Source organism: Microbacterium testaceum (genome assembly GCF_001476285.1).
In the GTDB taxonomy this organism is placed as follows: Bacteria; Actinomycetota; Actinomycetes; order Actinomycetales; family Microbacteriaceae; genus Microbacterium; species Microbacterium testaceum_B.
This window is the reverse complement of the sequence record NZ_LDRU01000039.1, coordinates 1-52,268: the sequence shown is the minus strand read 5'-3', so window position 1 is coordinate 52,268 and position 52,268 is coordinate 1. Positions and strand designations below refer to the sequence as shown.

At 67.9% G+C, this 52,268-nt stretch carries 53 protein-coding genes, 1 tRNA gene and 1 pseudogene; 25 read left to right on the top strand and 30 right to left on the bottom strand.

Features of this window, described 5'->3' with window-relative positions; all coding sequences use genetic code 11:
* Positions 1-458, top strand: a pseudogene (locus NS283_RS08175) (DNA-3-methyladenine glycosylase 2 family protein); the annotation flags it as partial.
* A gap of 102 nt (positions 459-560) precedes the next feature.
* Here NS283_RS08175 and NS283_RS08170 read toward each other — a convergent pair.
* Entirely contained in the window at positions 561-1,394 is an 834-nt protein-coding gene (locus NS283_RS08170; protein WP_058596365.1) for a siderophore-interacting protein, read from the bottom strand.
* A 53-nt stretch (positions 1,395-1,447) separates the two neighbouring features.
* Here NS283_RS08170 and NS283_RS08165 point away from each other — a divergent pair, with 53 nt between their 5' ends.
* Positions 1,448-1,669: a hypothetical protein gene (locus tag NS283_RS08165; RefSeq protein ID WP_058596364.1), complete on the top strand. Its 222-nt coding sequence runs from the start codon at positions 1,448-1,450 to the stop codon at positions 1,667-1,669.
* Between the two features lie 7 nt (positions 1,670-1,676).
* On the opposite strand, the gene NS283_RS08160 is transcribed toward NS283_RS08165, so the two are convergent.
* From NS283_RS08160 to NS283_RS08145, 4 genes are read right to left on the bottom strand one after another with little or no spacing between them, the layout of a single operon-like run.
* Positions 1,677-2,435 (bottom strand): iron ABC transporter ATP-binding protein, encoded by a 759-nt coding sequence (locus NS283_RS08160; RefSeq protein ID WP_058596363.1) that lies wholly within the window; start codon positions 2,433-2,435, stop codon positions 1,677-1,679.
* Positions 2,432-3,442 carry an iron chelate uptake ABC transporter family permease subunit gene (locus tag NS283_RS08155; RefSeq protein WP_058596370.1) on the bottom strand — a complete coding sequence of 337 codons (1,011 nt, stop codon included), beginning with the start codon at positions 3,440-3,442 and terminating at the stop codon, positions 2,432-2,434. The genes NS283_RS08160 and NS283_RS08155 overlap by 4 nt, the downstream gene beginning before the upstream one ends.
* Positions 3,435-4,409, bottom strand: coding sequence for an ABC transporter permease (locus tag NS283_RS08150; protein WP_058596362.1), 975 nt, complete (start codon positions 4,407-4,409; stop codon positions 3,435-3,437). Before NS283_RS08150 ends, NS283_RS08155 begins: the two co-directional genes overlap by 8 nt.
* 40 nt (positions 4,410-4,449) lie before the next feature.
* The gene (locus NS283_RS08145) at positions 4,450-5,415 is read right to left on the bottom strand and encodes a siderophore ABC transporter substrate-binding protein (protein WP_058596361.1); all 966 of its coding nucleotides are present in this window, start codon (positions 5,413-5,415) and stop codon (positions 4,450-4,452) included.
* A gap of 89 nt (positions 5,416-5,504) precedes the next feature.
* On the opposite strand from NS283_RS08145, the gene NS283_RS08140 reads away from it, so the two are divergent.
* Positions 5,505-6,275 (top strand): siderophore-interacting protein, encoded by a 771-nt coding sequence (locus NS283_RS08140; protein WP_058596369.1) that lies wholly within the window; start codon positions 5,505-5,507, stop codon positions 6,273-6,275.
* A 22-nt stretch (positions 6,276-6,297) separates the two neighbouring features.
* Here the strand turns inward: NS283_RS08140 and NS283_RS08135 are convergent, their stop codons facing one another.
* Both NS283_RS08135 and NS283_RS19225 read right to left on the bottom strand, forming a co-directional pair.
* A complete protein-coding gene (locus tag NS283_RS08135; RefSeq protein WP_058596360.1) occupies positions 6,298-8,043 on the bottom strand; it encodes a S16 family serine protease in 1,746 nt (581 codons plus the stop codon).
* Complete coding sequence (locus NS283_RS19225) at positions 8,040-9,008, bottom strand: GNAT family N-acetyltransferase (protein ID WP_153003309.1); 969 nt, start codon at positions 9,006-9,008, stop codon at positions 8,040-8,042. The genes NS283_RS08135 and NS283_RS19225 overlap by 4 nt, the downstream gene beginning before the upstream one ends.
* 98 nt (positions 9,009-9,106) lie before the next feature.
* Between NS283_RS19225 and NS283_RS08125 the strand changes: the two genes are divergently transcribed.
* Positions 9,107-9,397 (top strand): DUF4287 domain-containing protein, encoded by a 291-nt coding sequence (locus NS283_RS08125; protein ID WP_058596359.1) that lies wholly within the window; start codon positions 9,107-9,109, stop codon positions 9,395-9,397.
* 10 nt (positions 9,398-9,407) lie between these two features.
* Here the strand turns inward: NS283_RS08125 and NS283_RS08120 are convergent, their stop codons facing one another.
* The gene (locus tag NS283_RS08120; protein WP_058596358.1) at positions 9,408-10,016 is read right to left on the bottom strand and encodes a MerR family transcriptional regulator; all 609 of its coding nucleotides are present in this window, start codon (positions 10,014-10,016) and stop codon (positions 9,408-9,410) included.
* A gap of 71 nt (positions 10,017-10,087) precedes the next feature.
* On the opposite strand from NS283_RS08120, the gene NS283_RS08115 reads away from it, so the two are divergent.
* Together NS283_RS08115 and NS283_RS08110 are read left to right on the top strand one after the other, a co-directional pair.
* The gene (locus NS283_RS08115) at positions 10,088-10,588 is read left to right on the top strand and encodes a DUF4188 domain-containing protein (RefSeq protein ID WP_058596357.1); all 501 of its coding nucleotides are present in this window, start codon (positions 10,088-10,090) and stop codon (positions 10,586-10,588) included.
* Positions 10,589-10,604: 16 nt separating this feature from the next.
* Complete coding sequence (locus NS283_RS08110) at positions 10,605-11,465, top strand: sulfurtransferase (RefSeq protein WP_058596356.1); 861 nt, start codon at positions 10,605-10,607, stop codon at positions 11,463-11,465.
* A gap of 18 nt (positions 11,466-11,483) precedes the next feature.
* On the opposite strand, the gene NS283_RS08105 is transcribed toward NS283_RS08110, so the two are convergent.
* A complete protein-coding gene (locus NS283_RS08105; protein ID WP_058596355.1) occupies positions 11,484-12,818 on the bottom strand; it encodes a flavin monoamine oxidase family protein in 1,335 nt (444 codons plus the stop codon).
* A 147-nt stretch (positions 12,819-12,965) separates the two neighbouring features.
* The gene (locus tag NS283_RS08100; protein WP_440589441.1) at positions 12,966-14,348 is read right to left on the bottom strand and encodes an amino acid permease; all 1,383 of its coding nucleotides are present in this window, start codon (positions 14,346-14,348) and stop codon (positions 12,966-12,968) included.
* A 224-nt stretch (positions 14,349-14,572) separates the two neighbouring features.
* On the opposite strand from NS283_RS08100, the gene NS283_RS08095 reads away from it, so the two are divergent.
* Positions 14,573-15,370, top strand: coding sequence for an IclR family transcriptional regulator (locus tag NS283_RS08095; protein ID WP_058596353.1), 798 nt, complete (start codon positions 14,573-14,575; stop codon positions 15,368-15,370).
* A 3-nt stretch (positions 15,371-15,373) separates the two neighbouring features.
* On the opposite strand, the gene NS283_RS08090 is transcribed toward NS283_RS08095, so the two are convergent.
* Positions 15,374-16,123: an IclR family transcriptional regulator domain-containing protein gene (locus tag NS283_RS08090; RefSeq protein WP_058596352.1), complete on the bottom strand. Its 750-nt coding sequence runs from the start codon at positions 16,121-16,123 to the stop codon at positions 15,374-15,376.
* Entirely contained in the window at positions 16,123-17,526 is a 1,404-nt protein-coding gene (locus tag NS283_RS08085; RefSeq protein ID WP_241492212.1) for an amino acid permease, read from the bottom strand. Before NS283_RS08085 ends, NS283_RS08090 begins: the two co-directional genes overlap by 1 nt.
* A 356-nt stretch (positions 17,527-17,882) precedes the next feature.
* Here NS283_RS08085 and NS283_RS08080 point away from each other — a divergent pair, with 356 nt between their 5' ends.
* Both NS283_RS08080 and NS283_RS08075 read left to right on the top strand, forming a co-directional pair.
* Positions 17,883-18,938 carry a homoserine dehydrogenase gene (locus tag NS283_RS08080; protein WP_058596351.1) on the top strand — a complete coding sequence of 352 codons (1,056 nt, stop codon included), beginning with the start codon at positions 17,883-17,885 and terminating at the stop codon, positions 18,936-18,938.
* 5 nt (positions 18,939-18,943) lie between these two features.
* Entirely contained in the window at positions 18,944-20,326 is a 1,383-nt protein-coding gene (locus NS283_RS08075) for an aldehyde dehydrogenase family protein (RefSeq protein WP_241492211.1), read from the top strand.
* Positions 20,327-20,400: 74 nt separating this feature from the next.
* Here the strand turns inward: NS283_RS08075 and NS283_RS08070 are convergent, their stop codons facing one another.
* Positions 20,401-20,844, bottom strand: coding sequence for an Lrp/AsnC family transcriptional regulator (locus NS283_RS08070; protein ID WP_058596349.1), 444 nt, complete (start codon positions 20,842-20,844; stop codon positions 20,401-20,403).
* Positions 20,845-20,946: 102 nt separating this feature from the next.
* Between NS283_RS08070 and NS283_RS08065 the strand changes: the two genes are divergently transcribed.
* The gene (locus NS283_RS08065) at positions 20,947-22,161 is read left to right on the top strand and encodes a trans-sulfuration enzyme family protein (RefSeq protein WP_058596348.1); all 1,215 of its coding nucleotides are present in this window, start codon (positions 20,947-20,949) and stop codon (positions 22,159-22,161) included.
* On the opposite strand, the gene NS283_RS08060 is transcribed toward NS283_RS08065, so the two are convergent.
* On the bottom strand, positions 22,152-22,892 hold the full coding sequence (locus NS283_RS08060) for an SDR family oxidoreductase (RefSeq protein ID WP_058596347.1): 741 nt from the start codon (positions 22,890-22,892) through the stop codon (positions 22,152-22,154). The genes NS283_RS08065 and NS283_RS08060 overlap by 10 nt on opposite strands.
* Before the next feature lie 354 nt (positions 22,893-23,246).
* Here NS283_RS08060 and NS283_RS08055 point away from each other — a divergent pair, with 354 nt between their 5' ends.
* Both NS283_RS08055 and NS283_RS08050 read left to right on the top strand, forming a co-directional pair.
* Positions 23,247-23,867, top strand: a complete 621-nt coding sequence (locus NS283_RS08055) for a histidine phosphatase family protein (RefSeq protein WP_058596346.1) — start codon at positions 23,247-23,249, stop codon at positions 23,865-23,867.
* 232 nt (positions 23,868-24,099) lie between these two features.
* On the top strand, positions 24,100-24,531 hold the full coding sequence (locus tag NS283_RS08050) for a MarR family winged helix-turn-helix transcriptional regulator (RefSeq protein ID WP_058596345.1): 432 nt from the start codon (positions 24,100-24,102) through the stop codon (positions 24,529-24,531).
* Positions 24,532-24,588: 57 nt separating this feature from the next.
* Here the strand turns inward: NS283_RS08050 and NS283_RS08045 are convergent, their stop codons facing one another.
* On the bottom strand, positions 24,589-26,085 hold the full coding sequence (locus NS283_RS08045; protein WP_058596344.1) for an L-serine ammonia-lyase, iron-sulfur-dependent, subunit alpha: 1,497 nt from the start codon (positions 26,083-26,085) through the stop codon (positions 24,589-24,591).
* Between the two features lie 150 nt (positions 26,086-26,235).
* Between NS283_RS08045 and NS283_RS08040 the strand changes: the two genes are divergently transcribed.
* From NS283_RS08040 to NS283_RS08030, 3 genes are all read left to right on the top strand, one after another.
* Positions 26,236-26,308, top strand: a tRNA-Arg gene (locus tag NS283_RS08040).
* A 219-nt stretch (positions 26,309-26,527) separates the two neighbouring features.
* Positions 26,528-26,872: an ArsR/SmtB family transcription factor gene (locus tag NS283_RS08035; RefSeq protein ID WP_058596343.1), complete on the top strand. Its 345-nt coding sequence runs from the start codon at positions 26,528-26,530 to the stop codon at positions 26,870-26,872.
* A complete protein-coding gene (locus NS283_RS08030) occupies positions 26,869-27,552 on the top strand; it encodes a cation transporter (RefSeq protein ID WP_058596342.1) in 684 nt (227 codons plus the stop codon). Before NS283_RS08035 ends, NS283_RS08030 begins: the two co-directional genes overlap by 4 nt.
* Positions 27,553-27,627: 75 nt before the next feature.
* Here the strand turns inward: NS283_RS08030 and NS283_RS08025 are convergent, their stop codons facing one another.
* From NS283_RS08025 to NS283_RS08010, 4 genes are read right to left on the bottom strand one after another with little or no spacing between them, the layout of a single operon-like run.
* Positions 27,628-27,912: a Dabb family protein gene (locus NS283_RS08025; RefSeq protein ID WP_058596341.1), complete on the bottom strand. Its 285-nt coding sequence runs from the start codon at positions 27,910-27,912 to the stop codon at positions 27,628-27,630.
* Positions 27,913-28,896 carry a GDP-L-fucose synthase family protein gene (locus NS283_RS08020; protein ID WP_058596340.1) on the bottom strand — a complete coding sequence of 328 codons (984 nt, stop codon included), beginning with the start codon at positions 28,894-28,896 and terminating at the stop codon, positions 27,913-27,915.
* Positions 28,893-29,942: a GDP-mannose 4,6-dehydratase gene (gene gmd / locus NS283_RS08015; RefSeq protein WP_058596339.1), complete on the bottom strand. Its 1,050-nt coding sequence runs from the start codon at positions 29,940-29,942 to the stop codon at positions 28,893-28,895. The genes NS283_RS08020 and gmd overlap by 4 nt, the downstream gene beginning before the upstream one ends.
* A 34-nt stretch (positions 29,943-29,976) precedes the next feature.
* Positions 29,977-31,230, bottom strand: coding sequence for a glycosyltransferase (locus NS283_RS08010; protein ID WP_058596338.1), 1,254 nt, complete (start codon positions 31,228-31,230; stop codon positions 29,977-29,979).
* 55 nt (positions 31,231-31,285) lie between these two features.
* On the opposite strand from NS283_RS08010, the gene NS283_RS08005 reads away from it, so the two are divergent.
* From NS283_RS08005 to NS283_RS07995, 3 genes are read left to right on the top strand one after another with little or no spacing between them, the layout of a single operon-like run.
* Positions 31,286-31,861, top strand: a complete 576-nt coding sequence (locus tag NS283_RS08005) for a hypothetical protein (protein ID WP_058596337.1) — start codon at positions 31,286-31,288, stop codon at positions 31,859-31,861.
* Positions 31,862-31,875: 14 nt separating this feature from the next.
* A complete protein-coding gene (locus tag NS283_RS08000) occupies positions 31,876-32,985 on the top strand; it encodes a glycosyltransferase (RefSeq protein ID WP_193752648.1) in 1,110 nt (369 codons plus the stop codon).
* Complete coding sequence (locus NS283_RS07995; RefSeq protein ID WP_058596335.1) at positions 32,978-34,075, top strand: glycosyltransferase; 1,098 nt, start codon at positions 32,978-32,980, stop codon at positions 34,073-34,075. Before NS283_RS08000 ends, NS283_RS07995 begins: the two co-directional genes overlap by 8 nt.
* Positions 34,076-34,281: 206 nt before the next feature.
* Here the strand turns inward: NS283_RS07995 and NS283_RS18375 are convergent, their stop codons facing one another.
* The 6 genes from NS283_RS18375 to NS283_RS07965 all read right to left on the bottom strand — a co-directional run bounded on the left by NS283_RS18375 (position 34,282) and on the right by NS283_RS07965 (position 41,235).
* Positions 34,282-35,133 carry a glycosyltransferase family 4 protein gene (locus NS283_RS18375; RefSeq protein ID WP_153003307.1) on the bottom strand — a complete coding sequence of 284 codons (852 nt, stop codon included), beginning with the start codon at positions 35,131-35,133 and terminating at the stop codon, positions 34,282-34,284.
* Between the two features lie 448 nt (positions 35,134-35,581).
* Complete coding sequence (locus NS283_RS07985; RefSeq protein WP_193752647.1) at positions 35,582-36,766, bottom strand: O-antigen ligase family protein; 1,185 nt, start codon at positions 36,764-36,766, stop codon at positions 35,582-35,584.
* Between the two features lie 345 nt (positions 36,767-37,111).
* Positions 37,112-38,107 carry a glycosyltransferase family 4 protein gene (locus tag NS283_RS19435; RefSeq protein ID WP_081317318.1) on the bottom strand — a complete coding sequence of 332 codons (996 nt, stop codon included), beginning with the start codon at positions 38,105-38,107 and terminating at the stop codon, positions 37,112-37,114.
* 5 nt (positions 38,108-38,112) lie between these two features.
* Positions 38,113-39,282 carry an oligosaccharide flippase family protein gene (locus NS283_RS07975; RefSeq protein WP_081317317.1) on the bottom strand — a complete coding sequence of 390 codons (1,170 nt, stop codon included), beginning with the start codon at positions 39,280-39,282 and terminating at the stop codon, positions 38,113-38,115.
* Positions 39,283-39,376: 94 nt separating this feature from the next.
* Positions 39,377-40,162: a glycosyltransferase gene (locus NS283_RS18625; protein WP_153003304.1), complete on the bottom strand. Its 786-nt coding sequence runs from the start codon at positions 40,160-40,162 to the stop codon at positions 39,377-39,379.
* A gap of 521 nt (positions 40,163-40,683) precedes the next feature.
* A complete protein-coding gene (locus tag NS283_RS07965; protein WP_241492210.1) occupies positions 40,684-41,235 on the bottom strand; it encodes a CPBP family intramembrane glutamic endopeptidase in 552 nt (183 codons plus the stop codon).
* A gap of 410 nt (positions 41,236-41,645) precedes the next feature.
* Here NS283_RS07965 and NS283_RS07960 point away from each other — a divergent pair, with 410 nt between their 5' ends.
* The 3 genes from NS283_RS07960 to NS283_RS07950 all read left to right on the top strand — a co-directional run bounded on the left by NS283_RS07960 (position 41,646) and on the right by NS283_RS07950 (position 45,910).
* Positions 41,646-43,154: a polysaccharide biosynthesis tyrosine autokinase gene (locus NS283_RS07960; RefSeq protein ID WP_058596366.1), complete on the top strand. Its 1,509-nt coding sequence runs from the start codon at positions 41,646-41,648 to the stop codon at positions 43,152-43,154.
* Positions 43,155-43,353: 199 nt separating this feature from the next.
* Complete coding sequence (locus tag NS283_RS07955) at positions 43,354-45,051, top strand: DUF4012 domain-containing protein (RefSeq protein ID WP_241492209.1); 1,698 nt, start codon at positions 43,354-43,356, stop codon at positions 45,049-45,051.
* Positions 45,052-45,376: 325 nt separating this feature from the next.
* Entirely contained in the window at positions 45,377-45,910 is a 534-nt protein-coding gene (locus NS283_RS07950) for a hypothetical protein (RefSeq protein WP_058596328.1), read from the top strand.
* A gap of 75 nt (positions 45,911-45,985) precedes the next feature.
* Here the strand turns inward: NS283_RS07950 and NS283_RS07945 are convergent, their stop codons facing one another.
* The 4 genes from NS283_RS07945 to NS283_RS07930 are packed head-to-tail and all read right to left on the bottom strand — an operon-like array spanning position 45,986 to position 48,456.
* Positions 45,986-46,738: a hypothetical protein gene (locus NS283_RS07945; RefSeq protein ID WP_058596327.1), complete on the bottom strand. Its 753-nt coding sequence runs from the start codon at positions 46,736-46,738 to the stop codon at positions 45,986-45,988.
* On the bottom strand, positions 46,735-47,316 hold the full coding sequence (locus NS283_RS07940) for an RNA polymerase sigma factor (RefSeq protein WP_058596326.1): 582 nt from the start codon (positions 47,314-47,316) through the stop codon (positions 46,735-46,737). The genes NS283_RS07945 and NS283_RS07940 overlap by 4 nt, the downstream gene beginning before the upstream one ends.
* Before the next feature lie 22 nt (positions 47,317-47,338).
* Entirely contained in the window at positions 47,339-47,974 is a 636-nt protein-coding gene (locus NS283_RS07935) for a hypothetical protein (protein WP_058596325.1), read from the bottom strand.
* A gap of 53 nt (positions 47,975-48,027) precedes the next feature.
* Positions 48,028-48,456 (bottom strand): YdeI/OmpD-associated family protein, encoded by a 429-nt coding sequence (locus NS283_RS07930; protein WP_058596324.1) that lies wholly within the window; start codon positions 48,454-48,456, stop codon positions 48,028-48,030.
* A 274-nt stretch (positions 48,457-48,730) separates the two neighbouring features.
* Between NS283_RS07930 and NS283_RS07925 the strand changes: the two genes are divergently transcribed.
* The 4 genes from NS283_RS07925 to NS283_RS07910 all read left to right on the top strand — a co-directional run bounded on the left by NS283_RS07925 (position 48,731) and on the right by NS283_RS07910 (position 51,391).
* The gene (locus NS283_RS07925; protein ID WP_058596323.1) at positions 48,731-49,138 is read left to right on the top strand and encodes a DUF4383 domain-containing protein; all 408 of its coding nucleotides are present in this window, start codon (positions 48,731-48,733) and stop codon (positions 49,136-49,138) included.
* A 2-nt stretch (positions 49,139-49,140) separates the two neighbouring features.
* Complete coding sequence (locus NS283_RS07920) at positions 49,141-49,671, top strand: hypothetical protein (protein ID WP_058596322.1); 531 nt, start codon at positions 49,141-49,143, stop codon at positions 49,669-49,671.
* A gap of 143 nt (positions 49,672-49,814) precedes the next feature.
* Positions 49,815-50,639, top strand: coding sequence for an oxygenase MpaB family protein (locus NS283_RS07915; RefSeq protein ID WP_440589442.1), 825 nt, complete (start codon positions 49,815-49,817; stop codon positions 50,637-50,639).
* Positions 50,640-50,839: 200 nt separating this feature from the next.
* Entirely contained in the window at positions 50,840-51,391 is a 552-nt protein-coding gene (locus tag NS283_RS07910) for a J-domain-containing protein (protein WP_058596320.1), read from the top strand.
* Positions 51,392-51,533: 142 nt separating this feature from the next.
* Here the strand turns inward: NS283_RS07910 and NS283_RS07905 are convergent.
* Positions 51,534-52,268, bottom strand: a 735-nt coding sequence (locus NS283_RS07905; RefSeq protein ID WP_058596319.1) for an aldolase/citrate lyase family protein, incomplete at its 5' end; no start/stop codon positions are given.

Sequence of the window (52,268 nt, the reverse complement as noted above, 5' to 3'; positions counted from 1 at the left end):
CCCCGCGGCCGCTGTTCGCCCCGCCCGACATCGACGGGTGGCGGCATGTCCCGTCGTGGGCGTGGCATCGCGCAGGACTCGAGCCTCCGCAGTCCCGCACGATCGTCGAGACGGCGCGACGCGGCGAGTCCGTCGTGCGCGCGGCGAGCGCCGCCACCGACGGCGAAGCCCGCGACCGCGTTTTCATCAGCCTGCGCGGGGTCGGGATCTGGACCAGCGCCGAAACCCGCATCCGCGCTTTCGGAGACCCGGATGCCGTGAGCGTGGGCGACTATCACCTCGCGCACCAGGTGGGATACGCCCTCACCGGCCACCGCACCGACGACGACGGCATGCTCGAGCTGCTCGAGCCCTTCGCGGGACACCGCCAGCGCGTGATCCGGCTCATCTACGTCGGCTCGGCGCTCGAACCGCGCCGCGGCCCGCGCCTTCATCCCGAAGACCACCGCGACCGCTGACCACCTCGGCCTCCGCATCGCCGGGAGAAGCGAGCGCGGCGCCCCACCGACATCTGCGGGAGAAGGGTGGGCCGGGCGATGAGAACCGACGACCCGTCGACGTCAGTGACCCCGCGGCGCCCGCCAATACCCGGTGAACGAGATCGCACGCTTGTCGACGCCGACGCGCACCCACTGCCGGCGCATCGCGGCCACGAGCGACTGCTCGCCCGCCACCCACGCGTAGGCGGGCGTCTCCGCGGCCTCCGCGATCGCCGCGTCGCGAACCGACGTCCCGGGCGTCTCGCGCGGGTCGACGCGGACGACCCATCGCACTTCGACACCCGCGGGAGCGACGAGGTCGCGCACGTCCCCCGCATCGGGGACTTCGATCATCGCGGTGCCGGTGGCGTCGGCGGGGAGGGATGCAAGGATTCCGGAGATTGCGGGGAGCGCCGTCTCGTCGCCCACGAGCGCGTAGGGTCCCGTGAGACCGGCGGCCGGGGTGAAGAGAATGCCCTCGTCGAGGATCGCGACCGCGTCACCCGGGCGGCAGGTCTCCGCCCAGGTCGCCGCGGGTCCCGCGGTCCCTTCGTCCGCGGAGCCGTGCAGCACGAAATCGATGTCGAGTTCCGGGCCGTGCTCGCCCGAGGGGCGGAACCCCGCGACGGTGTAATTGCGCAGGACCGGACGCTCGGTCTTGGCGATTGCGAGATATCGGAAGTACGCGAGGGTGTCGAGCCTGTTCGGCAGGCGCGAGAGCGAGCCCTCGGACACGGGGAGGAACAGTCGGAACCACTGGTCCCGTCCCTGCGGCGAGAAGCGCTCGAGGTCGTCACCGACCACCGTCACGCGAGCGAACGAGGGCGAGAGACGTCGCCGCTCCCGCACGCGGAGGGTGAGGAGTTCGCTCTTCTCGGGCTTCTGCCGCGTCTGCGCGGCGTTCGTGCGGGCCATGGTCTTCTTTCGCGTGAGGGTCGGGGGTGTGGGGCTGCCCCTAGGCTGGGCGCATGACGCAGACGGGAACGGGTTGGCCGCGCGGACGCACGTATTGGGTCCTCGGCAGCGTGGTGCTGTTCATCGTCGGCATCCTGTTCGGCCTGGTGTGGCAGAACGTGTGGCTCGGCCTGATCCTGGCCGCCGCCGCGTCGGTGGGATGGCTCATCGCGTACGAGTCGAGCCGCGGGCGCAACGTCGGCGTGAACGACGAGGACAACGGCATCCAGCTGTGACCGCGACTCATCGGTAGTACACCGCCAAGGGGTACGCGCCGTCTCGGCGCACCTCCACGGGGGTGCCGAAGACGTCCTCGAGCGTCGAGGAGGTCATGAGGTCGTCGGGCGTGCCGACGTGCACGACCCTCCCCTCGGACAGCGCGACGATGCGGTCGGCATAGGCCGCCGCGAAGTTGATGTCGTGCACCACGATGACGATCGTCTTGCCGAGCTCGTCGGCAGCCCGCCGGAGCTGGCCCATCATCGCGACGGCGTGCTTCATGTCGAGGTTGTTCAGCGGCTCGTCGAGGAGGATGTAGTCGGTGTCCTGCGCGAGCACCATCGCGACGTAGGCCCGTTGGCGCTGTCCGCCGGAGAGCTGGTCGAGGTACCGACCCGACAGCTCGGTCAGGTCGAGGAAGGCGATGGCCTCGTCGATCCTCGCGTGGTCGTCGGCGGTGAGACGGCCTTGCGAGTGCGGGAAGCGCCCGAAGCCGACGAGTTCGCGAACGGTGAGGCGGGTGACGAAGTGATTCTCCTGGCGGAGGATCGACACGATCTTCGCGAGCGCGCGTCCGGGGGTCGTCGTGACGTCGTGACCCGCGATGGTGACGCGACCGCTCGTCGCCGTCGCCAGGCGCCCCACGATCGTGAGGAGGGTCGACTTGCCCGCACCGTTCGGGCCGACGAGCGCCGTCACCCCTCCGGCCGGGATGTCGAGGGTCACGGGACCGAGCACGGTGAGGTCGCCGTAGGTCATGGTGACATCGGTGAGCGAGATCACAGGCTGCCCTTTCGAAGCAGGTAGACGAGGAAGAACAGGCCGCCGACGAACTCGATGATGATCGAGAGCATCCCGGCGGCGTAGAACACGTGCCGCAGCACGAAGTAGCCACCGAGCAGGGTCGCCATGCCGAGCAGCACGGCGAACGGCAGCACCACGCGGTGCTGCGCCGAGCCCGCGAGCTGGTACGCGAGGGTCGCGACGATGAAGCCGAAGAACGTCATCGGACCCACCATCGTCGTCGACACCGAGATGAGCACGGCCACGAGCACGAGCATCCCGACGACCTCGCGCCGGTAGGTGAGTCCCAGATTGACGGATGCCTCGCGGCCGAGCGCCAGCACGTCGAGGCGGTGTCGCGCGCGCCAGACGAGCACGAGCACCACGGCGACGACGAGGGCGCCCCACGGCAGGTAGTCGGCATCCGAGTTCGACAGGTTGCCGAAGAGGCGGGCCGACAGGATGTCGAAATCACTCGGGGTGAGCAGCCGCTGCATGACCGTCGAGAGCGAGCCGAAGCCGACCCCCAACACCACGCCGACCAGCAGCATGATGTGGAGGTTGCCGCGGCGGCCGGCGAACAGCCAGCCGTAGAGCAACGTGGCGAACCCGACCATGAGCACGCTCTGGACCACGACCTTGAGCAGGCCGTCGGTCGCCGAAAGCGCGGCACTGCCGAAGAAGAACACCAGCGCGGTCTGCATCACGACGTAGAGCGCGTCGAACCCCATGATCGACGGGGTCAGGATGCGGTTCGCCGTGGCCGTGTGGAACAGCACCGTCGCGACCGCCTGGCAACAGGCGACGAGGGCGATGGTCGCGACGCTCACGACGCGCAGGTTGACGGCGAGCCAGAAGGCACGCGAACCGGGCTCGCCCGGCACGTTCCAGGTCAGCACGCCCACGGCCGCGACCACGACGACGAGCGCCAGGATGCCGAAGCGCACGGCGATCCGCGGACGGCCGAGCCGGATCGCCGGGGCGGGGCGGGTCAGCACCTCAGCCACGGGCACGCATCCTCAAGAGCAGGGTGATGAACACCGCGGAGCCGACGACCCCGAGGATCATCGAGACGGGGACCTCGAACGGCATCCGGATCACCCGTCCGACGATGTCGCACACGACGACGATGGCCACGCCGCCGAGGCACACCCAGGGCAGGTTGGCGCGGGCGTTGTCGCCGCGCCACATCGACACGAGGTTCGGCACGACCAGTCCGAGGAACGGCAGGAAGCCGACGACCACGGTCGTGACGCCCGTGGCGACGGCGACGAGACCGGTGCCGATGAGCATCACGCGCGTGTGATCGAGGCCGACGGAGGTCGCGATGTCGCGACCGAGGCCGGCGACCGTGATGCGGTCGGCGTAGAGGAAGACGAGGAAGACCACGATCGCCACGACCCAGAGCACCTCGTACCGCCCGCGGACGATCGAGGTGAAGCTGCCCATGAACCACGTCCCGAGCATCTGGAGGGAGTTCGTCGACACGGCGAGATAGGTCGTGAACGCCGAGACCACCGCACCGAGCATGATCCCGATGAGCGGTACGACGAGAGAGGTTCGCAACGAGATCCGGCGCAGGATGCCGATGAAGATCATGGTCCCGACGAACGCCGCGACGGATGCCACGACCATGCGCACGAGCAGAGGTGCGGCCGGTGCGAGGAGGACCGTGACGAGCAGGCCGAGGGCGGCCCATTCGGAGGTGCCGGTGGTGGACGGCTCGACGAAGCGGTTCTGCGTGAGCAGCTGCATGATCAGGCCCGAGACGGCCATCGCGCAGCCGGCGAGGACGAGCGCGAGCGTACGCGGCACACGCGAGATGAAGAACATCTCCGCGCCGAAGGAGTCGGCCGCCAGGTCGTAGGCCCCGACGAAGAGCGATGCGACAACGAGCGCGGCGACACCCGCGGTGGCCGCGGGCAGCGCGAGGCGCCGGGCGAGCGTTCGAGGGGGGTGAGCGGTGACGATCATGGTGAGGGTGGGGGGCCCGGCATCCGGACCCCCACCGGGATCAGGAGGCGAACGCCTCGGCGGCCGAACGGTAGAGCTTCGTGTACGCCTGGATGCCCTCGTCGAGGTAGAAGCTGCCGTCGAGGTACACGATCTGGTTCTTCTGCACCGCGGGGACGTTCTTCAGCGCCTCGGCGTTCTCGACCAGTTCCTTGGCCGACACGTAGCCGTCCTCGCCGAACATCGCGTCGCGATCGAGCACGAACAGCCACTCCGGGTTCGCCGCGGCGATCGCCTCGACGCTGATGTCGTCGCCGTGCGACGCGTCCTCGGCCGCGCGGTCGAGAGCGGGCGTCAGGCCCAGCGTCGGGAAGAGGTGGCCGACACCGCGGCCCTCTCCGGGAGCGGCGTACGAGATCTTCCCACCGGAGGTGATCAGGCCCATCACCGTCTGCGACGGGTCGTAGGCGGCCTTCGCGTCGGCGATCGCGGCATCCAGGTCGGCGTTCAGCTTCTCGGCCTCGTCGTTCTTGTCGAAGACCTGGCCGAGGATCGCCGTCTGGCGCTTGAGCTCGGACGTGTGCTCCTCACCGTCGCGCGGGCTCGTCTCGATCGTGGCGGGCTGGATCTCTTTCAACTGGTCGTAGATCTCGCGGAAGCGGTATCCGCCGACGATGAGATCGGGGTCGGCGGCGAGGATGTTCTCGATGTTCGGCTCGCGGTGCAGGCCGGCATCGAGCACCTCGTCGCCGCCCGAGAGCGAGGGCCAGAGGTCGTACATGAGGGGCTTGGGGGCAGCGACGAGCTGCACGCCCCACTCGCTGAGCGTCTCGAACGTCGTGTTGTCGAGGGCGACGACCCGCTCCGGGGCCACCGGAACCTCGATCGAGCCGTGGTTGTCTTCGACCGTGACGGTGGTCGCGGCGGCCTGCTCGGCGGGAGCGGCCGCACCCGAGGCGCAGCCGGTGAGGGCCAGAGCCGCCGCGACGGACGCGGCGGCGAGGGGACGGATCAGACGGGTACTCATGCGGGATCTCTCCAGTGCTGTATGTGCGGTGGGGACCGGCCACACTCCGGGGCCGGTCGCGAAGTTAGGTTAGCCTTAGCTTTGTGAAGATGTCGAACCCGGCCCTCGGGGCCCGCCTCGAACCCCGCCGTCACGAGCTGGTCTTCCGCTCGGCGAGGCTCGCCGCCCGAACCTTCCTGACTCCGTCGTACGTCCGGGTGCGGCTCGAGGGGGTCGACCTCCGGGGTTTCGACTCGCCCGGCGCCGACGATCACATCCGCGTGTTCTTCCCCTCAGAGCCAGCGGGCGATGTCCGGTCCGCGCCGAGCCGCGAGTACACCCCGGTGAGCTGGGATGCCGAGAGCGGCTGGCTCGACATCGACGTCGCTCTGCACGGCGACGGGGTCGGCAGTCGCTGGGCCGAGAGGGCTCCCCTCGGCACGCCCGTCGGCGTCGGAGGGCCACGCGGGTCGATGGTGCTCGTCGGACGCCCGGACGCGTGGCTCCTGGCGGGCGACGAGACGGCCGTTCCCGCGATCCGCCGATTCGCCGCGGCGATGGACGACGACGCCGTCGGTCGCATCGCGATCGAGGTTCCGGATGCCGCGCACGACCTCCCCGTCGCCGCTCCGCCGGGCGTGCAGGTGATTCAGGTGCACCGGGGCGACCGACCGGCCAGCGAAGAACTCGCGGACTGGCTCGACGCGCTCGACGTCGAGGAGCAGCCGGAGGGATGCGTCTTCGGGTTCGTCGCCGCGGAGCAGTCGATCGTCCGGGCCGGACGGGCTCTGCTGCTCGATCGGTGGTCGGGCGACCCCGCCGCCACCGTCGTCAAGGGCTACTGGAAGCGCGGAACGGCCGAGTACCACGCGCCGCACTGACGGCGGGGCGGCGGGCGCTGCCTCACTCGCGCTCGACGCCCGCCGCGAACGCGAGTACGCGTGCCCGCAGGAACGGGGTCGCGTAGACCGCCGATGCGCCGGGAGCGGGGGCTGCCGTGGCCGTCGCCGTCGCGTCGCTGAGGGCTCCGCGGACGAGCGACACCTCGGCCCCCGCGTCGGAGAGTGCCTCGACCGCGCGAACCGCGTACTCGTCGCCGACGGCGATGCGCTGCTGGACAGCCGCCGTCGGGTCGACGCCCTCGGGAACGCGCACCGCCTGCTGCGTGGCGAGCGGCGGAACGGTGCGGCTGAAGGCCGTTGCAGCGAGGGCGAGACCGAGCCACGTGTCGCCGTCGGCGATCGACTCGAGATCGTCGCGGGCGGCGTCGAAAGCCGCGAGCCGCACAGCCGGCAGGTCGCCCACACGCACGGGCGCCTCGCCCGCACGCGACTCGTACGCATCGGTGGCCGCGATCGCCGCCCGCCGCAACAGCGAGCCGAGGCCGTCGAGGTCGGCGTCGCGCGAGATCGACCCCGCCCCGGCGCCGAGCGCATCGCGCAAGGCTTCGCTCTCTTGCGCGCGGGCGAGCGCCGAAGCCGCGAGCGCCGCGGCGGTCGGCGCCGCTTCTTCTCCCGCGGCGAGCGCGGTCTCCGCGTAGGCGGCGAGCGCGTAGGCATCGGCGGCGGCTCCGACGACCTCGAGCGAGAGATCGGCGGCGTCGAGCGTTCCGGGAGGATTCTGGGACGCCGCGGCCAGCAGGTCTTCCGCCGCCGCGCGCGTGGCACCGACCGACGCCGCGTCGACCTCCGGTGCCCCGGCGACTGCGGCGACGTCAGCCGCGGCCGCGGCGGCAGCGAATGCTCCGCCGTCGTCGCCGGCATCGCGCAGTGTCCGGGCGCGATCCGCGGCGGCGCGGGAGTGCTCGGCCAGGGACGCGTCGGTCGCCGTCTCGAGCGACGATTCCGTGCGGGCCAGGGCGCTGTCGATGGCGACGTCGAATGCATCATCGCCGGGCTCGGTCGGCCCCTCGGTCGCGGTCGGCAGCGGGGTCGGCGAGGCGGCGGGCGTGGGGAACGCCGACTCGGGCAGGTCTTCGCCCGTCATGATCGCGTACGCACTGGCCAGGTCGGCGACCTCGGTGATGGTCATCCCGCCGGTCGCCGCGACCTGATCGAGGTCGACCGATCGACCGTCGGCATCCGCGGCGATCCGTTGTCCGGCCGGCACGAGGATCGTGTCGATGCCGCCCGCCTCAATCGCCGCCGCCACCTGTTCAGGCAGGCCCGCAACGGGGCTCACGGTTCCGAAGGGGGTCACGCCGCCCGCGAGGGCGACACCGGGCTGGATCTCGGTGCCGTAGTAGAGCGCGAGCACGCCGACCGCGGTCACGGCCCCGGCGGCGGGGGTGTTGATGCGCGCGTCGAAGCCGAAGGTGTACGCCGTGTCGGGACGCGCTCCAGTGAGGAGCGTGGCCGCGGTGACCGCCGTCCACGTCGCGGACTGCGTGACCGGGGCGACGCCGCTGACGTCGTTCTCGGTGATGTCGATGCTGAGGTCGCCGCCGTCGGCCGCCTCGGCGGTGATCCGTTGCGACGCCACGCCCCCCTTGCCGCCGCTGACATAGAGCACCGGAACCGTGAGCTCACTGCCTTCGAAGTGCCCGTCGGGCTTGCCGCCGAAACCGAGTGAGAACCCGAGGTCGCACCCCGCGAGCACGAGAGTGCACGCAAGGGCCAGGGCCGTCACCGCCGCCGCGCGGGCTCTCACGCGTCGGCCTCGCTGACGTAGAGCGCGCAGGTGGTGTCGTAGTAGTCGGCCGTCTCACCCGCCGGGCGCAGCCCGATGCGCTGCGCGACGGCGCCGGAAGCCGTGTTCGCCGGATTCGTGACCGCCACGATCGTGCGGATTCCGTTCTCGTGCGCGAGCGCGAGGACCGCGGCCGCGGCCTCGGTGGCGTACCCGGACCCCCACGCGTCGGGGTGGAAGTGCCAGCCGATCTCGATGTCTTCGGGTCGCCCGTCGCCCGCGCCCACCGACCAGGGAATGTGCTTCAGCAGCACCGATCCGAGCCGGCGGCCGTCGCGCGTCTCGACGGCTCGGACCCCCAGGATGCCGTCGGCCAGGCTCGTCCAGCGGTCGATGGTCGCGTCGACCTCGGCCGGATCGGTCATCACCCGGCCGTTGCCGAGGTACTGCCGGACTTCCGCTCGCCGGTACATGTCGAAGAGGAACGCCCGGTCGTCGTCGGACCGCGTCCACTCGCGCAGGACGAGGCGCTCGGTGTCGAGGCGGGTACGCCGCATGGGCACGTGCGGGATGCCGTCCTCGGCGAAGGGCTCCCCCGACACGACGAAGCCGAACCGGCCGTACCAGGACGCCAGGTGGGCCTGGGCATCGAGAAGGATCGGGATGCCGGGGGCCTCGGCATCCAGAATCTCGACGGCCTCGCGCATGAGGTCGGCAGCGAGGCCACGGCCACGGGCTGCGGCAGCGGTGGCGACGCGGCCGATGCGCGTGTTCGTCGGCTCGCGCAGGAGGCGGAGGGTCGCGAGCACCTCGTCGCCCTCGCTGACCCACATCAGCTCGGCACCCGGCTCGATGTCACGACCGTCGATCTCGGGGTAGGCCGCCTCTTGCTCGACGACGAACACCGTCACGCGCAGCCAGAGAAGGCGATAGAGGGTGCGGGGGTCGATCTCGGCGACGGGCGCCCGGTGCAGGGTGACGGCCATCCTTCGACCGTACCCCGGGGTGCCGACATCACTGACGCGGGTGCTGCCGACTCCGATGAGGCGTGGACGATGTCGGAGGAGAGCGCTAGCCTCCGGTCATGTCCTTCCAGGCGTATCTCGACAACATCGAAACCAAGACCGGGCTCACCCCGCGACAGTTCATCGCGCTGGCAGAAGAGCGCGGGTTCGGCCCGGGAGCCAAGGCGACCCCGATCCTGCAATGGCTGAAGGACGACTACGACCTCGGCCGCGGGCACGGAATGGCGCTCGTGCACGTGATCACCAAGGGACCGAATATCAGCGACAAGCACGTCGGCCGACCCGGCGCCCACGGCGACAAGAGCGACACCCTCTGGCTCGACGGAGCGGCGACAAACCCGCATCCCTGAGCCGAGAAGGTCACCCCGTGCCGAAGCGTCGCGACGCGGCGACCTGCTCGGCGACGCGACGGAGGGCGAGGATCAGCGGCTCGACGAGGGTCGTACCGAGCACCACGTACCGTACCGCGTCTTCGATCGACGTCGCGGGCGTCGCGGCGAGTTCCGCGTCGGCGATCGCGGACAGGTGCTCAAGGTACGCGGCCATCACGGGCTCGGGCACCGTGAACCCCGCGCGCTCGAGCGTCGCGAGGGCATGAGCGACCGCGGCGAGCTGATCGGGGAAGCACTTCTCGGGGGCTCCCCCCATCCTTTCGAGCAGGGCCGTGGCCTCGGTCAGATCCGGCTCGCCGGCGATGACGGGCGTGACGGCAGCGTTCGCCGCACCGAGAAGGTCGTAGGGGTTCTCGGGCGGCTCCTCGAGCACGCCGACGACCTTGCGCACGCCCGCGATCCCGACGCCGGCGTCGACGAGCGCGCGGATGACCCCGAGGCGCTGCACGTGCGCGGTGCCGTAGGACGCCTGCGTGGGCGAAGAGCGCTCCCCCTCGGGCAGGAGCTTCTCTCGCAGGTAGTACTTGATCGTCGCGACGGGGACGCCGCTCGCCGTCGACAGTTCCGAAATCCGCACGCCGACCCCCTTGACTCGATAGTCCTACTATCTAACACTGGATAGCAACACTATCGAGTGAGGACGAGCCCATGGCATCCATCAATCAGGGTCGCATGACCCACCGTCACGAAGGCGAACTCGTCGTCTTCCACATCGGAATGACCGTGAACAAGTGGTGGCGGCCCGATCAGTGGATGCCACTGATGGGCGACATGCCCCGGATGCTGCGTGAGCTCATCACCGACCCCGAGTCGGGGCTGCTCGGCTCCACGATGCTGCTCGGGGCGCGCGGACCCTACCTCGTGCAGTACTGGTCGTCACTCGAGAAGCTGTACGCGTACGCGTCGGCCCCACAGCAGGAGCACCGCCCCGCGTGGACCCGCTTCAACCGGCGAGCCCGAAAAGTCCCCGGTGCCGTGGGCGTCTGGCACGAGACCTACATCGTCGAGCGCGCCGAGACCATCTACGTCTCGACGCCTGCGATGGGCCTCCCGAAAGCCACCGAGATCGTGCCCGTCGCGTCGCGCCACGACCGCGCACGGGCGCGCGCCGCCGACGGACTGACCCGGGGTCCCGCCCCGGTGAGCTGAGGGCCAGACTGGGATCATGCCCTCGATCCTCACGACCGCGCCCGACCTGCACGCCGCCCTCGCCGCCGGGACCTTCCCCGACGGCGGGCGCGTGCGCGTCCTCGACGTCCGCTGGCGCCTCGACCGCCCCGACGGGCGCCCCGAGTACCGCGCCGGACACATCCCCGGCGCGCAGTACGTCGACCTCGACCACGATCTCGCCGCCCACGGCGCGCCGACCGAGGGCCGGCATCCGCTCCCTCCGATCGAGACGCTGCAGGCCGCCGCGCGACGCTGGGGCATCGACGCGGGCGACACGGTCGTGGTCTACGACGACCTGAAGAACATGTCGAGCGCGCGGGCGTGGTGGCTGCTGCGGTACGCGGGGCTCGCCGACGTCCGCCTGCTCGACGGTGCGCTGTCAGCCTGGACCGACGCGGGATTCGAGCGGGAGGAAGGGGATGCCGAGCCCCCGACGCCCGGGACGGTCGACCTCGCGTACGGGTCTCTGCCCACGCTCGAGCTCGACGAGGTGGGGTCGTTCGCCGAGTCCGAGCTGCTGCTCGACGCCCGCGCCGGCGAGCGGTACCGCGGTGAGGTCGAGCCGATCGACCCGCGTGCGGGTCACGTTCCCGGTGCGATCAGCGCTCCGACGACCGAGAACGTCGGCGGCGACGGACGCTTCCTCGAACCGGACGAGCTGCGTTCTCGCTTCCGGATGCTGGGGGCCGAGGACGGCATGACCGTGGGCGTCTACTGCGGCTCCGGGGTGACGGCGGCGCATCAGGCCGTCGCACTGACACTCGCGGGATTCGAGCCGCGCGTGTTCCCGGGATCGTGGAGCCAGTGGTCGAACCACGAGGAGCTGCCCGTGGCGACCGGGCCGGAGCCGCGGTAGCGCTCCCCGATCCCTTCGTCAGGCGCCGCCCGACGACCAGAGGTCGCTCACCGGGATCTCGCGCCCGAGTACGTTCTCGGCCGCACGGTGGCCCGAGAGCATCGCACCGGGAACGGTCGCCGGGTCGTCGCCCCACGTCGCCTCGCCCGCGAGATGCAGCACCCCGCCCACCGGGACGGCCAGCTGGTCGTGGTCGGGACCGACCGAGCCAGGAAGCATGTACGCGTACGAACCGCGCGCGAACGGATCGTCCTGCCAGCGCGTCACGACCGCGCTCTCGGGTTCGGGGATGTCGTTCCCGAACAGGAGCCGCAACTGCGCCACCGTCGAGGCGACGATCTCCTCGTCCGACCACTCGCGGGTCGCGACGGCCGCCGGACCGGCGGCGAAGGTCAGCAGGGCGGGCTCGTCGTGGATCCGGCCGAGGTCGTACCACGAGTGCCACCACTCCCCCTCGGCACCGAGCTGACGGATGCCGTAGACCCCGGCATCCCAGAATCTCTCGGGGAAGCGCAGCACGACCTTCTCGAAGGCGTTCATCCGCAGCAGTCCGAGGGCACGGCGATGCGCCTCGGGCAGCTCGGGCTCGATCGAGAGATCGCCGGACTGCAGAACACCCACGGGGACGGTGACGATCGCGTTCTCGGCCGAGAAGGAGCCGCGGTCGGTGTCGATCGTGACGCCCTCGAGCGACCAGCGCACCGCCGACACCACGTGTGACAGCCGCACGTCGACCCCGTCGGCGAAGTTGCGGGCGAGCTCGTCGTATCCGCGGGGGAAGACCACCTCGTCGCCGTTGACGGTGTCGTCGTCGAGGCCGTGCGCCCCGAGCCCTGTCATCGCGACGCCGTACTGCTCCTGGGCGCGACGATCGTTGTACTCGCGCACGCGCGCCTTGCGCTCATCGTCCCAGTCCTGCTGGGCCAGCGCCCGCTCGACGACGTCGGCGTACGTGGCATCCGGAGCGGAATCGGCGATGACATCGACGAGGGCCGCGTTCAGGGAGCGAATGTCGGCGGCGTACTGCTCGACCGCTTCGGCGGAGAAACGCCCGCCGTTCTCATCGAAGTACGTCAGCGGACGACCGGCCGGCTGGTAGCCGCCGACCGTGAACTCGACCATCGGCATCCCGAAGGCGCGCGCCGCCTCGGCGACCGGGCTGTCGTCGATGCCGTGGATCCACGACGCTCCGCGGTCGGTGACGTGTCCGCCGGAACGATCGGTGTGGGTCCGGCCGCCGATCCGGTCGCGCGCTTCGAGCACGATGACGCGGCGTCCGGCACGCGTGAGCAAGCGCGCCGCGGCGAGACCCGACACACCTGCCCCCACGACGATCGTGTCGACGGTCTCCACGGATGCCTCCCCAGCGTCGGACACGCCCCCGGCCGGGGCCGCGTCGCCTTTCCGGAGAACGTACTGTGTCCCGCCCGCCGGCGGCAGTCACCACGATGGACGGTGCCGCGCGCCGGTTTCGACGGCGCGTATAGGCGGGTGCCCGGCTCAGGCGACCGGCGCCTCCTCGTCGAGCGGGCGCGGGGTGACGCCCTTTCGGCCGTAGCGCCACCAGAAGTACAGGTAGCAGAGGCCGACGAACGGGATGCCGAAGTACAGGGCCGGAGCCTGCTCGGGGTCGAAGGCGATCGCGACGATCGAGGCGGTCAGCAGGACGAACGCGAGGATCGGCACCACCGGATAGAAAGGCGTGCGGTAGACGAGCGTCGCGACATCGCCCCCGCCGCGGACGAACGCGCGCCGGTGGAAGAACTGCGCGGCGACGATCGACATCCACACCGCCACCGCGGCGAAGCCGGCGATCGAGACGAGCACGAGATAGACGGTCTCGGCGGCGATGACACTCGAGATGAGCGAGACGAGACCGATCGCCAGGCTCACCAGGAGGGCGATCATCGGGATGCCACGGCGGGTGAGCCGCGTGAACGCGCGTGGCGCGTAGCCCTCTTCGGCGAGGGAGAACAGCATCCGCGCACACGAGTACAGGCCGCTGTTCCCCACCGAGAGCAGGGCCGTGATGACGACGAAGTTCATGATGTCGGCCGCGTACGGCACGCCGACGTACTCGAAGACGTCGACGAAGGGGCTGGAGCTGAGCCCCGCCTGCTCGTAGGGAAGGAGCGCGGCGATCACCGTGATCGAGCAGACGAACAGCACGAGCAGCCGCAGCACGGTCGACCGCAGCGCGCGCGGGATGTTGCGTCCGGGATCCTTCGTCTCGCCCGCGGCGACGCCCACGAGCTCCGCGCCGCTGAACGCGTAGAAGACGGCGAGAGACGTGATGAGCACGCCGCCCAGTCCCGCCGGCAGCAGACCGTCGGGCGTCTCGAAGTTGCTCAGCAGCACCGCCTCGTGCGGGCTGGTGGACAGCGGGGTGAACCCGAAGATCGCCATGGTCCCCAGCACGATGAGCGCGAGGATCGCGATGACCTTGATGGCCGCGAACCAGAACTCCGTCTCCCCGAACACGCGCGCCGAGATCGCGTTGAGGGTGAACAGGATGCCGGCGAACACCAGACACCACACCCACACGTCGACGTTCGGGAACCACCGCTGCATGAGGATTCCGGATGCCGTGAACTCCGACCCGAGGGCGACCACCCAGCAGAGCCAGTAGAGCCATGCCGTGACGAACCCGGTCGCCGGCCCCATCGTGCGCGCCGCGTAGATGTGGATCGACCCCGAGACGGGGTAGACGACGGCGAGTTCGCCGAGGCACACCATGACGAGCCACACCACGAAGGCTCCGAGCAGGTAGGCGAGCACGGCCCCGAGGGGTCCCGCCTGATGGATCGTGTAGCCGGAGCTGAGGAACAGTCCCGACCCGATCACGCCGCCGAGGGCGATCATCACGAGGTGGCGGGCGCTCATCGCACGGCGCAGCTGCCGTTGCGGGGCGGGCTGTGTCGTGGATGGATCCGAGGGGCGGTTCATGGATGTGCTCGCATTCGTGCTCGGAGCGGATGCCGCCGATACTCGCGGACGCCGCGAGCCAGAGTAATCGATCGGACGTTCGTCGCCTCTCCCGGGCGTCCCGACGCGCGGACGCGTGACGCGGGAAGTCGTCGTTCGCGACCCCTGGCTACGCTGTGACGATGACCCCCGCCGATCGAGGAGCCGCCGTCGCCGACGACGAGGCGACGTCGACCGTCATCCGGGCCTTCGACGTCATCGCGAGCCTCGCGCTCCTCACGCGCGAGGGCCAGGGGGCTTCCGCGACGGACGTGGCCCGGGCGCTGGGACGGGAACGATCGCACGTCTCGCGCACCCTCGCCGCTCTCGCGGACCAGGACGTCGTCGCTCGCGACAGCGGGCGCCGCTACCGGCTGTCGTGGGCGTGGTACACCGCCGCCGAAGACCTCGTCGACCGGCGTCTGCGTCTCGAAGGGCTCAGCGTGCTCGACGAGCTCGCCGCGACCACGGGGGAAGCCGTCTTCCTCGGCGTTCTGCGCGGAGATACGACCGTCACGATCGTCGAGAGCGTGCCGGCGGTGTCGCGCATGATCGGCACCTGGGTGGGCCGCGCCTACCCCGCGTTCTGCAGCGACGCGGGCCAGGCGGTGCTGTGGGACGCCCCCGACGACGAGGTTCGGGCGGTCTTCGCCGCCACCGCCTTCGAGAGCGAGGGCCCTCGGGCGCCGCGCTCCGTCGACGATTTCCTGACCCGGCTGCACGCCGCCCGCGATCGCGGATACACGATCGTCGACGAGGAAGCCGAGGCCGGCCTCTACTCGGTGGCCGCTCCGGTGTGGGACTTCCGCGGCGAGGTCGTCGCCGCGGTCCAGGTCGTCGGAGAGCGGGCGGCACTGCAACCGCGCACGGCCGCGCTCGCCGATGCCTGTCTCACCGCGGCCGCCACGTTGTCGACGCGCTTGGGGCACGGCATCCACTGACGCTCAGGCCTGGGCGAGAGTGCTCAAGCGCTCCGCGCTGTCGGCGAGCAGGGCCTCGATCCGATCGTCACGACCGTTTCCGGCGGCCGAACCGCTGAGCGACACCGCCGCGATGATGCCGTGCCGACCCCGGACGGGCAGGGCGTACTCGTCGACTCCCGCCACGTACTCTTCGTGCGCGACCACCAGTCCGCGCGCCCGGTCTCGCTGCTGCAGGGCGTCAACGGCGGCGACGGTGCGAGCCGCACCGGGACCACCGACGCCGACGAACTGCGCCTCGCCGAGCAAGGCGTCGAGGTCGGCGAGCGAGTGATCCCAGAGCAGCGCCCTTCCGGCGCCCGTGCACCAGATCGGGGTGACCGCCGCGGGACGGAGGGTGCCTTCGCCGGCGGCATCCGCCCCCTCGACACGGAGCAGCAGCGCACGCGGCCCATCGGCGGCGACGACCCGCGCCGTCATGCCGAGCTGTGCCGCCATGCCCCGGAGGTGGACGCGGGCGGCGCGCAGCCACGGTTCGTGCCGCGCCCCCGCCGCGACGAAGAACGCCCGCCCCGCGCGAAGCGCCGAGGACTCGTCGCGTTCGACGAAGTCGAGGCGGCGCAGGTCCTGTGTGACGCGGGAGGCGCGACTGCGTTCGACGCCCGCGGCCTCGGCCAGGCGCGACAGCGCCCAGCCGGGCCGACCCGATCGCTCCCGCTCGACCGCGGTGTGCAGCAGGGCGAGTCCCTGCGTCAGCGAGGCGGGCGGGTTCATCAGCGTCCTTCGTGTGCGGGAGCCGCCGGCGCCTCCTCGTCGACGACGGCGGCGGGCGCGGCTCCTCGACGACCGTACCGCCACCAGAAGAACAGGTAGCACGCGACGACGAACGGGATGCCGAAGTACAGCGCCGCGACCTGGTTCGGATCGAAGGCGATCGCGACGATCGAGACGCCGAGCAGCACGAACGCGAGGATCGGCACGACGGGGTAGAACGGCGTGCGGTAGGCGAGCGTCTTCACATCACCACCCCCGCGGACGAAGGCCCGTCGGTGGAAGAACTGTGCCGCGACGATCGACATCCACACCGCGACGACGGCGAAACCGGCGATCGAGACCAGCACGAGATAGACGGTCTCGGCGGCGATCACGCTCGACACCAGGGAGACGAGTCCCACGGCCATGCTGACACTGAGGGCGACGATCGGGATGCCGCGGGAGGTGAGCTTCGTGAACGCGCGCGGTGCGTGCCCTTCTTCGGCGAGCGAGAACAGCATCCGCGCGCACGAGAAGAGGCCGCTGTTACCCGCCGAGAGCAGCGCGGTGATGATGACGAAGTTCATGATGTCGCCGGCGAAGGGCACCCCGACGTACTCGAAGACGTCGACGAAGGGGCTCGAGGTCAGGCCCGCCTGCTCGTAGGGCAGGATCGCGGCGATGACGGTGATGGAGCCGACGAAGAGCACGAGAAGGCGCAGCACCGTCGAGCGCAGGGCCTTCGGGATGTTCTGGGCGGGGTCCTTCGTCTCACCTGCGGCGACACCGATGAGCTCCGAGCCGCTGAACGCGTAGAAGACGGCGAGAGAGGTCATGAGCACGCCGGCGATACCGGTGGGGAAGAGCCCGTCCGGCGTCGAGAAGTTGCTGAACAGGACGGCCCCGGGGTGCTCGGACGACAGCGGGGTGAAGCCGAAGATCGCGGCACCGCCGAGCACGATGAGCGCGACGATCGCGATCACCTTGATGAGCGAGAACCAGAACTCCGTCTCCCCGAACACGCGCGCCGAGATCGCATTGAGGGTGAACAGGATGCCGGCGAAGATCAGGCACCACACCCACACCTCGACGCCGGGGAACCACCTCTGCATCAGGATCCCGGCCGCGGTGAACTCGGAGCCCAGGGCGACGACCCAGCAGAGCCAGTAGAGCCATGCCGTGGCGAAGCCGGTCGCGGGGCTGATCGCGCGGGCCGCGTAGATGTGGAAGGCACCCGACACGGGATAGGCCACGGCGAGCTCGCCGAGGCACGACATGACGAGATACACGACGAAGGCGCCGACCAGGTAGGCGACGATCGCCCCCAGGGGCCCGGCCTGATTGATCGTGTACCCCGAGCTGAGGAAGAGCCCCGACCCGATGACGCCGCCCAGGGCGATCATCACGAGGTGGCGCGCGTCCATGGAGCGCTGCAGGCGACGCAGCGGCACCTGTGTCGCGACGGTCTGCGGCAGGGCGTTCGGAAGGGACGTGGAGTCGGTGGAGCGTGGCATGGCGTCTCGCATTCGGAAGAAGGGGAACGGATCGCGTTTCGTGTGGCATGAACACTGCCCTGTGTTCATTTCGCACATGTTTCCTCGGACAGTAGCGGTCCCCGCCCCTGCGCTCAAGAGTGCGGAGAGTCGGGAAACCGGTCGGACAATCCGTCACCCGCACCGACATATCGGCATCCGCCGCCGCCGAAATGCCAGGCGCAGAGCGACACGACGGCGACGGACGATATCCGCAGACCCCGTCCTGCACCCTTCCGAGGAGACCCATGAACCGTCACGATCTCGCCCTCATCGGCTTCGGCGGCGTGAACCGCGCCCTGGCCGAACTCATCCGCGACCGCGGCGACGAGCTCGCGACCGAGCTCGGCTTCGCACTCCGTGTCGTCGCGATCACCGACCTGCGTCTCGGATCTCTCATGCAGGAGGACGGCATCGATCTGGACGCCGTCTTCGCTCTGGCACCGGGCGCGACGTTCGCCGGCTGGCCGGGTGGGGATGCCGAGCCCCGCAACGTCGAGGTCATCCGGAACACGACCGCCGACATCGTCGTCGAGGCGACGTTCACCAACCCGATCGACGGCGAGCCCGGCGTCTCGCACGTGCGCCTCGCCCTGGAGGCGGGGAAGAGCGTCACCACGACCAACAAGGGACCGGTTGCTCTCGCCGGTCCGCAGTTGAACGCGATCGCCGCCGCGAACGGCGTCCACTTCGCCTACGAGGGCTCCGTCGTCAGCGGTACGCCCGTGTTGCGTTTCGCCGCCTCCACCCTGCAGGGGCTGCGCGTCGACGCGGTGCGCGGCATCCTGAACGGCACGAGCAACTATGTTCTCGGCCAGATGGAGGCGGGCATGGACCTCGCCGCGGCCGTCGCGGAGGCGCAGACCCTCGGCTACGCGGAAGCCGACCCGACCGCCGACATCGAAGGCTCCGACGTACGCCTGAAGGTCGTGATCCTCGCCAACGAGGTCCTCGGCGCCGACATCACCCCCGCCGACGTGACCTGCACCGGCATCACGGGAATCACTCCCGCCGACATCGTGGATGCCGCCGCCCGCGGGCTGCGCTACAAGCTCATCGGCGCGGCCGAACGCCTGGCCGACGGCTCGGTGCGCGCGAGCGTGGAACCCGTCGCCCTCCCCCTCACCCACCCGCTGGCCGGCATCAGCGGCCCCACCAACGCGGTGTCGTTCGAGACCGATCTGCTGGGGACCGTGACCGTGAGCGGCCCCGGGGCGGGACGCGTCGAAACGGCATACGCCCTGCTCTCGGACATCATCGAGATCGACGCCCGCGTGGCGCAGACCGCGGCGGCACGGCGATGACGCTCATGACTCCCGCCGACGCTCTCGAGGTGCGCAACCCGCTCGACGACTCGGTGATCGGAAGCGTCCCGACCATCGGCGTGAACGACGTGCCCGTCGTGCTCGATCGCGCTCGCGTCGGCGCCGAGCTGTCGCGAGACCTCTCCCGCTTCGCGCGGCACGCGGTCCTGCACCGGGCGGCACAGCTGCTCGAGGACCGTGCCGACGAGGCGGCGGCGCTCATCGTGCGCGAGGCCGGCAAGACGATCCGGCAGGCCCGCAAAGAGGTGCGACGGGCCGTGACGACGCTGTCGCTCTCGGCCGAGACGGCGCGCGCGGCGACGGGTGAGGTCATCCCGTTCGACGCGTTCGAGGGGTCCGAGAACCGGAGGGGCTGGTTCACCCGCGAACCGCTCGGCATCGTCGTGGCGATCACGCCGTACAACGACGCGCTGAACCTCGTCGCGCACAAGCTCGGACCGGCTCTGGCCGGCGGCAATTCCGTGATCCTCAAGCCGTCGCCGCACACCCCGCTCACGGCGGAGTTCCTCGTCGGCATCCTCATCGACGCGGGTCTGCCCGACGAGATCGTGACGGTCGTACACGGCGATCGCGACGTGGCGGCGGCGCTGGTCTCGGCGCGCGAGGTGCGGCTCGTGTCGTTCACCGGCGGCTTCGCCACGGGCGAGGCGATCGCGCGCGGCGCGGGCCTGAAACGGCTCGCGATGGAGCTCGGCGGCAACGCCCCCGTCCTCGTGTTCGACGACGCCGACCTCGCTCACGCGGTCGACGCGTGCGTCTCGGGGGCGTTCTGGGCCGCGGGGCAGAACTGCGTCGGAGCGCAGCGCATCCTCGTGCACCGCGGCATCTACGCCGCGTTCCGCGAGCGTTTCGTCGCCGCGGCAGCGGCCCTGCGGGCGGGCGATCCGACCGACGAGGCGACCGACGTCGGGCCGATGATCACCGTGGATGCCGCGAAGCGCGCCGAGCGGGTCGTCGACGACGCCGTGCGCGCCGGTGCCCGCGTGCTCGCCGGTCATCGCCGCGACGGCTCGGTCTACGCCCCGACGGTCGTGGAGGGAGTCGCTCTGTCGTGCGAGCTGTGGGCCGACGAAGCGTTCGCCCCCGTCGTCGTCCTCGCGCCGTTCGACACCGAGGACGAGGCCGTCACCCAGGCGAACGACATCGACTACGCCCTGCACGCCGGGCTGTTCACCCGCGACCTCGGCCGCGCCCTGCGCGTGGCGGAGCGCCTGGAGGCCGGGGGCGTCATGATCAACGACTCCTCCGACTACCGCGTCGACAGCATGCCGTTCGGCGGGGCCAAATACGGGAGCATGGGCCGCGAAGGAGTGCGCTTCGCCTACGAGGAGATGACCCAGCCCAAGGTCGTGTGCATCAACGCATGACCCTCGGATGCCACGCCCTCCGGTCACGAGCACGAGGGCGTGGCATCCGCTCGATGTCTCCTCAGCTCCAGGCGTCAGGAGCGGTCGATGACCCGCGTCAGCGAGACCGACGTGACGGTGTCGGAGACCCCGGGAAGCGCCGCGATGCTCTCCCAGATCTGGCCGATGCGGTCCATCGACTCCGCGCGCAGGGTCACGAGCAGGTCGAACTGCCCCGAGAGGATGTCGCACTGGACCACCTCGGGGATGCGCGTGAGCTCGGTGATGACGCCCGCGCCGCGCATGCGATCCGCGCGGTACACCAGCACGATCGCGGTGACGCGCCCGTCGTCGGCGCGACCGCGGGCGAGGGTGTAGCCGGCAATGAGACCGTCGCGCTCCATGCGCTCCATGCGCTGCTTCACGGCGTTGCGCGACAGGTGAACGCGAGCCGCCAGCGTCACGAGCGGGATCCGGGCGTCGGTCCGCAACTCGTTCAGGATGCGCTCGTCGACGGCGTCGATGCGGGGACCGGCCATGAGTGCTCCTCGTGCAAATTAGACACTCGCGCGTGTCTATATTGCACGCTAGGGTAGCTCAGATCGATCGCCCCGTCACCCGGCGACAGGAAGGCCACAGCGATGACGTCACGACCCGACCGCACCGACGCCGCCACCCTCGCCGAGGCGAGCCTCGCCGTTCACGCCGGCATCGAGCTCGACAGCACGAGGGCTCTGCGCACACCGCTCGTGATGGCGAACTCCTTCGCCCTGCCCGACGATCCCAGCGAGATCAGCTGGTCGGCGACCGCTCCCGGCCTCTACACACGCAACACCGGCGTCAACCAACAGGCCCTCGAGCGCAAGCTCGCCGCCCTCGAGGGTGGCGAGGACGCGGTGGCCCTGGCATCCGGAGTCGCCGCCCTGCACGCGGTGTTCTTCACCCACGTCGGCGCGGGCGACCACGTCGTCGTCAGCGACGTCGTCTACGAAGCGACCTGGCGCCTCTGGACCGAGCTGCTCCCCCGCCGCTACGGCATCCAGGCGAGCTTCGTGGATGTGACGGATCAGGATGCCGTGCGCGCGGCGATGCGGCCCGAGACACGCCTCGTGTGCGTCGAAGCGATTGCCAACCCCACCACCAAGGTCGCCGACATCGCGATGCTCGCCGAGATCGCGCACGCCGGCGGGGCGATCCTCATGGTCGACTCGACCTTCACGCCCCCGCCGTTCTACCGCCCGCTGTCCGACGGTGCCGATCTCGTCGTCCATTCGCTGACGAAGTACATCAACGGCCACGGCGACGCGATGGGCGGCGCGGTGATCGGTCGCACCGAGCTGATCGAGCCGATCAAGGCCGACGCCATGGTCGACGTCGGCGGTGTCATCTCGCCCTTCAACGCGTGGATGATCCAGCGCGGCTCGGTCACTCTTCCGCTGCGGCTGCGCCAGCACTTCACGTCGGCACAGCGGGTCGCCGAGTTCCTCGAGGCCGATCCGCGCGTGGCGTTCGTCGCGTACCCGGGGCTGGCATCCCACCCCGGGCACGCGCTCGCTCGGCGGCAGTTCGGGGGTGACGCGTACGGCGGCATGATGGCGCTCGCCCTCGACGGCGACCCCGATGCGCAGAATCGGTTCGTGGCGAACCTGCGCCTGATCACTTCGGGTTTCTCGCTCGGCCACGACGACAGCCTCATCGTGCACACCGCCGCCGACGGTCCCCGCACCGCGACCTATCCGGCAGAGTTCCGCCGGTACGGTCACCTTCGCCTCTCGGTGGGTCTCGAAGACGCCGACGACCTGCTCGCCGACCTCGCGGCGGCTCTGGACGCGACGCCTCTCCGACGTCAGGACTGATCCAGCCACTCCGCGAAGGTCTGGTGGCCCTGCCGCGACGCGTCCGGCGTCCCCCGGAGTCGACCCGAGCTCATGGCTTTCCCCATCGCCCCCGGGAGCGGAACCTCGACCACCGGGCGTCGGCTTCCCCGTCGCGCAAGAAGCGCCCGGACCATGTCGACGAGGATCTCGTTTCGCGGCCCGACGAGGTCGGTCGCTTCGCCCGCGGGGCCGGCCTCGGCGAGGTCGACCAGGGCGTCGGCCACCTCGGCGGCCGCGACCGGCCGGACGCGCGCCCGAGGCACGACGACGAGCGGCCCCACCGATCCGCGCTCGACGGTCTGCGCCGCGAACTCGTGGAACTGTGCGGCGCGCAGCAGAGTCCACGGCAGCACACCCGCACGGACAGCGCGTTCCTGCTCCTCCTTCGCCCCGTAGTACGAAGACCTGACCCCGTCGATACCGACGATGGACAGCGCCACCAGGTGCGAGACCCCCGCTGCCGCGCCGGCCTCCTGGAGCGTTCGCGACACCGCGAGGAAGTAATCGGTCGCCCGTTTCCGTGACAGCGTCTGGATGCCACTGACGTCGATGATCGTGTCGACTCCGGCGAGCGCGTCTTCGGACAGCCCCTTCGTGAGGTCGTGCCCGCTCGACCGGGTGAGCGAGACGACCTCGTGGCCTCGGGCCCGGGCCACTCGATGGACGTGGGACCCGACGACTCCCGTCGCACCGCACACGGCGACCTTCATGAGTTCCTCCCCGGGCGGTCACGCCCCTCGTGCACGCCTTCGCTCAGCGTGGCACGGCAGGGCTGACGAGCGTCGACCGATCCTTCGAGGGTGGACGAACCTGCCTGTGCCGTGACGAGAATCGATGAACCGTCTATGAATCACGAAAAGATAACGCCGACCTCTTCCCCTCCGTTATCTCACCGTTATAGAGTGCTCGCACGGTAGTTGTTTTGCTGTGGCGACTACCGGCATGTGATTGCAGGACACTCTGGTGCAGAGATTGGGCCGGTCGAGTTTCTCGGCCGGCCCTTCTTCTGTTCTTCGCCCGTTTTCCGCCACCGCGAAAAGCATCCGAAGCGGGAGGATGAGGGAGTGAACGACGCAGATCTCACGGAACCCGACGGACGCCTCGTGCTCGTGCGCCACGGCGAGACCGAGTGGAGCCGCACGGGCCGCCACACCGGGCTCACCGACATCCCCCTCACCGAGACGGGCGCCTACAAGGCCGAGCTCGCGGGAACGCTCCTCGCGACGCGCCGCTTCGACCTCGTGCTCACGAGCCCCCTCCAGCGAGCGGTGGAGACCGCAGCCAGAGCCGGCTACCCCGACGCACCGCTGGAGCCGCGGCTGGTTGAATGGGACTACGGCGCCTACGAGGGGCTGACGACACCCGAGATCATCGAGCAACTGGGCCACCCCTGGACCATCTGGCAGGCGGGCGCTCCCGCCGGTGCCACTCCGGGCGAGAGCATCGAGCAGGTCACCGCACGTGCGGCATCCCTTCTGGACGACCTGCGCCCTCGCCTGCAGCGCGGCGAACAGATCCTCGTGTTCTCGCACGCCCACTTCCTCCGCGCCCTCGCGGGGGTATGGCTCGGCCTGACCGCCGCCGGCGGGCGGTACTTCGTGCTCGGCACCTCAGCCGTGAGCGAGCTGGGCTTCGAGCACGGCAACGCGGTCATCACGCAGTGGAACCACGTCCGCGGGCGCTGATGACGAGTGATCACAAAAAGATAACGCCGCCCTCTTCCCTTCCGTTATCTCACCGTTATAGAGTGCTCGCACGGTAGTTGTTTTGCTGTGGCAGCTACCGACATGTGATTGCAGGACACTCTTGGTGCAGGGATAAGGGCCGGTCGGAAGCCTCTCCGACCGGCCCTTACTCTTTCTCCCCGCCCCGCGTCGACCTCGCCGCACGACCGATGCGTCCCTCTATCGTGGAAACATGACCGATCGCCGCCTCGCCGTCCAGGCCTGGGAGAGCCTTTTCCGGGCGCAGCACGAGGTCTTCGAAGAACTGCGATCGGACTTCGAGGGCACCGAGCTGACGCAGGCCGAGTACGACGTGCTCCTCACTGTCACCCGCGCCCCCGAGATGACCGCGCGTCTGCGCGACGTGACGGGGAACATGCTGATCAGCCAGCCGAGCGTCTCGCGCTTGGTCGAGCGCATGGTCGCTCGCGGCCTCCTCACGAAGTGCGCCGACCCCGAAGACGGCCGCGGCTCGCTCGTCACCGCGACCGAAGCGGGCGCTGTGATGTTCCGCAGAATCGCCGCCGCCCACGGGCGTTCGATCGCCGACCGGATGGCCCGCCTCGACGACGACGAGCTCGCGCAGCTGCACGCACTGACCGCGAAGCTCCGCGGCGAGCGCTGACCCGATCGGACCCACCGCGCCTGGCGGCCTCACGACCGTCCAAACGGCGCAGCCGCGTCAGCACTCGATGACGTTGACCGCGAGGCCGCCTTCGCTCGTCTCCTTGTACTTGGTCGACATGTCGATGCCGGTCTGACGCATCGTCTCGACGACGGCATCCAGCGACACGTAGTGCGAGCCGTCTCCGCGCAGCGCCAGACGTGCCGCGGTCACGGCGGTCGACGCGGCGATCGCGTTGCGCTCGATGCACGGGATCTGTACGAGCCCACCCACCGGGTCGCAGGTGAGCCCGAGGTGGTGCTCCATGGCGATCTCGGCGGCGTTCTCGATCTGGCGGTTCGTTCCGCCCATCACAGCCGTCAGACCACCCGCGGCCATCGCGCAGGCGGATCCGACCTCGGCCTGGCATCCGCCCTCCGCACCCGAGATCGACGCGTTCGCCTTGAACAGCGAGCCGAGCGCCGTCGCCGTCAACAGGAATCGACGGATGCCACGACGCCGGTTCGCCTCGGCCACGTCGCCGTCATCCCACCCGGCGACCTCACCGCGCGTCACGGCGTGGCCGTCGTAGCCGAGCAGGGCGCTCCCGACCAACTCGCCGTAGGGCGTGACGGCGTTGCCGGCGCCGAGCCCGGAGTCGGCGAGGAACCGCCACCAGTACATCGCCACGGCCGGCAGGATGCCCGCGGCGCCGTTCGTCGGCGCCGTCACGACGCGCCCTCCGGCCGCGTTCTCTTCGTTCACGGCGAGCGCGAACGCCCCGAGCCATTCCCCCGGCAGCTCGCGGTGCCCCTCGGCTTCGATCTCTTCGAGCTGTTGCCGGATCACCGCCGCACGGCGCTTGACCTTCAGGATGCCGGGAAGCACACCGTCGTGCTCGAGTCCGGCGTTGACGCAGGCGGCCATGGCATCCCAGATCCGGTCGAGGCCCGCGGCGATCTCTTCGTCGGACCGCAGGGCCTCTTCATTGCGTCGTGCCGCCTCGGCGATCGTGATGCCCTGCTCGTCGCACAGCTCGATGAGGGTGGCCGCGTCATCGAACGCGAGCGGGAAGGGTGCAGCCGCCACGCGAGCGGGCTCCCCCTCGCGCCGGATGAACCCACCGCCGATCGAGTAGTAGGTGTCTTCCGCGATCACGTGGTCGCGCACATCGCGCGCAACGAGGGTCATGGCGTTGGGGTGGCCGGGCAGACGTCTCCGCGGCTCGAGCGAGATGTCGGCCTTTTGAAAGCGGACCGCGTGCGACCCGGCGAGCGGGAGTTCACGCCCGTCGGGCCAGTCCACCCACAGCCGCCGGACGGCATCCGGGTCGACGGTCTCGGGATCCCAGCCGTGCAGCCCTGCGACGACGGCGTCAGGTGTCCCGTGCCCGATACCTGTCGCGCCGAGTGAGCCGTAGAGGTAACACGACACATACGTCACGCGGCCCAGGATGCCCTCGCTCTCGAGTCGGGTGGCGAACTGGAGGGCGGCCTTCATAGGGCCGACGGTGTGGGAGCTCGAGGGTCCGATCCCGATGGAGAACAGCTCGAACGCGGAGGTGTAAGCGCTCATTCGGCCAGCGTACGTCCCGCCCCGTCCGGACACCCCGTCGTCACCCTCGCGCCACGCCCGGGATGCACGCCGTTCCGGGCCGATTAGACGTCTCCGTCGGTCGCGGCTATGCTGGACCACGGCCTGCGCGCCGTTTCGCGCGGAGGCCCTGCGCCCGTAGCTCAATGGATAGAGCATCTGACTACGGATCAGAAGGTTAGGGGTTCGAGTCCCTTCGGGCGCACACTGTGTTGAGACAGTAATGAGGTCCGGTTCGGAAGTTTTTCCGACCGGGCCTCGTCTCATTTCTCCGGGCATCGCCCTCAAGCCCGGCGCCTCGCGGGCATTCTGCGCGACGGCCCTCACGGCCGGCGGCGCGATGCAGTCTCCCGCGAGAGTGATTCCCGCAGCACCACGACAGTACATTGATTTCTTAATTCATCAATTCATGTACTATCGGTGCATGTCCTCCGCGACCCTCACCGCCACGGTCACGCACACCGCGGCGTTGTCCCGCCTCGGCCATGCGCTCTCCGACTCGACGCGCACGGGCGTCCTCCTGGCGCTGCGCGAGGCTCCGGCGTACCCGTCCGACCTGGCCGACGCGCTCGGAGTGTCTCGGCAGGTCATGTCGAATCAGCTCGCGTGCCTTCGCGGGTGCGGACTCGTGGAGGCCGTGCCGGACGGGCGGCGCACCTGGTACCGACTCGCCGACCCGCGCCTCGCGCCCGTGCTCGACGAGCTGATGCGCGTTGTGCTCGTCGTCGAGCCGGGCTGCTGCACGGGGGAAAGCTGCACCTGCGTATGACGACCACCGTCCCTCGGCCCACTCACGAGCGCCGCCTCGTCCTCGAACGGCGCATCAGGTTGATCGTCACGGCGACGATCGCCTACAACCTCGTCGAAGCCGTTGTGGCGATCGCGGCGGGCACCGTCTCCTCGTCGACAGCCTTGATCGGGTTCGGCCTGGACTCCACCATCGAGGTCGTCTCGGCGGCAGCGGTCGCCTGGCAGTTCACGCGCCGCGATCCCGAGCGGTGGGAGACGGGCACACTACGCGTCATCGCCCTTGCGTTCTTCGCCCTCGCCGCCTACGTCACCGCCACGTCGGTGCTCGCCCTCGCGGGAGGGATCGACGCTCAGCACTCCACGGTCGGCATCACGCTCACCGCGCTCAGCGTGGTCATCATGCCGTTCCTCTCCCTGGCGGAGCGTCGAGCAGGCCGTGAGCTGCAATCGGCGACCGCCATCGCCGACTCGAAGCAGACCCTGATCTGCACCTACCTCTCCGCCGCGGTGCTCGTCGGGCTCGCCGCGAACAGTCTGTTCGGGTGGTGGTGGGCTGACGCGATCGCCGGACTTGTCATCGCCGCATTCGCGATCCGCGAGGGCATCGAAGCATGGCGAGGCGACGCCTGCGCCACCTCCGTGGGGATGCTCCTGGAAGGGCAAGCCGACCACGACCACGACCACACCACCCGGGCCTGAGAATGACAGCCGCCGAAATACGGTCGGCGACGATCATCCCGTTCGACGGAGGATGGATGCCACGACACCGCCGCGTCAGTTCGGCTCCCAGTCCCCCACCCACCAGTCGCTAATCCCAGCCATTCGCTTTCTCACGCGAACGTGCTCCTCGGTCACACGCCATTCCTCGAACGCCGCGCGGTCGACGAACGTCCCGTCCTCGACGATCACGCGCCCTTTGCGCGTATCCAGCGACAGCGCGATATCCCACGAGAGGATGCCGGGCCACTCCCCCACAGCCCGCAGCTCGGCGATGGCCACTGAAACGTCCGGGTCCGCGACATCGTCACGGACCCGGAACAGAACGACGTGCCGGAACACCTACTGACGCAGAGCGCCGACATGGTTGCGGTACCAGGCGACGGTGCGCTCCATACCCTCTTCGAGCGAGATCTTCGCGGTCCAGCCGGCCTCGGCCAGCTTCGACACGTCGAGGAGCTTCTGCGGAGTGCCGTCGGGCTTGGAGGTGTCCCACTCCGTCTCGCCCTCGAAGCCGGTCACGCGCGCGATCGTTTCGGCGATCTCGCGGATCGTCACGTCCGACCCCGTGCCCACGTTGACCTGGTCGGGTCCGTCGTAGTGCTCGAGCAGGTGCAGACACGCGTCGGCCATGTCGTCGGCGTGCAGGAACTCGCGTCGCGGCGTTCCCGTGCCCCAGTTGGTGACGCTCGCCGCCCCTGCCTGCGCCGCCTCGTCGTAGCGACGGATCAGCGCCGGGAGCACGTGCGAGCCCTGCGGCGAGAAGTTGTCATTCGGCCCGTAGAGGTTCGTCGGCATCGCGCTGATCCACGGCAGACCGTACTGGCGGCGCACCGCCTGGGTCTGCAGGATGCCGGCGATCTTGGCGATCGCGTACGCGTCGTTCGTCGGCTCGAGGTGGCCCGTAAGGAGCGAGTCCTCACGGATGGGTTGCTCCGCGAACTTCGGGTAAATGCACGACGACCCGAGGAACAGCACCCGCTCCACGTCATTTGCGAGAGCCGCGTCGAGCACGTTGACCTGAATGCGCATGTTGTCGCTGAGGAAATCGACCGGGTAGGTCGAATTCGCCAGGATGCCACCGACCTTCGCCGCAGCCAACACGAGGTACTTCGGCTTGATCTCTCCGACGTAGGCGAAGACGGCGTCGCGGTCTTTCAGATCGAGTTCCGCCGAGGTCTTCCCGACAATGTTGTCGAAGCCCGCCGCCTCGAGCCGTCGAACGATCGCCGACCCCACGAGTCCCCGGTGTCCGGCGACGTAGAACGTCGCATCGCGGTCCAGTTCGTGCGGGGTGTAGCTCACGCCGTCAACAGCGGTACTCACGCACGCGCCCCCAACAGCTCCGCGTTGCTCCACGTCGGGAGCGACACCGTGTCGATCCACTCGGGGCCTTTCTCGAGGGCGGTGATGTCGGCGTCGACCATGATCCTCGCGAGTTCGTCACCGCGTACCGAAGGCACCCAGCCGAGCTTGTCGGCCGCCTTGGTGGGGTCGCCGATCAGAGCGTCGACCTCGGTCGGCCGGAGGTAGCGCTCGTCGAACTTGACGAATTCCTGCCAGTCGAGGCCCACGTGTCCGAAGGACGTCTCGAGGAACTCGCGGATGGTGTAGCCCACGCCCGTGGCGAGCACGAAGTCTTCCGGAGTGTCGGCCTGCAGAATGCGCCACATGCCTTCGACGTATTCGGCGGCGTAGCCCCAGTCGCGGATTGAGTCGAGGTTGCCGAGGTAGAGGTCGTTCTGCAGACCCGCCTTGATGCGGGCAACAGCACGCGTGATCTTGCGCGTGACGAAGGTCTCACCACGACGGGGCGATTCGTGATTGAACAGGATGCCGTTCACCGCGAACATGTCGTATGCCTCGCGGTAGTTCTTGGTGATCCAGTAGCTGTAGAGCTTGGCGGCCGCGTAGGGAGAGCGCGGGTAGAACGGCGTCTCCTCGTTCTGCGGAGGCGGCGTCGCACCGTAGAGCTCCGAGGTCGAGGCCTGGTAGTACTTCGTGTCGATTCCCGACAGGCGGACGGCCTCGAGGAGGCGGATCGTCCCGGTACCCGTCGTGTCGGCCGTGTGCTCGGGCTCATCGAACGAGACACGCACGTGCGACTGCGCGGCGAGGTTGTAGACCTCATCGGGGTTGATCTCCGACATCAGCGTGACGAGCCGCGCGCCATCGGAAAGGTCGCCGTAATGCAGGAAGAGCTTGGCTTCGGGGTCGTGCGGATCGACGTAGAGGTGGTCGATTCGACTGGTGTTGAAGGTCGAGGCACGGCGAATGACGCCGTGCACCTCATATCCCTTCGCGAGAAGAAGTTCGGCCAGGTAGGAACCGTCTTGACCGGTGATGCCTGTAATCAGGGCGCGTTTTGCCACGTTGTTTCCGCCGTTCGGGAAGCGAGAAAGAGAGTCAAACAGGAGTCTTCACGGCGGCTTCGGCGGTCAGATCCGCGAGCAGACTATCGAATCGCTCGATAGCGAATGTTTCGTTCAGGACGGTCTCTTTGTAACGTTTGCCGTTCTCGCCCATCCGGAGCCCCTCTGCGGGGTCTGCAGCCAGGGCGATTGCGCCGTCCAGAAGGGCTTCGGGATCGCCCGCGGCAACGATCATCCCGGCGTCGGCGTTGTGCACTTCTTGGGCGGTGATGCCCAGTGCATCGGTGGCCGCGAGAACCGGTCGACCGGACGTGAAATACGACGTCAACTTGCTCGGCACGCACATTTCAGCAACGCCTGGCAGCTCGTTCACCAACAACATGTCGGCAGACTGCAGGATCGCGGCGAAAGCAGCGTCATCAAGCGGCGGCAGAAGCTCGGTCGTCGTGGGTTCCTGCGCGATTCGCTCGATGAGCTCATCCCGCTGGGCACCATTACCGACGAGCACGAAGCGCACCCGTTCGCCACGTCGATGGGCAAGCCGGCCCGCGTCAACAACGTGGTGGAGCCCTTGCTTGGTGCCCATGTTGCCGGTGTGGACAACGACGGTCTCATCGTCACCCCAACCGTGCGATGCCCGCACGGCCGCGACGTCGACGACGGCAAGAGGTGCCAGATGCGTCCAGTTTCGGATCACGGCGATGCGCTCCAGCGCGACACCGAAATCAGCGTGCACGCGGTCAGCGAACCGGTCATGGATGACGACCACCATGGTGGCCGAGCGCAGCAGCCAGCGCTCGAGCCCCCGAATCACGCGTCCTGACACTCCTCCGCCCCGGCCGATCTCCGTCATACCGATGCCGTAGAGATCTTGCACCCACACGACGAAGGGGGTTTCGCGATGCGACAACAGCGAGCGAGCGCGAACGATGGCGGAAGAAATCAGAGCGGGCGAAATCGCGACGATCGCCGACGGCTGCCCCCATCGGGCGAAAACCTGTCGGATTCCAAATGTGGCTTCGGAGAGGGCCCTGGGCAATGACGAGGGCCGCTCCGGAACAAAGTGCCGTACGCGGTGCACGTCGACACCCTGAATCCGTTCGCTGTACGACCACTGCCCGTAACCTGCCGTGATCTTCCAGTCCGGATAATGAGGGTGCGCCACCACCGCTCGGACCTCGTGTCCCTGCCGCGTCAGACCCTCAGCCATGGCGCCGGTGTACGGGGAAATTCCCGTAGTCTCCGGGGGGTAGTTCAGCCCGAAGATGAGCGTTCGCGGAGGTTGCACGGGACTGAGAATACCTCCGCCACCGTTACGAGACAGTTACAAGAGAGGGACCACCGTGAGCGACATTCCGGTGATCGATCTTTCGAAGGCCCCCGGTGAGCGGGCCGCCTGGGATCGCCCGGCTTGGCGGGTGTATTTATGGGCGATTTGCGAGCTGATATTCATAACGAATCCATGGCAAATCAGCTCACGCCTGCGCATACACGTGCTGCGAGCCTTCGGGGCAGAAATCGGTCCAGGCGTGATCTTCCGTCCGCGCACCCGCGTGAAGCTTCCTTGGAAGCTCCACATCGGTGACCGCTCGTGGATCGGCGAGGGGGTCTGGTTTCACAATCAAGATCACGTCTATGTCGGCCACGATGTCGTGCTCTCTCAAGAGGCGTTTCTCACCACAGGCAGTCACGCGCACCGCCGCGACATGGCCCTCATCACGCGCCCCATCCGCATCGACGACGGGGTGTGGGTGACATCTCGGTGCGTCGTGCTCGGGGGGAGCCACATCGGCCGGAGCGCGTTGTTGCGGCCCATGAGCCTCGTCGATGGCTGCGTCATCCCCGCCGGGGAGGTCTGGGGCGGAAACCCCGTGAAGTTCGTGGCATCGCGCTTCCCGACGTCTGCGGTGCCACGGTGAGGATCGCGCATGTCGTGACGTACGCGTCCGCCAACGGCGCGTTCGGCGGACCCACCCGGGTTGCGTTCGCGCAGGCCGAGGCGCTCGCGCGACAGGGCCACGCGGTCACCGTGTACGCCGGAACACCGCGGGCCGAGTGCGTAGACATGCCACAAGACGGCTACCGCCTGCGCACCTTCCCCGTGCGTCGTCTCGCGCCTTTCGGAGGGTTTGCGACGCTGTGGCCCACTGGATTGCAACGTGCCCTGCGTAGTGACCTCGAGCGCACGGACGTCGCCCACATCCATCTCGCGCGAGACCTGACCACCCTTCCGGCCGCGCTACACGCGGACATGATGCGGCTCCCGTACGTCGTTCAGCCACACGGCATGGTGGATGCGTCAAGTCGTCCCCTCGCGAGGGCGCTTGATGCCATCGCGACGCGCCGGGCGTTGCGCAATGCCCGCACATGGTTGGTTTTGACCGACGCGGAACGCTCTGAACTCGCCGCTCTGGCGTCGGCACGACGCGTCGTGTCGATTCCGAATGGCGTCGACCCCCAGCCCTTGCCCACAGCCGAGGGGCGTCCGGACGAGGTGCTCTTCCTCGCCAGGCTGCACGAGCGCAAGCGCCCACTCGCCTTCATCGAGATGGCACGAATGCTCTCCGAACGACTACCGACGACGACGTTTCGCCTCTTCGGCCCGGATGAGGGCGAGGGTGCCGCGGTAACGAGGGCGATCTCGGAGGCAGGGATGGGCGACCGCCTAGTGTGGGAGGGCGCACTCGCCCCGAGTGAGACGGCGAAAGCCCTAGCCGCAGCACGCGTGTACGTCTTGCCTGCCGTGAACGAGGTCTTCCCCATGTCTATCCTCGAGGCATTCTCCGCCGGAACCCCGGTCGTAACGACGTCGTCCCTCGGCATCGCACCGGAGTGCGAGCGCTACGGTGCCGCACTCGTCACCGACGGCTCCCCCGCCGGCCTCGCCGATGCGGTCCAATCGATCTACTCGTCTCCCTCTCGCCGCCACGAACTCCGGGAAGGCGCGCGGCGCTACATCGCAGAAGAGCTCGACATTGCGGGCGTGGCTGAGACCCTCGAACACGAGTACGAACTCGCTTGCGCGGGTCTGCGCCATGCGTGAGCTCGCGATCGTCCAGCCGTACGTCCCGCAGTACCGAGTGCCGTTCTTCGAGGGGCTCTCTCGTGCTCTGGAAGCTGATGGCGTCACTCTGCGAGTAATCGCCGGCACCCCGACGGGGGCGCAAGAAGCTCGTGCCGACGCCGCGCAGGCCGATTGGCTCGAGACGGTCACACCGAGGGGACTCGACATCGGTTCGAGGCACCTATCGTTGACGTATTCTCGCTCGCTGTGGCGCAACGCGGATGCCGTCATCGTTCCGCATCAGGGGACGTCACTGGATGCCGTCTCAGCGATCGCGTACCGCGGAAGCCGGCGGGTGGGCGTATGGGGGCATATTGCGCCCTACACATCTCCCTTGAACGTCATCGACGGGGCCATCGAACGGTGGCAGTTGCGCCGCGCCCGCCATGTCTTCGCCTACATGCCGGGCGGGGCAGAGTTCGCGCGACGGGTCGGAGTTGAGAGCAGCCGCATCACGACGGTCATGAATAGCATCGATTCCGCGGACCTCGAAAGTGAGCTCACGCACCAGAGCGCCACCCTTGCGCGCGCATCACTGCATGCCCGCGGCGTTCCCGACGGACGATACCTCGCCTACGTCGGTGGTCTCGACGAGAGCAAACGCATCACCTTCCTCGCTCGCGCCCTCGATGTCCTCCACGGTCGCAATAGCGACGTGCATCTCGTAGTGCTGGGGACCGGCGAGCAATCTGGGATTTTAGGTCCGGCAGCAGCCCGCGGCCAGGTCACGCTGCTCGGCTACGGCGGCACGGCGGACAAAGCCGCGGTCCTCCTCGGCGCGGAGGCGGTCGTCAACCCGGGCCGTATCGGGCTCATCGCCGTTGATTGTCTGGCGTCTCGCACTCCTCTCATCACGACCGAGTGGCCGTGGCACGCCCCCGAGGTCGAGTACCTCACGAAAGGTGTGCACATGCATGTCGCCGCCAATGATGTGAGCGCATTCGCCGATGCCATGGATCGAGGTGCGTCCGGGGCTCTCGCGCCTGCCGATGACGCATGGCCCGACCCGCCCACGATCCAGGCGATGGTTCAGAACTTTCGATCCGGCGTCCGGCGACTGTTGCGGTAGCAGTCGCGCGCCACAGCAGCCTTTTCGATCCGATCGCGGACGTTCACCGCAAACATAGGACGTTTGCTAAGCGATGCGAAGGCTTCGTTGGAACTGGCAGGCGGCCTACTCTCTTGTACGTCAAATCGCATCGGATCCAACCATTGAATCCCTGCTACCGAGTTCGAACCCGACGCATCGCGTCGCGCCGCGCGGCACCAACGTGCCTAAGTGAGCTTGTTCAGTGCATCCCGGATACCGACCCGGAACTCGCGCCATGAACGCCACGCCGCCATCCGACTGTTCGCGTGTGGATCCACCTGCCCATCCTCGAAGGCAGCAATATGCGATTCCATCGCGGCCATCAGCTCTGCAATGCTGCCGGGCTGGATCACCTGGCCCACCGGGCTGGAGAGCGCTAGGTCTGGCAGACCCGTGTTTGTTGTCCCGATCAGCGAGCAGCCCCTAGCCAATGCTTCACCTAGAACGAGCCCGAAACCTTCGACAAGACTGGGCAGGACGAGCGCAGAAGCCGAGTCATATAGGTCGCCCAGCTCGGCGTGAGACACAGGTCCACTGACAGTCACAGATGGCAACCCGTGAAGGGTTTGAGCAATAAGAGGATCCATTCTTGAAGCGACCACTCGCATCTTCCATCCGGGCGGCTGAAGCCTTCTCCAAGCCTCCGCCAGAAGATGAAGCCCCTTACGCTGAACCCCCTGCCCGACGAAGAGGAAGACGCGGTCACGCTGCTGACTGACCACTGCGGGGGGCGAAGGGCAGCCGTAGGGAACGACACGGATTCGCTCCACGGGGATACCCGACATAACGAGCCCGCGAGCAGTGAAAGTCGAGGCACAGATCGCACCTGTGGCGAATTCGACCTCTACCCCTTCTTTCAGCTTGCGCTTGTCATCGACCTCTTCAAGTTCACGCTGCCAATTCTCACGATCACCCAGTTCATCGAGACCCATGGCCTCCGAAATAACGTGCACGTTGGGGTGATACTGGAACAGAATTCGAGTTTTAGTGGCCGCTTGGCGGAACGCACGCCATGCATAGTTTGAGTAGATCAACAAGCCATCTTCTGGACGTTGAGCGGACTCACACGCGAGAACTTTCGCGAGTCGATCGTCAACGACATGGGACGGAAATGCACTTCGCAAACCAAGGCGCTTCGTAGCTTCGTATCTTAGCTGCGGGATGAGCGCCCCGGGGACGGGCCGCACATGGGAGGCGGGTATCAGAGATGATTTGCGATGCGATAGCCACCCCAAGCGGGGAATTGAGCGCCCATGGTAATAGTCCGTTACGAGCGTCGAGAGAACCCCTTCTTCCGCGAGAGCACCAGGAACTTCGTACCCGTCTCTATCTCTATTGAAACCAACTATGAACCGCACTGGCACCTTCTCTCGGAAGGAAATCGCTGATATGAGACTTGCATTCGACCTTAGAAAAAGTCATCTCGCGCCGCGGGCCTCCGCCAAGACAACAAGACGATCATTCGACAGAATCATGACGCAAAGCTTATCCGCTCGGCGTTGAGCGCGAGAGATCAGCACCCACCGCAAATTCGGAGGCAGATGATCGGTACCCCTGGAAGCCCGCAGCTATTCCCATGGTCACAAGCATCACTGCATAACCAAAGCCCCGGTCCTCAAGCGGCGTTCCGAAGAGCAGATTAACTATGCATACCAGAAGGAAGCCCCACCAGGCAGTCGTCGCCGGGTTCGGTCCATACAATCGCGTGCCGCGCAGAAACGCGGCTGACAGTGATGCGATAAATGCAACTACAACAGCCGCGCCCACCCACCCGAGCCTGAGAACCGTGAGGAGAGGAGAATCTACCGTGAACGGAATGGTGTATCCGAGCCCGTACCCAAGTAGAGGACTCTGATCGAGCATCAGCAGCGCCGTCTCGGTCTGCTGCTGCCTGAAGGTCAGAGACTGGTCGCCGCCACCTGAAAGGGCAGACACCGCGGCTTGAACACGTTGCGTGAGGAAGGCCGGGTCAGCGACGGCGAAGGACGCGACCACCGGAAACAGCGTCACGCCGACCGCGCCCGCGACGAGGAGCACGACTGTCATGCTGCCGATTGGTACCCGCGCTCTCCGGGCGGAGCCAAGCACCGCCAGAATGGCAACGAAGATGATTAGGTTGGTACGGGTACCTGTGACCAGCATCGCGATCGGGATACAGATGATGGGCAGGATCCAAAGTATTCGCGCGTACAGCGCCCTCGCATGAAAAAACATTACGAGCGCAAGGCCAAACGCGAGGGCTGGAAGCACCAGGCTAGAGAGGACAAATCGCCCGAACGGTAAGGCTGTGACGCCACGCCTGTCTAGCCAGTCTGCGGCAAACCCCGCCGCAGCGATCACCCCGATGAAACCGATCATCCCGTACACGACGCCCGGCCGGAGATCTCTCCCCGAGTCCAAACCGATAACAGGCCCGAGCAGAATCAGCAGGTAGAAGATGGATTGCCGACCGAACGTTCCGACATCGCTTCCAACGGGCGAGGCGAAGTAGCTCAGAACGAGGACCGCGACGACGGCGAGCCCCCACCATAGAACCGGCCGGAAAACCCTGAGGTATGCGGGCGGGTCCACAATCAACCGATAACCAGAGATTGCAGCACAGAGCAGGACAATTCCTGCGTAAATGACCTTGTTCGGCCCGAGGTCGGATGACGATCCGAGGACTACCATTCCCCCCAATGACACGGCCAGCACCCGGGCAGACGAGTGCTCCAGCAGGAGCCAGGCGAGAAGCGGAGCAATCACGAGACCCGCTCCGACAGCGGCGTCACGAGAGATAACAAACGCACATAGGACCAACCAGACCGCTGCGGACGCGACGACAATGGAAGTCGCAAGATCGACAGACCACTGTCGCGACGGCATTGAGGGCACAGCCTGATCCTAACGGGGAGTCTTGATGGCGGACGGACGGGGCGAACCTTCCATTTCACCCATGTCGCCGCCTAGTTACCCAGGTCCGGGAAGTGACTTTCAGGGCCGCCACATCTTCTTGGTCGGTCACGGCGCGAATGCTCACCGCTGTACGAAATCAACTTCCGCGAGATATGAGCTCGCGGCACTCTCGATGCCGAACTCGGAAGTCACACGACTCGCAGCGAGCACCGCCTGACGACGCCAAGACGCAAGATCCCGCAGGACTTCGCGTACGGCCCGCGTCGCATCCGACGCATCTCCACTCGCGAAAACGGAGAGAGGCAGCCACCCTGGCAGCGTCCGTGCTACCTCGTCGCTGCAGACAATTGGGAGCGCTGTCGAGGCTGCCTCGAGAAGTGCCACGCTGTGCGCCTCTCTCCTCGCAGGGTGGAAGAACACTGAGGCCCCCCGCAAGACCCTCTCGACGTCGTCGATGGGCCCGCGAAAGCGGGCACGAGATCCGGCATCCAGGTGCCATCGTTCGTCCGCGTCAGGGAGGGACCCCTGAGATAGCGGCCCAAACCACTCAAAGAGAACGTCTTCGTTCTCTTCGCAGAGGGTTCTCGTTGCCAACGACCACAACGCGGGGTCCTTCTGAGCGACGACCCTGCCGATCGTGACTATGGGCCCGCGGGCATCAAATTCAGTGGCCGGTGTGAATCGAGAGGAGACCCCGTTAGGGATCACGACCACCCGTTGCATAGGAAAGAGCGCGGCGTACTCCTCCCGTTGGGCAGAGCTGACTGCAACGACGGAGCGCGTCCGACGCTGGAGGAGGCGCTCCGCAAACTTCAGCTTGGGATCGTCGAAGTCGCGTGCAGCGCTGTGGAGGACGCAAATGACCGGAATGGCCCCAGCCACCAGCCTCGAGTACGCGTTAGGAAGAGCCGAGTGGGAAATAATGACATCCGGCTGAAGTTCGCGTATAGCCGCGCGAAGGCCGGACGCACGAGCGAATGCCCCGCCGGGTTTGTCTTGGTCGAGATATGCGACGTGGCATGCTATGCCCCGCCCTTCCCACACCTCCGCAAGCGAGGCGACAGCGGATTCCGCCCCTCCGATCCGAGGGCTCAGGAGCACCTGTAGTACTCGCATCTTGTTCACTCCAATCGCACTAGACGGACCAGGATGACACTGAACCCGATGAGCAGAATTACCTGAGACAATGCGAAAGCGAGCGCGCCACCGATCGCCCCTAGCGCGGCACCCAGACCGAACGTTGCCAAGAGGCGAAATGCAATGCCCAAGGCGGTCACCACTCCGACGCCCTTGTCGCCACCCCGCATCTGGCTGAATACGGCGAGTGGCTGATTGAGCAGTGCCGGAATTGTTCCGATCGCCATCACTTGAAAGACCCCCACGGCATCCTGGTACTGCGATCCGAGCAGGAAAGGGACTAGTAGCTGCGCCAAGAAGAAAGCGACCACGCAGCTCGCCAAAGCCACGCCGAGCATCCACGTCGCCCTTCTAATGGAGGACCATGCTTCGGCAAATGACGTGGCACGGGCGACGAACGGTGCCGATGCCGAAGTGAACCCTCCCACGGCGATGCCGAGCGGCTGAGTCCACCTGTTCACGGCCGCGTACGCGCCCGCAGCCACTGGTCCCGCGGCCGCGGAGAGGATGGGTACGTCTAGCGACTGCAAACTCGTTGCGATCGAATAGACCCCGAAATGCATCGACCCCTTCCATGGGTTCACGACGCGAAAAGTTTGGAATCTGTAACGAAATTCTCGAGGCGTCAGAACGACATACATCGATGCCTCGACGATTGCATTGACGCTCAGCGAGACCCAAAGCGCCGTGGTACTCGGCATACCCGAGAACGTAAGGATGAGGAGCCCCAGGAATCCGACCAGCCGGCTGACAACGACGGCCGTCGCGACACGGTCGCTCCGCGCAGCCGCTCTGAGCGGAACCTGGGTGAGCTGCGCAAGAGTGGTCAAGAAGAAGATGAAGCCGATACAGACGTAATCGGGGGGCAGGTTGAGAACGGTGACAACCAAAGAAGCGATCACCGCAATCACACCCGCCAGGACCATCTTCCAGAGGCTTCGCCGGGAAATCTCTTCCAGGCTGAGCTCGCCCGAAGCTATGGATCGTACCCAAAGCGAGTTGGCACCGAAGTCAACGATTCCGATGAGCGCCATGCCCACGGCAACAGCGGAGGCTACCGCGCCAAACTGTGTCGGATCGCTACCTCGCGCAGCCAGGATGTACGAGAACGCAACCAGAGCTTGCGATGATCCTGTAGCAAGTACGAGAAACATCGCCTGCGACGAAGCCCCGGGCAATCTACTCACTCGAGGTCATCCTTTATGAGTGCGTGAAAGTGCAAAGTAAATAGCGCAACAACAGCAGATTTCACAATCCACTCAACCCGACAGTCTTCTCGCTCCAGGAAAATCTCCTTCTGGCTCCGGACAGCAGGCGATCAGCGAAGATCTGCTGGCTGTCCAGAGTCGGCCCGGCCTCCGGGGGCGCAGAGTGCAGCACCGATGTCAAGGACGACGCGATGCCTTCAGGGGTGAGCTCGGACCAAAGAACTCTTCCGCCGGAGAACTCTGCGTCGCGTTTCAACGACTGCGCGCCAGCCGCGACAACCGCGGTGTGTGCCATCACGGCCTTCGCCAGAATGCCGCTGGGGCCCTCATTCGAATGGGCGACGACAACGCAATCCAAACCTTGGATGATCGAATCGAAGTCATGCTCGCCGAGGGTCCCGGCCAACCGCATGATGGGCACACCGTGCTCAGTTGCTGGGGTCAGCCATCGTTCGATGATCGATTCGTCGACCTCGGCCTGACCTGCGATGACGAGGCCGATGTTCCCTGTCAGAGCGGAAACGGCCTCAGCCACCACATCGAGATTCTTGCGAGGACCTATTCCGCCGATCACACCGATCCAGAATGCCGGCGCAGCCGGAAAGGCACGATTCCAAGCGTCACGCGCCCGAGCGCCATCCGAAGGGCTGGCGGACATCGTTCCCGGGTCGGGAACCTCGTACCGACCGAGACTGCTCCTCATCGCGCCCGTCAGAGTGAAGACCTCATGCCCGCGCAGCACGCGGACAGCCTGTCGCAGTATGCGCTTTGCGGCGTTCTGGGCTGCACGCATGAGCAAACCGGAGGACTGGCTTTCTGGACGCATAACAAGAACGGTCGCCTTACCAGGGAGGAGCCTCGAAGTGAGCAAGGGCCGAAGCCAGGCGTCGCCCTCAGCGAACACGACGGGCAGATCGCACTTCTGGTTCTGCAGCGTCCGCCGGAGATCGTTCGGTCGGTGACCATCGAAAGTAACGACCCGTGCGCTGCGATCGAGTCCTCCGAGGTGGGTGGCAAACTCAGCGGACTCCGGCGCAGCGTGGTCCAAAGCCAGGAGAGGTCGACGGCCCCGAGCTATCGCGGCATCAGCGAGCAACCGAACGTACATGAGGCGATGGCCCTGATAACCCTGCGAAACGATGACCTGGGTCTGAGTTCGCGACAACGACCGAGCCTTCCTGATTGGTTTCGAGCAGCATGAGGTTCAATTGGCCCGAGGCTCGACGCCTCACATCTGAGCACATTCGTCAGTTCGCGCCTCGCTCGGCTGAACAGTAACAGCAGAACGTTTCCGGGAATTTGCGTCGACCACTCTCCTGTGACCTACCCTCCGACCGCTCTGTGCCTTCATTTGAGCGCCGTGCCGACGATCACAAGGGCGAGGAAGGACACGTTGTAAACGACATGGATCAAGACAGCGCCCCAGATGCGCCCCGTTAGCAAGACGGTAAGTGAGCAAACCGCCCCGACCGTGAACAACAGCACCCCATCGATGAGCGACATAGCACCGAAAGCAACGTGGAGAAGCACGAAGGCGCCAGCCGAGACGAGAAGCCCTGTCAACCCGGCTGCAAGGGCTCCCACCGCTGGCCGAAGTAGTTGGTAGAGCGCAACGAGCACTACCGCCCGAAGGAGGAACTCCTCGATAACCGGGCCGAGGAGTCCCGCAGGAAGAGCCACTGTCAGCCACCAGTCGCCGGGCAGATTGCCGTCGAGAGCGCCCGCCGTGGGGAATGACACAGATGCGCTGCCACTCCACCAGCCTTGCAACCCCCGGAGCCCAAGTCCGATGCACAGACCCCAAAGAAGATCAACGGGGTCGAAGCGCAGCAAACCGGCGGGTCTGGCGCGCACGATGGCGAACAGGATCGCGACGGTGAATCCCAACCAGAGCGTCACAGTGGAAGCCAGTGAAGCCCACGGCGCTCCGATCCTGCCCACGACCGCGGCTCCGATGAGCCCCACTCCAACGCTCGCGGCAACGACGGCCAGGAGCGAGGCGTCCCACCGCGCGACGGCCCGCCCTCCCAGACGCCAATCTATTCGCCTGCGCCGACGTGGGCTGCGGGGGGCGCCGAAGGGCGTTGTTTGCTCCTTCCCGGGAGAAAGAGGATCTTCCGCGAACGAGGGGGAGAAACGGGGCGTTGGCACGGGGCAAACTTATCTCCGGAGCAACGACAGCGCCGATGCCTTGGAAGGACACTGGCCCGAATCACCAGTGAGTCTGCCGGAAACATTCAATGTGGCACACTGAGGGAGATCGTGCGACCTTGGCCCCGCAGATCGTCGGCGCGTATTCGAGAGGGACCATGGAGCTCAGCGAAATCATTCGAACTCTTCGAAAGAACTGGCTAGTCATCGTCGTTCTCACCTTTATTGGATTGGGCGCATCGACCGGATACACGCTTACGCGGACGCCGGTGTACGAGTCGACAAGCACAGTCTTCGTGTCCACCCAGGCGGGGAGCACCGCCGCCGAGCTGCAGCAGGGGTCGAGTTTCACGCAAGCGCGTATCAATACCTATGTCGGCCTGGTCACGACCCCGGCAGTTCTCGAGCCGGTGATCAGCGAGCTGGGGCTTGCGGTCGATGCGGAGTCGCTCGCAAGTCGAGTCAAAGCCGCGGCCGCGCTTAACTCAACGCTCTTGACAATCTCGGTCTCCGATCCTGACCCCGCCCGGGCGGCATCCATCGCCAACGCCGTGGCAGCGAGCTTGGCGACGACCGTGCCCGAGCTGGAACCCGCGGCGACGGACGGCTCCAGCCCAGTTCGTCTCACCAAGGTGCGCGACGCGCAGCCCGCCGTCACGCCCTCGAGTCCCAACATCCCCTTCAACCTGGCGCTCGGCCTGATCGGCGGCCTGGCACTCGGAATCGGCGCGGCCGTACTGCGAACCCGCCTGGACAATCGGGTCCGCACGCCGCGCGATGCGGAGCAGATCACGAAGGCGCCCAGCATCGGCGCGATCGCATTCGACGCCAAAGCAAAAGACAGGCCCCTGATCGTCCACGCCGATCCGCTTAGCCCTCGCGCGGAATCGTTCCGGGTACTCCGCACGAACCTGCAATTCCTCGATATGGGCGGCCGCGCGAGTTTCGTCATCACAAGCTCGATACCTGGCGAGGGGAAGTCGACCACGACGATCAATCTCGCTATCGCTCTCGCTGATGCGGGCAAGCGAGTCGCGCTGGTCGACACCGACCTTCGTAAGCCGAAGGTTGCCGAGTATCTCAGCATCGAGGGGGGCGCCGGCCTCACCGACGTCCTCATCGGGCGCGCTCAGATCAACGAGGTCATGCTCCCCTGGGGTGGACGAAGCCTCTACGTGCTACCTGCCGGAAAGATCCCCCCGAACCCCAGCGAATTGCTCGGATCGCGGCAGATGAGCGGGCTCCTGGAAATGCTCGAACGTGAGTTCGATGTCGTTCTTTGCGACGCGCCGCCCCTTCTTCCCGTCACCGATGCCGCCATCCTGGCTCGCGCGACGAGCGGGGCGATGATGGTCGTCTCAGCGGGGCGGACCACGCGGCACCAGCTCACCCTTGCGACCACTGCTCTGACCACCGTCGGCGCGAAAGTCGCGGGCTTCGTGATGTCGATGGTTCCGACGCGCGGACCCGACTCGTATTACACCTCGTACGGATACGGATACGGATACAGCTACACCGAGCCCGCCAAGAACGGCAGAAGCCAGCGAAAGACTCGACAGGCACCCGGGCCGGCGAAGGCTTCCGCGAACTCGACTGATTCGGCGACTTTCGATGAGCTCGGGCTCAATCTGCGCCGGGCGTCGCGGGACCCCAGCCGGGAAAGCTGAGGGAGACCCCTGTTCCCCGTGAGTGATCTTTGTTGCTCTCGCGTCCGCTCCGCCGATGTGGGCTGTCGCCGCACGGATCGTGAGCCCAGAACGGACGACTCCGGTGGCGTCTGAGACGCTGCCGCCCCCCGCTCGCGCAGCGGGACGCGCTTTCGCGTGGGTATTGCTGACGGCCCTCGCCCTCGCGACCATCTGTGCTGTGTGGGTGGGCGTGCGCGGAGCGGTGGCGTATCAACATCTCTCCCGCATCCAGAACGGCGCGGCCGAGAGCGTCGCCGCTGTCGCGTCCGATCCCCCATCTGCGGCCCCGGCCCTGGCACGGCTCGCTTCCGACGCCCAGACCGCGCACGATCTGACCTCTGATCCCGTCTGGAAGCTCGCTGAGCACGCTCCGTGGATCGGGCCGCAGCTCGCCGCTTTCGGGACAGTCGCTGCAGCGTCAGACGAGTTGCTGAGACAGAGTTTGCTCCCGTTGACGACGGCCGCCCGAAGCGTCTCAGCCGATGCCCTCGTGCCCACCGGGGGGCGGATCGACACGAGTCCGTTGCAGCAGATCGCCGAGCCCGCGCGCGAGGCCGCCGTTCACGCGCGCGCCGCCGCCGACTCGGTGGACAGCATTGATCACACGCCCCTCATCGGCGTCGTCGGCTCGGCCGTCGGTCAGGCCGACAAGCTCTTCGGCCAGGTGGCCGGTGCCGTCGACGGCCTGTCTCGCGCCTCTCTCCTACTGCCGACGATGCTCGGTCAGGATGGCCCGCGCGAGTATCTCCTGCTCGTGCAGAACAACGCCGAGTGGAGATCGCTGGGCGGCATCACGGGGACCACTATCCTGCTGCGCACCGACCAGGGCGCAATCAGCCTCGTCGGCACGAGGTCTGCCACCGAACTAACGCAGCAATCGCTCTCGACTCCTGTTGATCTGCCCTCCGACGTCACGTCGATCTACGACACGAAACCTGCCCGATACGTTCACAACCTGACGCAGATTCCCGACTTCACGGTCGACGGCCCGCTCGCACGCGAGACGTACAAGCGCAAGACCGGAATCGAAGTCGACGGAGTTCTGGCGGTCGACCCTGTCGTGTTGTCGTATCTGCTGGGAGCCATCGGTCCCGTGACCCTCCCCACGGGTGACACTCTGACCGCCGACAATGCGGTCCCCTTCCTCCTCAACGGTGTGTACCTTCGATACGAAGATCCCGCTACGCAAGACGTCGTCTTCGCGGGCGCAGCTGGCGCCGTCTTTCAAGGTCTGATCGACGGCCGGGGCTCAGCTGGGTCTCTGATATCCGCCCTTGCACGCGCCGGCGACGAACACCGCTTCTTCCTGTGGAGTGCCGACGCGACCGAGCAGGAGGTTCTCGATGGCACGACGATCGCTGGGCATCTTCCTGTGACGGATGATCGGACAGCGCGTTTCGGTGTTTTCTTGAATGACGCGACCGGGTCGAAGATGAGCTATTACGTGCGCCCAACCGTTTCGCTGGCGTGGGTGGGCTGCCCGTCCTCCGCCACGGACAAGCGGTTGACGCTAACCGCCACGCTGACGAGCAACGCGCCGACGGACGCGGCGACCGCCCTGCCCTGGTACATCACCGGTGGGGGAATGTACGGCACACCGCCGGGTATCGCCAAGGTCGTGGGCAACATCTACCTTCCAGAGGGGTACGAACTTGATGCGGCGCAGAACAGCGCGGGTACCGGCTTCGCCGAGGGCGTCTACCAGGGACGCCGCGTGATAACCTTCGGCGCGGACTTGACCCCCGGCCAATCGACCACGGTGACGGTGTCGGTCACGGCTCCGTCGACGGTGACCTCGGCGGAGGCCTACGTCACTCCCACTGCAGACGCCGCGCTCACACCCACGGTTGTCGCAACCTGCGGAGCCCTCGGCTGACTCTAGGAATGTCGCTGAGGCCGTGCGCAGACATCCGCGAAATCTTTCCTCGACTGAGGTATCCCCTCAAGCGATCATTCACTCGAGCGTGAGTAATCGATCCAGGAAACTATCGATCGTTGGCGACGCGCGCCCTTGTGTCGCGTTTTGTTCACAAGAAAGAAACCGTTACGGTTTGCAATCCAGCAGATCCGTAGGGGATACTCAAGAAAGCATTCAGCCGCACGACACCGCATCAATCCCGTCCGCACGCGCCATTTGGACGACTGTCGGCACCGCGCGGACCCACCACGTACCGCCACATCGGTTTCGAAAGCAGGCTCTCATGAAGCGTCGTCTCACTACGGCAGTCGCCTCGGCATCTGTCGCCGCCGCGCTGCTCCTCGCCGCGCCCGTCGCCGCGCAGGCGTACGTTCCTACCGGCCCCAACACCGTGACGATCACCATCACGTCCAACGGTCCCGTTCCGGTGTCGGGCTTCCAGCCCGGAACTGAGGTGACGTTCACCCTCGTCGGACGCGGTGTCACCGGTGCGAACATCGCCACCGCAAACCTCCCCGTCACCTCGGCGTCGGTCACCAAGACGGCCGACTCGTCGGGTGCCGCGACCGCCGTGGTCACGCTCCCCGCCAACCCGAGCGGCCCCTACACCCTCGCTGCGAGCGGCGCCCGCGCCGACGGCAGCGCCGGCAGCGGCTCCGGCTCGAACCCGGGCGGCGGCACCGCTCTCCCGGCGACCGGTGTCAACGGTGAGTCGCTCATGGGCATCTACATCGGTGGCGGCGCGCTCGTGCTCGCCGGTGCGACCGTTGCGGTCGCCGCGAAGGTTCGTCGCAACCGCGCCGAGAACAAGGCGTAAGCGCACACACAGCAACGAGTGAGGCCCCGTCGACTTCGGTCGACGGGGCCTCACTCGTTGCGTCACCACACCGGGTCACTGCACCACGAAATCCCCCACCCTCGTCACGCCGTCCGACAGGAACACCGGCACGACGACCGCCCGACCAGCGCGCTCTTCCTGCCACCGCAAGGCCTCCTCGGGTGACGTGAAGTTCTGGCCCGAGCCCGTGGCATCCGCCAACTCGTCAGCATCGACGTAGCCCTGACGGCCGTTCGTCGCGACGACAGCAATGAGGTCGGGCTCCTCCCCCGCGCCCGCCGAACCATAGGTCTGGCCGCGATCGTTCACCGCGAGGGGCACAGGCTGCGCCTCGAGGTAGGTCGCGGTGAGACGCCACCTCTCGTCGGCGCCGGACGACACCACGAGCTCGGAACCGACCGCGTCGACGGGCACGTCGATCCACGACACCGCGCCATCAGGGTGCGCGACGAAGTCATCCGCGGTGCACGTCACCGATCCCGCGGGAAAAGTGAAGGTGCCCGGCGTGAGGCAGCGCAGCTCGATACGGACCTGATTCGCGGCGTCGGGGCGAGGCGGCAGAACCAGCGTGCCGTCGCCCGAGCCCTCCGCGGTGACGTGAGCACCGAGCTCACTGGTGACCGTGCCGCCGGGGAGAGTCCAGAGCTCGGCGGTCGCCGCCGTCCCACCCGCGGCGAGCACGATCGCCCCCGCCCCCGCAATCAGGAACAGCTTCGCGCGACTGCGCCGCTGCGGCAGCTTCGTCTGCGCGACGAGCTGTCGATGCAATCCCGCGCGGAAGACGGGATCGATGCGCGGTGCGTTCATGCGGAATCCTCCTCGCGTGTGGCATCCGGGACGAGATCGCGGAGCTTTGCCCGCGCGCGAGAGAGGCGAGCCCGCGCCGCCGCAGGACTGAGTCCCACCACCACGGCGGCTTCGTCAGCGCGATAGCCCTCGAGGTGCACGAGCATCACCAGCTGTCGATCGACCGCGCCGAGAGGCGCGAGAAGCGCGCGGGCGTTCTCATCGGCGAAGACCTCGTCCTCGGCGGAGCTCGCGTCCGCCGCGCGGGGCAGGGTGTCGAGCAAACGCCGGTAGCGAGCCGACGAACGCTGGAGATTGCGCAGCGCGTTCGTCGTCGTCGCGAGCAGCCACGGCAGCGGCGACCCGTCGACGACACGCACCGCGTCACGCCGGCGCCAGAGTTCGAAGAAGGCCACGGCCGTGGCATCCTCGGCATCCCGTCGATCGGATGCCAATCGCGCGGCGTGACGGAACACGCGGTCGACGTGCCGCTCGTAGAGGTCGCCCAATGCCCTTTCATCGCCGTCGGCGGCGACGCGGCGCCACAACCCGGCTTCGTCCATACCCGGGAATGTCCGGCCGACCGCCTCGTGTGACATTCCGGTCGCGGAGGATTCTGCGTCAGCGCGCGTTGGACTTGTTCTTCTTGCCGGTCTTGGCGGGTTTCTCGTCGTTCTCGGCGTCGGGGTTCTCGGACTCGGCCGCGGCCTTCTCTTTCGCCTTGCGCTTCGCCTGCGAGGCGAGGCGCGCGAGATCGACCATGCGCAGGGCGTCCATGCGCGCGCGACGCATCGTGGCGTAATCGGGATCGGCGTCGGCGGTCATGCCCTCGACGTCGAGGCGCTGCCGGAGGTTCGACTCGACGTCTCCCCACGCTGCCATCCGGGCGGCCGCCACCAGGGCTTCCACACGCGCCGGATCGTCGGCGAGGGCGCGCAGCTCCTTCGCGACCCCGCGAGACTGGTTCGCGCGACGGCGGAGGTTGCGCGTGTCGCGATCGCGGTAATCGTGCGTTCCCGAGGAGTCGGAGAACCGACCCCACGCGCGCTTCCGCTGGTGCGTCACCCGCTCGGCAGCTTGGTCCTGCTCGTCAGCGAGAGCCCGAAGGGTCTTGCGCGCGAAGTCAGCGAAGACCTCGCTGTCGAACTGCCCGCCACGGGCGATCGTCTCGACGAGGATGCGGTTGCGCACCGTGAGCCGTGCCGCCGCCGTCGCGATCGACAGCCCCTCGGCAATGGCATCCTTTGTGCGACCCACGACATCCTCCCCTCCCAGGTTATCGGTCGGGGGGTTCGAACGAGCCGGTCGGACTAGCCGAGCTTGGCCACGATCGCGTCGATCCGGCGGGCGCGCGTGTCGGCCGCCTTGGCTCCCTCGACGTTCGTCACATGAGCCTTGCGGGCGCTCGGGGACAGCGCATCGAATGCCTCGCGCACACCCGCTTCGGCGAGCGCGGACGCGAGGTCGGCCGGCACCTCGACCGTGCGCGGCGCAGTGTCGAGCTGCAGATCGACGGTGATGGCATCCCCTCCCGAGAGGCCCGTCGCGGCACGCTTGTCGGACGAGAACGGAATGAGCATCTTGCCGGCCATGACGCCGATCGTGCTGGAGTACACGTAGCCGTTCACATCGACGACGACGGCCGCGCGCTTCCCGCCTCCCAGCGCGTCGACGACCTCGGGCGGGACTTCGATACCGGTGTTGTTGCCCATCTGCGACAGAGTCGTTTCGAACTTCATGAGGCGAGTGTGGCAGAGCGACTCAGTACGTGAACAGCGTGTGAAATGCAATCCCCCGAGGAGGCGCCCCGCCGGTTCGTATGGTGACCTATGTAACGGAGGGCCTCGGAGAGTACTCGGGGGCCTTCTGTCGTTTCCGGACACCGGCGCGTTGAGAGCCTGCTTGTACCGGACAAAGCGGGGTCGTGCAAAGCCCAATCCGAACCAGCCATTGTCTCCGAAGATGTGAGGAAGGCGGCCACGAGGTCGCTGCTAACTCACTGGGAGGTTCACCATGAGCTCTTCACCTAACCGCCTCGTGGCCACGATCTTCGGGGCCGTGTACCTGCTCGTCGGTCTGCTCGGCTTCGCCGTCACCGGCGGTGTCGGCTTCATCTCGAACGAGGGCGGCCTGCTCCTCGGCATCTTCGAGGTCAACCCGCTCCACAACATCGCCCACCTCCTGATCGGTGGCGCTCTGCTCGTCGCTGGTCTCGCGAACGCCCGTGCGGCGAAGGGCGTCAACACCACCGTCGGTGCGGTCTACCTGCTCCTCGGTATCGTCGGCTTCTTCCTCATGGGCCCCGCCAACATCCTGGCCCTGAACGTGCCCGACCACTTCCTGCACCTCGCCAGCGCCGTCGTGCTGCTGGGTGTCGGCCTCGGCACCGAGCGCAACGTCCCCCGCACCGCGGCGGTCTGACCATGAACGCTGCGACCTTCGTCCGGTCGTGGCCCTCGGTGTTCGCATGGGGGGCCGGCCTGATCACCGCCGCCCTCGGTGCGGGCGCCATCACCCGTCCCGATTCCGGGGCCGCCGCGAGCGGCCTCGGAATCGGGCTGGTGGTCTTCGGGCTCGCCGCCCTCGCGTGGGGTGGCGTCGTCCTCTGGGCGGGACGTCTCGTCGTCCCCGCCCTCGTACTCGGCGGCAGCCTCGCCGCGATCGTCGGCGCGACAGCCCTGCTGTTCGTGGTTCCGGCGCACACCAGTGTTCTCGCGGTGGCCGCGGCATCCCTTCTTTCCGTCATCGTCGGCGCGAGCGCCGCGGTGCACCTGCGTCGTCGGCGCCGCATCGCTCATCCCGAGCGCACCCCGCAGCCGATGAGCGTCGTGGGCCTGCTGGTCGCCGCCGCGGTGATCGCGGTCGTCGTGACCCCCGCGCTGGGCGCGACGCAGAACGCCGTCCTGCTGCGGGATGACGGCACCGTTCCGGTCATCTCGCACGAGGGACACTGAATCTCTCGATGCCGCGACACCTCGGCGCTCGTCGTGCGCGGCGGTGGCACGCTGGAGAGGTGACCGACCCCTCCCCCGTCCCCGACTGGATCGCGTCGCTGCGGGGAAAGCTGCTGGTCGCCCTCGCCGGAGACCCGACGGGCATGGCCCCTTACGTGCGGGCCATCGCCGAGGGAGACGACGCCGGATACTTCGCCGAGAACGGTCCCGCGTGGACGGTTCACGCCGGAATGGGGACCCTGGTCGCCGGCATCCGGGCCCTTCTGCTCCAGGCGCTGCACCCGGGTGCCCTCGCCGGCGTGCACGACTGGTCGCGGTATCGCGAGGATCCGATCGGACGCCTCACCGGCACCGTGCGCTGGGTCATCACGCTCACCTACGGTTCACGGACACAGGCGGATGCCGAGACCGCACGCGTCGGTCGGTTCCACCAGCGCGTGAAGGGGGATTATCGCGCCGGGGATGGAAGCGAGCGGGCGTACTCCGCCGAGGCGCCGGACCTCGTGCGCTGGGTGCACCTCGCCTTCACCGACGCGTTCCTGTCGGGGCACGAGGTGTCGCGGAAGCCGATCCCGGGCGGCGCGGACGCGTACGTCGCCGACTGGGCGACCGCGGGGCGGCTCATGCGCGTCGTCGATCCGCCGCTCACGCGCGCAGCGCTGCGCGCCGAGATCGACGGCTTCTACGAACGCGGTGAGCTGCGGGGCGGCGAGCGGGTCGACGATGTGGTGCGGTTTCTCCGTAAGCCCCCGTTCCGCGGGGCGATGGGGCTCGCCTACCGCGTGCTGTTCGCCGCGGCGGTGGCGACGATCCCCCGCCGGTACCGCGCGATGCTCGGCGTGCGGCGTTGGCCGCTGCCCGTGCTGAGCGTGACGCGCGTCATTCTGCGGGTGACCGAGCGGGCGCTCGGGTCGGGTCCGCGCGCGCAGGACATGGCGCGGCAGAGGTTGCGGCGCCTGGGCGTGTGAGGCGGGGCCGGGTGCGTGCCCGGCCCGAGGCGTGCCGCACTCCGGAGTTTTCGTCGCTTCGGCCCGGCGTGGGCTGCGAGTGGGGGCTGTGGCATCCATTTCTCCGGAGTCCGGCACGCTGCACCGGCTCGAGCTCGCACTGCCGCGCGCCGACCCCAGCCCGACCGCGCCGTCGTAGCCTGGAAGGACCGGAGGTGCCCATGAGCGACGACCCACGCCAGTCGGCCGAGCGCTACCGGCTCGACCGCGAGCTGCGCGAGAGCGGACTCGAGCCCGAACCCGCGGCGAATGGGCCGCAGCGCGGTTCGACCGCGGCGGAGCGGGCCGCGTTCGTCGAGACCTCGATCCAACAAGCGATCCGCCGCGGAGAGTTCGACAACCTGCCCGGCGCCGGCAAACCCCTCCCCGATCTGGGCGGGACGCACGACCCCGACTGGTGGATCCGACGCAAGATCGAGTCGGAGCAGCTCACCGGTCTCGGTCCGCCCGCCCTGACGCTGCGCGTCGAGTACGCGGAGCGCGCCGAGCGAATGGATGCCATCGCCCGAGAGGCCGACGTCCGTGAGGCGCTGCACGACTTCAACCGGCGCGTCATCGAAGCACGTCGTCAGCTGCAGGGCGGGCCGCCCGTGGTGACGCCGACCGTCGACGTCGAGGCCGAGGTGGCGGCGTGGGCGGAGCGGCGGCGTGCCCGCGAGGAAGCGGCGGCCGTCGCGCCGGTGGTGCGGCGGCGGTGGTTCCGGCGGGGCTGAACGCGCCGGGGTTGCGGCGTTGAGTGTCCAAGACACACGGACGCCTCAGAAAACTGTCCGGGTGTTTTGGACACTCAACGAGGGAACGCGGGAACGCGGGCGGCCCGGCGCGGTGCCACGGCGCCCGGCGAGCGCCCGGCGGCTACAGCGCGGCGAGGGCCTCGGCCCGCTCCACCAGCGCGCGAGCGCGCGCGAGCGTCGGGGCGTACGAGCCGTCGACCGGGCCGTCGGGCGACGCCGACAGCAGCGCCCGGGCGCGCTCGACCTCGTCGGGTGCGGGCGTGAAGCCGGCGTGGGCGCCGGGGACGGCGGCATCCTGAAGCGCGAGAGTGCCGGTGAAACCCATCGCGACGGCGTGGAGCGCGGCATCCCGGGCGTGATCCACCGGACCGCACGGCCCGTCGATGGGACCCGCGATCCCCGCCGCGGCCGAGGCGACGACGAGCTGCGCGCGCGGCCACGAGAGGGCCAGGCGGTCGGCTGACATGCCCGTGTCGCGGCGGAAGTCTCCGGTGCCGAAGGCGAGGCGGCGCGTCGCGGGGTGCGCGGCGATCGCGGGGGCCGCGAGCAGGGCCGCGGCCGACTCGACCATCGCGACGATCGGGACGCCGTCGGGAAGGGATGCCGCGACGTGGGCGACATCGGCGGGGCCCGCGCACATCGCGAGCACGACTCCGGCGAGGCGGTCGTCGAGCTCGCGGCCGAGGGCGAGGTCGTCTTCTCCGTCGAGGGTGCCCGCGGCGCTGATGCGCAGCCAGACCGGAGCGTGGGCGGCCGCCCGACGGGCTCGGTCGCGTCCCTCGGCCTTGCGTCCCGAGGGGAGGCCGTCTTCGAGGTCGAGCACGAGCACGTCGGCCGCGGTCTCGAGACCGCCCGC

Coding starts and splice junctions, on each gene's coding strand:
- NS283_RS08070 (WP_058596349.1), bottom strand. CDS start 20,844: ATGGCCGGTCCCCGCATCGACGCCGTCGACGAGCGCATCCTGAACGAG.
- NS283_RS08165 (WP_058596364.1), top strand. CDS start 1,448: ATGACGCAGACGGGAACGGGTTGGCCGCGCGGACGCACGTATTGGGTC.
- NS283_RS08080 (WP_058596351.1), top strand. CDS start 17,883: ATGAACCGTCACGATCTCGCCCTCATCGGCTTCGGCGGCGTGAACCGC.
- NS283_RS19435 (WP_081317318.1), bottom strand. CDS start 38,107: ATGCGAGTACTACAGGTGCTCCTGAGCCCTCGGATCGGAGGGGCGGAA.
- NS283_RS08030 (WP_058596342.1), top strand. CDS start 26,869: ATGACGACCACCGTCCCTCGGCCCACTCACGAGCGCCGCCTCGTCCTC.
- NS283_RS08115 (WP_058596357.1), top strand. CDS start 10,088: ATGGCATCCATCAATCAGGGTCGCATGACCCACCGTCACGAAGGCGAA.
- NS283_RS08075 (WP_241492211.1), top strand. CDS start 18,944: ATGACTCCCGCCGACGCTCTCGAGGTGCGCAACCCGCTCGACGACTCG.
- NS283_RS08125 (WP_058596359.1), top strand. CDS start 9,107: ATGTCCTTCCAGGCGTATCTCGACAACATCGAAACCAAGACCGGGCTC.
- NS283_RS07925 (WP_058596323.1), top strand. CDS start 48,731: ATGAGCTCTTCACCTAACCGCCTCGTGGCCACGATCTTCGGGGCCGTG.
- NS283_RS19225 (WP_153003309.1), bottom strand. CDS start 9,008: ATGGCCGTCACCCTGCACCGGGCGCCCGTCGCCGAGATCGACCCCCGC.
- NS283_RS07940 (WP_058596326.1), bottom strand. CDS start 47,316: ATGTCACACGAGGCGGTCGGCCGGACATTCCCGGGTATGGACGAAGCC.
- NS283_RS08140 (WP_058596369.1), top strand. CDS start 5,505: ATGTCGAACCCGGCCCTCGGGGCCCGCCTCGAACCCCGCCGTCACGAG.
- NS283_RS07960 (WP_058596366.1), top strand. CDS start 41,646: ATGGAGCTCAGCGAAATCATTCGAACTCTTCGAAAGAACTGGCTAGTC.
- NS283_RS08085 (WP_241492212.1), bottom strand. CDS start 17,526: ATGGACGCGCGCCACCTCGTGATGATCGCCCTGGGCGGCGTCATCGGG.
- NS283_RS08100 (WP_440589441.1), bottom strand. CDS start 14,348: ATGAGCGCCCGCCACCTCGTGATGATCGCCCTCGGCGGCGTGATCGGG.
- NS283_RS07985 (WP_193752647.1), bottom strand. CDS start 36,766: ATGGTAGTCCTCGGATCGTCATCCGACCTCGGGCCGAACAAGGTCATT.
- NS283_RS08110 (WP_058596356.1), top strand. CDS start 10,605: ATGCCCTCGATCCTCACGACCGCGCCCGACCTGCACGCCGCCCTCGCC.
- NS283_RS07920 (WP_058596322.1), top strand. CDS start 49,141: ATGAACGCTGCGACCTTCGTCCGGTCGTGGCCCTCGGTGTTCGCATGG.
- NS283_RS08170 (WP_058596365.1), bottom strand. CDS start 1,394: ATGGCCCGCACGAACGCCGCGCAGACGCGGCAGAAGCCCGAGAAGAGC.
- NS283_RS07950 (WP_058596328.1), top strand. CDS start 45,377: ATGAAGCGTCGTCTCACTACGGCAGTCGCCTCGGCATCTGTCGCCGCC.
- NS283_RS07975 (WP_081317317.1), bottom strand. CDS start 39,282: ATGTTTCTCGTACTTGCTACAGGATCATCGCAAGCTCTGGTTGCGTTC.
- NS283_RS08050 (WP_058596345.1), top strand. CDS start 24,100: ATGACCGATCGCCGCCTCGCCGTCCAGGCCTGGGAGAGCCTTTTCCGG.
- NS283_RS08065 (WP_058596348.1), top strand. CDS start 20,947: ATGACGTCACGACCCGACCGCACCGACGCCGCCACCCTCGCCGAGGCG.
- NS283_RS08090 (WP_058596352.1), bottom strand. CDS start 16,123: ATGAACCCGCCCGCCTCGCTGACGCAGGGACTCGCCCTGCTGCACACC.
- NS283_RS08150 (WP_058596362.1), bottom strand. CDS start 4,409: ATGATCGTCACCGCTCACCCCCCTCGAACGCTCGCCCGGCGCCTCGCG.
- NS283_RS18625 (WP_153003304.1), bottom strand. CDS start 40,162: ATGCGTCCAGAAAGCCAGTCCTCCGGTTTGCTCATGCGTGCAGCCCAG.
- NS283_RS07910 (WP_058596320.1), top strand. CDS start 50,840: ATGAGCGACGACCCACGCCAGTCGGCCGAGCGCTACCGGCTCGACCGC.
- NS283_RS07945 (WP_058596327.1), bottom strand. CDS start 46,738: ATGAACGCACCGCGCATCGATCCCGTCTTCCGCGCGGGATTGCATCGA.
- NS283_RS08145 (WP_058596361.1), bottom strand. CDS start 5,415: ATGAGTACCCGTCTGATCCGTCCCCTCGCCGCCGCGTCCGTCGCGGCG.
- NS283_RS08035 (WP_058596343.1), top strand. CDS start 26,528: ATGTCCTCCGCGACCCTCACCGCCACGGTCACGCACACCGCGGCGTTG.
- NS283_RS08095 (WP_058596353.1), top strand. CDS start 14,573: ATGACCCCCGCCGATCGAGGAGCCGCCGTCGCCGACGACGAGGCGACG.
- NS283_RS07915 (WP_440589442.1), top strand. CDS start 49,815: ATGGCCCCTTACGTGCGGGCCATCGCCGAGGGAGACGACGCCGGATAC.
- NS283_RS08045 (WP_058596344.1), bottom strand. CDS start 26,085: ATGAGCGCTTACACCTCCGCGTTCGAGCTGTTCTCCATCGGGATCGGA.
- NS283_RS08060 (WP_058596347.1), bottom strand. CDS start 22,892: ATGAAGGTCGCCGTGTGCGGTGCGACGGGAGTCGTCGGGTCCCACGTC.
- NS283_RS07995 (WP_058596335.1), top strand. CDS start 32,978: ATGCGTGAGCTCGCGATCGTCCAGCCGTACGTCCCGCAGTACCGAGTG.
- NS283_RS07930 (WP_058596324.1), bottom strand. CDS start 48,456: ATGAAGTTCGAAACGACTCTGTCGCAGATGGGCAACAACACCGGTATC.